The organism is Streptomyces blattellae, from assembly GCF_009709555.1.
In the GTDB taxonomy this organism is placed as follows: Bacteria; Actinomycetota; Actinomycetes; order Streptomycetales; family Streptomycetaceae; genus Streptomyces; species Streptomyces blattellae.
This window is the reverse complement of sequence record NZ_WJBG01000253.1, coordinates 1-56,165: the sequence shown is the minus strand read 5'-3', so window position 1 is coordinate 56,165 and position 56,165 is coordinate 1. Positions and strand designations below refer to the sequence as shown.

Sequence of the window (56,165 nt, the reverse complement as noted above, 5' to 3'; positions counted from 1 at the left end):
ACCCGGCGGTCGTGAACGGCAAGATCCAGTGGATCGTCGACGCGTACACGACGACGAACGGCTACCCGTACTCGTCCCGTACGACCCTCGGTTCCTCGACAGCCGACTCGCTGACCGCCACCAACAACCAGCGTGCGGTGGTGGCCCAGCAGAACCAGGTCAACTACATCCGCAACTCGGTGAAGGCGACCGTCGACGCGTACACCGGTGAGGTCAAGCTCTACCAGTGGGACACCCAGGACCCGGTCCTGAAGACCTGGATGAAGGCCTTCCCGGACACGGTGGAGCCCAGGAGCGCGATCTCCAAGGAGCTGATGGCCCATCTCCGGTACCCGCAGGACCTGTTCAAGGTCCAGCGCGAGCTGCTGACCCGCTACCACGTGGAGGACGCGGACACGTTCCTCAGCGGCAGCGAGGTGTGGCAGGTGCCGGACGACCCGACCAACAACTCGGGCGACGCGGTGCCGCCGTACTACCAGAGCCTGAAGATGCCCGACCAGGAGGCGCAGGCGTTCTCGCTGACGACGACGCTGACGCCCAACGGGCGGGACAACCTCAGCGCGTTCATGGCGGTCGACGCCGAAGCGGGCACCAGCGACTACGGCAAGATCAGAATCCTGAAACTGCCGACGAGCACGACTGTCGACGGACCCAAACAGGTGCAGAGCCAGTTCAACTCCGAACAGGACATCGCCGAGTCCATCAGGCTGCTCAGAGGCGGCGACTCCGAAGTCGAGTACGGCAATCTGCTGACCGTGCCACTGGACGGGGGGCTGTTGTACGTCGAACCTGTCTACGTCCGTGGTGGCGGACTCAAATACCCACTGCTGCGCAAGGTGTTGGTGACCTACAACGGCAATACCGCCTTCGAGGACACTCTCGACGAGGCCCTCGACAAGGTCTTCGGAGCAGAGGCCGCGACGACCGAGCCACCACCGGACGACGCCGATACGCCACCGCCGCCGTCGTCGTCCACCAACCCGACGGTCCAAGAGGCGTTGAACGACGCCCAGGAGGCCTTCGACGCCGGCCAGGAAGCCCTGACGAAGGGTGACTGGGAGGCGTACGGACGGGCGCAGGACGACCTCCAAGAGGCGCTCCGGCGGGCCGAGGAGGCGCAGGCGCAGGCCGACAGCAACAGCGGCGGGAACAGCGGGGCCAGTCCCAGCCCCAGCGGCAGCCCGAGCGGCAGTCCCAGTCCGAGCGGGAGCCCGGACAGCAGTTGATCGAGACCGCCCCGCGCCGTGGTACGGTTGCCGAACAACGGCGCGGGGTGGAGCAGCTCGGTAGCTCGCTGGGCTCATAACCCAGAGGTCGCAGGTTCAAATCCTGTCCCCGCTACTGATGGCGAAGGCCCGGATCCTGAAAGGGATCCGGGCCTTCGGTGTGTGCGAACGCATGTGCCGACCTGTGGGACGGTCCTGCCGCTGTGGGGAGTTGAGGGAGCTGTGTTTGACTTGTCGTTCTGTGGGTATGTCGACAAAACGCTGAAGTGACCTCACTGGCTGCGGTATACCAGGTGTACCCAGGTTGCAGGTGGTGCGACGATGGACGTTATGGGGGACAAGGCAACTCTGTTGGAGACAGAGCGGTTTGGGGAGCCTGCCGGCATTTCGGAGTCTGCGGGCGATATGTCCGCGCCTGAAATCCCGTCGCCTGCAGCCTCTCCTGTGACCGATCTTGAGCGTCGTGTGAAGGATTTCGGCCAGTCCGCGGACCGGGACGAAACCGGTGAGGCCGCCGAGGAGGCCCGGCAGCGGCTCGCCGCCGAAGCCGGTGACGCCGAGGCGATGAGTGTCCTCGGGGCCATGCTGCTGCGCCGCGGCGACCTCGACGGAGCCGAACCCCGGCTGCGCGCCGCCACCGCGGCTGGTGACCGGGCCGCCGCCAACAACCTGGGTGTCCTTCTGCACCAGCGCGGGTACGCCGACGAGGCCGCCGGCTGGTGGCGTATCGCCGCCGTCGCCGGGTCCGCGGCTGCCGCGCACGCGCTGGGCCGTCACCACCGTGAGCGCGGCGACGAGCCGGCCGCCGAGTACTGGCTGCGCCAGTCCGCCGAGCAGGGCCATGCCCTCGGCGCCTACGCGCTCGCCGATCTGCTGGAGCACCGGGGCGACGACGGGGCCGGCGCATGGATGCGGGCCGCGGCGGAGCGGGGGCACCGGGAGGCGGCCTACCGGCTTGCGCGGGCGATCGACCGCGCGGCTGCGCAGGAGGCCGAGACCGGGGCCGACGACGGTGACGGGGCGTCGCTCGTGGGCGAGGCCGAGCAGTGGTACCGGCAGGCCGCCGCGCGCGGGCACCGGCGGGCCGCGCTGCACCTCGGGGCGATCCTGGAGAAGCGCGGGGAGCTGAAGGAGGCCGGGCGCTGGTATCTGACGTCCGCCAAGGACGGCGAGGCGCGCGCCGCCTGCGCGCTCGGGTTCCTGCTGCGGGACGCGGGCGACTCCGAGAGTGCCGCCGTGTGGTGGCTGCGGGCAGCCCAGGACGGCGACGGCAACGCGGCGAACGCGCTGGGCGCGCTGCATGCCGAGCGCGGCGAGACCCAGACCGCCGAGCGGTGGTACCGGGCCGCGATGGACGCCGGCGACGTCAACGGCGCGTACAACCTCGGGCTGCTCTGCGCCGAGCAGGGGCGGACCGCGCAGGCCGAGCAGTGGTACCGGCGTGCGGCGTACGCCGGGCACCGCGAGGCGGCGAACGCGCTGGCGATCCTGCTGCTCCAGGGCGGTGACACGGCCGGTGCCGAGCCGTGGTTCTCCAAGGCTGCGGAGGCCGGGAGCGTGGACGCCGCGTTCAACCTCGGGATCCTGTACGCCGGGCGGAGCGAGGACGAGGTCGCGCTGCGGTGCTACGAGCGTGCCGCGGCCGCCGGGCATACGGAGGCGGCGCTTCAGGTCGGGATCGCGCGGCTGCGGGAAGGGGACGAGCGGACGGCCGAGCGGCATCTGCGGTGTGCGGCGGGGGGCGGGAGCGCGGAGGCCGCGTATCGGCTGGCGACCGTGCTGGATGCGCGGCGGCCGCCGCAGCCCGCGCATGAGCTCGGGGAGCCGGTGCGGGAGCGTAGCGAGTGCGAGGAGTGGTACGAGCGGGCGGCGTCGCAAGGGCATCGGCGGGCGCAGGTGCGGGTCGGGATGCTGGCCGCCGCGCGGGGCGATGTGGTGGAGGCGGCTCGGTGGTATCGGGAGGCCGCGGAAGCCGGGTCCCGCAACGGGGCGTTCAATCTCGGGCTGCTGCTGGCCCGGGAGGGGAGTGAGCCCGAGGCGGCGGTGTGGTGGACGCGGGCTGCTGACGCGGGGCACGGGCGGGCGGCGTTGCGGCTCGCCCTGGTCTACGCCCGTCGTGGGGAGTTGGCCGAGGGGCAGCGGTGGGCCGACCGTGCGGTGACGCTGGGGCCGGTGGAGGTCGCGGAGCGGGCGGGGCGGTTGCGGGACGCGCTGCGGGAGGAACTGTCGGCGTGACGGGGCGCCTGTGCTGGAGCCGGTTCGCGGGTTGACCGGCGTTTGGCTGGGGCGGGTGGGTCGCGAGCCGGGCGCTGCCGGGGTGCCTCCCCCCACCCTCGACTTCGCTCAAGCGGGGGGACCCCCATCGCCCACCCGTGCCGCCCCAGGCGGCACGCATGCCCGCAGCTGTGCGCCGCTCGGGGGCTCGGTGAAGCGATTTGCCTCTGCCTGCGTCGCTGACGTAATGTTGCGTTCACCGACGCGGGGTGGAGCAGCTCGGTAGCTCGCTGGGCTCATAACCCAGAGGTCGCAGGTTCAAATCCTGTCCCCGCTACTGAAGACTTAGGGCCCGGATCCTGACAGGGATCCGGGCCCTGAGTGTGTCAGGGGCGGTGGCCCACCGCCTCCTCGTAGAGGGCTCGGTTGACTGTCTGTGACTCCGGTAGAAGATCGCCTTCGGCCACGCCCTGGGCGGCGTACGCCGACTGGAGGCGGTCTGTCGTGCCCGCGCGGATTTCCCAGTCCATGCGGAGGGGCGGGGTCGACTTGAGGGTCGACTCGTCTGCCTTGAGGAGGTTCGCCAAATATGTGACGAAGCTCGCATCCTTCTTGTAGTCGGACGCGAAGTACGAGTTCACCGTGCGGATGTACGCCCGGATCAGCGCCACGCCCGCGTCCATGTCGTCGTTCAGCAGGCTCGGGCCGTACAGCAGGCCGCCCAGGGGCTCGCCGGGGGGCTGGCCGCCCAGGAAGGCGTATCCGGGTGTGCCGTCGACCGTGCGCCAGACCGGGTCGAGGAGCCAGGCGGAGTCGACGCCGCCGTTCTGGAGGGCGGTGAGGACGTCGGCGGAGCCGAGCTGCTGGTACTGGATCTTGTCCAGACCGCCGCCGTGCCGCTCCAGGGCCTGTTCCATCGGGTACGCGATCACGGAGCCCTTGCCGATCATCGTGCCCAGCGTGCGGCCGGCCATGGTCACCCGGTCCGCGCTCTCGCCGTCCTTCAGGCGGACCCACAGGCCGCTCTTCGACGCGGGGTCGGGGGAGAAGTTCCCGGCGACCCACTTGATGTCGAAGCCGCCCCGCAGCCCGTTCATCACCGCCGCCTCCGGCGCCGCCCAGAGCGCGTCGATCTCGCCCCTGGCCAGCAACGGCAGGGCGTCCGGCGTGGGCAGCACCCTCAGGGTGACGTCCAGGCCCTCCCGCTCGAACTCGCCCTTGTCGATGGCGACTTGCAGCGGTGCCACATACTCCGCGCTCAGCGTCCCCGTCGCGATCGTCAGTTTCCGTGTCTCGGGCAGTCGGCGCGGCGCGGGGGCGCCCGGCTCACAGCGCGCCGGCTGTCGCTTCGGGGACATGTCGGCGGGGTCCGTCCACGACGCTTCACCGCAGCCCCGCACCGGGCGGACCGTGCGTGAAGCCGCGTCCGCCTGAGGTTCCGAGCGGGACGACGGCGACGCCGAGCAGCCCGCCGACGCCAGCAGCGCGGCGACGACGACTGCGACACCGTACGAACGAAACAAACCGATCCTCATGAAACGAAACAAACCGATCCTCATGACTGGCCCCGTCCCCTGTCCCGTGGCGCCCACGGTGTGAGCAACCGGCCCGCGACCCGTACCAGTTCGGAGAAGAGCACGCCCAGGACGGCCACGCAGACGATGCCGACGAACATGACGTCGTTCTGGAAGAGCGCCCGGGAGTCGAAGATGAGATGGCCGAGGCCGTTCGTCGCGGCGATCTGTTCCGACGCGACGATGACGAGGACCGCCACGCCCGCCGCGATCCGTGCGCCGACCAGGACCGACGGGAGGGAGGCGGGCAGCAGGACGTGCCGGAACATCTGCCAGGGCGAGGCACCGAAGACCTGGCCCGCGTCACGGTGGCCGGAGGGGATCGACATCACCGCGGACATCGTCGAGATCCAGACGAAGAAGAAGACCGTCGTCGCCACCAGGGCCACCTGCGGGCCCTCGCCCAGGCCGAACATGTTCAGGAAGACGGGCAGCAGGGCCAGTTTCGGCACGACGTACAGGGCGTCCAGGAGCGGCTCCAGCGCCGCCCGTACGAGCGACAGGGAGCCCATCAGCAGGCCCAGGGCGTAGCCGGCCCCGGTGCCGATGGCGTAGCCCGCCAGGACGCGTTTCAGGGTCGCCCACACGTCCGGCCAGAGGTCGCCGGCCGCGGCGCGGTCCCAGCCGTCGGCGAGGATCGTGGACGGGGCCGGGTAGACGCGGTCGTCGATCCACGCCTGGGCGGCGGCCAGTTGCCAGAGCAGGATCAGCGCGAGGGGGACGGCGACCGCCAGGGACAGTTCCAGGGCGCGTCGGCGGCGGTGGGTGCGTACGGGATGGAGTTCGTGCGGGCCCGGCGCGCGGACCAGGACCGATTCACGGTCGGGAGCGATCGTCGTCATGCCGGCACCGCCTCCTTCCGCAGCAGGTCCCACAGTTCGCCCTTCAGCGCGGTGAATTCGGGGGCGGAGCGGATGTCGCCGGTGCGCGGGCGCGGGAACGGCGGCAGGCGCTCGGCGATGAGCCGGCCCGGGCGGGCCGACATCACCAGGACGCGGTCTCCGAGGACGATCGCCTCCTCCAGACTGTGGGTGATGAAGAGGGTCGTCGTCCTCAGCGACTGGGTGATGCCCAGGAGTTCGTCCTGGAGGATCATGCGGAGCTGGGCGTCGAGTGCGGCGAACGGCTCGTCCATGAGGAGGAGTTCGGGTTCCACCGCGAGTGCCCGGGCGATCGCCACGCGCTGGCGCATGCCTCCCGACAGCGTGGCCGGGTAGGCGTCGGCGAAGTCGGCCAGGCCCATGCGGGTCAGCCAGGCGTCGGCGCGCGCGTTCGCCTCGCGGCGCGGGACGCGCTGGATGTCCAGGCCGAAGCGGACGTTGGCGCGGACGGTCTTCCAGTCGTAGATGCCGTAGTCCTGGAAGATCATGGCGGCCGGGCGCGGGCTGGAGGTACGGATCTCCAGGCGGCCCGTGCTCGGGCGGAGCAGGCCCGCGGCGATGCGCAGCAGCGTGGACTTGCCACAGCCCGAGGGGCCGACGAGGCAGACGAACTCGCCTGGGGCGACGGCCAGATCGAGGGGGCCGAGGGCATGGACGGCCCCGGGGCCCCGGCCGAAGGTTCGGGTCAGATCACTGGCGCTGAGTTTCGGATACGGCTCTCCCACGGTGTCTCCTCGCGGAGTGCGGAACGGACTGGTGGGTGCCGCAGACGATATGACGGACCGTCAGATACTGGAAGGGGCGTACGCAGCACAAAACCCCGGCACTGGATCAGTGCCGGGGCTCGCAGTCCTGCGTGGTGCCTATGCCGATGCGCAGTTCGGGCACACGCCGCGGTAGGTCACCTCGACGTCGGAGACCGTGAAGCCGAAGCGCTCCGTGTCGGGGAGGTCGGCCAGCGGGTTGCCGGTGGGGTGGACGTCCCGGATGGCGCCGCACTGGGCGCAGACCAGGTGGTGGTGCGGCCGGTGGGCGTTCGGGTCGTACCGCTTGGCGCGCTTGTCGGTGGCGACCTCAAGCACCTCGCCGAGGGAGACCAGCTCGCCCAGGGTGTTGTAGACGGTCGCCCGGGAGATCTCGGGCAGCTTGGTCACGGCCTGCGCGTGGACCTCGTCGGCCGTCAGGTGGACGTGTTCGCCGTCGAGGACCTCGGCCACGACGCGCCGCTGCGCGGTCATCCGCCATCCGCGTCCGCGCAGTCGCTCCAGAAGGTCGCTCATGCGGACCACTTTAACAGCAAGCGGACCAGGTCCTGAATGGGTGTGGCTTTAGAGCTTTGATTGATTTGGATTAAATCCAATGCAGGATCGAGGCTGGGTTTGGCTGGGGTGACGAGGGCCGGATCTCCTTCAGGCAGGGGATCCGGCCCGTGCGCGTGCGCTCAGGCCGGCACCCGCTGCCGCAGTGGAGCCCAGCAGCGGATGATGTCGCGGACCGAGACGATGCCGACGGGCTCGTCGTGGTCGAGCACGATCAGGTGCCGGAAACCGCCGTGCGCCATGGCGTGCGCGGCCTCCTCCAGGGTCCAGGACGGGGCCGCGAACACGACCTCGGTGGTGGTGTGCGCGTGCGCGCACTCCGTGTCCGGGTCCTGGCCCAGGCCGACGGAGATCAGGATGTCGCGTTCGGTGAGGATGCCGATGCCGCCGGCGTCCGGGTCGAGGACGACGGCTGCGCCCACCCGGCGGGTGGACATCAGCGCGGCGGCCTGGCGAAGGGTGTGGGTCGGGCCGATGGTGAGGACCACCGTGCTCATGGCGTCGCGGACGAGCATGGATGCAGCCACCTCCTGTGGTGTCCCCGCCGTTTGTTCATCGTTTCACAAATTCACAAGGTGCGGGACTCTCAGGGTGGCAGGCAAAGGCGCGGTCAACAAGAGGGCGCGTGTCGGTCAGCGGCGCTGGTTGAGGTACCCCAGCAGCTCGTCGTGCAGCAGACCGTTCGACGCGGCGGCGTTTCCGCTGTGCGGGCCCGGGCGGCCGTCGAGGCCGGTGAAGGCGCCGCCCGCCTCCGTCACGACGATCGCGTTCGCGGCCATGTCCCACAAGGACAGCTCGGGCTCGGCGCAGATGTCGACGGCGCCCTCGGCGACCAGCATGTACGGCCAGAAGTCGCCGTACGCGCGCGTGCGCCACACCTCGCGGGTGAGGTCCAGGAAGCCGTTCAGCCGCCCCTGCTCCTCCCAGCCGCTGAGTGAGGAGTACGCGAACGAGGCGTCGGACAGTTTCGAGACGCGGGAGACATGCAGCCGGGAGGCCGAGGAGAGGCTGCGGCCGGTGAACGCCCCGTGCCCCTTCGCGGCCCACCAGCGGCGGCCCAGCGCGGGAGCGGAGACGACGCCGACGACGGGCTGGTAGCCCCCGTCGCCCGCCTCCATCAGGGAGATCAGCGTCGCCCAGACGGGGACGCCGCGTACGTAGTTCTTGGTGCCGTCGATCGGGTCGACGACCCAGCGCCGGGGGCCGGTGCCCTCGATGCCGTACTCCTCGCCGAGGACCGCGTCCCGGGGGCGGGCGCGTTGCAGTTGGCCGCGGATGAGTTCCTCGGTGGCCTTGTCCGCTTCGCTCACCGGAGTCATGTCCGGCTTCGTCTCCACCTTCAGGTCGAGAGCCTTGAAGCGGGCCATTGTCGTCGCGTCGGCGGCGTCCGCGAGGACGTGGGCGAAGCGGAGGTCGTCGAGGTAGTCGGCCATGCGTGAACCGTATCTTTCGTGGTCGCGGGCGGGCTACAGCGAGATGTGGGGGAACCGTGTGCACGGGGCTCGCTCCCCCCAGCGGCCTCCGGCGGGACGTCGCGCGCCCCCTTGTGCCCTCGCGAACCCTTGACAGTGCCGCCGGGCGCGTCAAACCTGGGCGCAGAGTCGGTCGGGCTCGGGAGGCGATGATGCCTGCAGCGCGGGAATCCCTGCTGGACGCCGCTTACACGGCGCTGTCGCGGCGGCCGTGGGCCGCCGTGCGGATGGTGGATGTGGCCGCGGCGGCCGGGGTGTCCCGGCAGACGCTGTACAACGAGTTCGGGAGCAAGGAGGGGCTCGCCAGGGCCCTCGTACGCAGAGAGGCCGACGCCTATCTCGCAGGCGTCGAGCGGGCCCTCGCCGCCGACCACGACGCCCGCGAGCGGCTCACCGCCACCGCCGAGTGGACCGCGTCGGCGGCCCGGGAGAACGCGCTCGTACGGGCCATGCTCACCGGCTGCTGGAACGAGTGGCTGCCCTCGCCGACGCTCTCGGCCGTGCCGTCCTCCTCGGCGGTGCCGGCGCAGCGGCGGGCGGACGGGCCGCTGCCCTCCCCCGGCGACTTGGTGGCCCTAGTCCGTGACCGTGCGGTGGCGGTGCTGTCCGGACCCGGCACCCGCAAGTCGGACGCCGCCGACCTGGCCCGCTCCTGCGAGCTGGTCGTCCGGCTGGCGCTGTCCTGCGTGGCGGCCCCGCCGGGCGAGGGAGGCGTCGCGGATCTCGTACGGGGCGCGCTGCACCGGCAGTTGGCCTGAACCGGCGTCAGCGCGTTGCACAAACCCGCACCCGGGCCCGAGGGGCCTGATCCGGACGGGGGTCTGTACACACGCGCTCAGCGCGCCGAGCCCGACAGCTGGAGCCCGATGACGCCCACGATCACCAGGCTGATCGAGACGAGTTTCAGCGTCGACACGACGTCGCCGAGGAAGATCATGCCGTAGACGGCGGTGCCCGCCGCGCCGATGCCCGTCCACACCGCGTAGGCCGGGCCCACGTCGAGCTTCCTCAGGGACAGGGTCAGGAGGCCGAAGCTGCCCAGTGCGAAGATGCAGAACGCGATGGTCGGCCACAGCCTGGTGAAGCCGTGCGACAGCTTCAGGCAGACGGCGAAGCCGGTTTCGAGCAACCCGGCGACGATGACCAGCAGCCACGCCATGTGCTGTCCTCCCGTAAGTCCGCGTTCCGTGACCGCTTCGTCATGCTTGTTCATGCTTCGTCATGCTTGGTCAGTCTTGGATCCGGCTCGGTGCGATTATGCACTTACCGGGCGTGTGCGCAGACAAACAACGCGGAGGTCACAGGCGAACAACGCCGAAGAACACGGCGTCAGTCGCCCTCCTTGCGTTCCCGCGTCGCCAGTAGCCGGCGCAGGGAATACAGCCGTGTCTGATCAGCATGTCCCTGAGCCACCCAGTCGTCCAGCGCACAGTCCGGCTCGTCGTGGCTGCACGCGCGCGGGCAGCCCTCCGTGCCGGGTTCGAGGTCGGGGAACGCGTGGATCACACGGGACGGATCGATGTGGGCCAGGCCGAAGGACCGTACGCCCGGGGTGTCGATGACCCAGCCGCCGTCGAGCAACGGCAGCGCGAGTGCCGAGGTCGTGGTGTGCCGGCCGCGCCCGGTCACCGCGTTCACATGTCCGGTGCTGCGCCTGCGGTCCTCCGGCACCAGCGCGTTGACCAGCGTGGTCTTGCCGACGCCGGAGTGGCCCACGAACGCCGTGATCTTGCCGTCGAGTTGCTCGTGCACCCGGTCCGCCGCGTCGCCGCTCTCCAGTTCCTCGCGGCTGGTGACGACATACGGGATGTCCAGGGCGCCGTACAGTTCCAGGAGCTTGTCGGACGGGGCGAGGTCCGACTTGGTGAGCACCAGCAGCGGTTCCAGGCCGCCGTCGAACGCCGCCACCAGACAGCGGTCGATCAGGCGGGGACGCGGTTCGGGGTCGGCGAGCGCGGTGACGATGGCGAGTTGGTCGGCGTTGGCGACGACCACGCGCTCGTACGGGTCGTCGTCGTCCGCGGTGCGGCGCAGCACCGAGGTGCGGTCGGAGATACGGACGATGCGGGCGAGGGTGTCCTTCTTGCCGGAGAGGTCGCCGACGAGGTGCACCAGGTCGCCGACCACCGCCGCCTTGCGGCCCAGTTCGCGGGCCTTCATCGCCAGGACGACCCGGTCGTCGACGAGGCACGTCAGACGGCCGCGGTCGACGGTGAGGACCATTCCCTCGGCCGCGTCCTCGTGCTTGGGGCGGATGTTCGTCCGCGGCCGGTTGCCCTTGCGGTTCGGGCGCGTGCGGATGTCGTCCTCGTCGGTGTGCTTGCCGTAGCGGCGCATGGCGTGAGTCCCCTACGCCCCGCCGCTCCCGAGCATCCCGGTCCACAGGTCGGGGAAGTCCGGCAGCGTCTTCGCCGTCGTCGCCACGTTCTCGATCTGCACGCCCTGCACCGCGAGGCCGATGACCGCGCCGGCGGTGGCCATGCGGTGGTCCTCGTACGTGTGGAAGATCCCGCCGTGCAGCGCGCGCGGGCGGATGTGCAGCCCGTCGGCGGTCTCCGTCACATCACCGCCCAGTTCGTTGATCTCCTTGGTCAGCGCGGCCAGCCGGTCCGTCTCGTGCAGCCGCAGATGCGCCACACCGCGCAGCGTGGAGGGGGAGTCGGCGAGGGCGGCCACGGCCGCGATGCCGGGGGTGAGTTCGCCTACGTCGCCCAGGTCGACATCGATGCCGTGGATTCCGCCCGATCCGGTGAACTCCAGTCCGTACTCCGTCAGTTGGCAGGAGCCGCCCATCTCGGTGAAGATCTCCCGCAGCCGGTCACCGGGTTGGGTGGTCCGGGCCGGCCAGTCCGGGACGAGCACCTTGCCGCCGGTCACCAGCGCCGCCGCCAGGAACGGCTGGGCGTTGGACAGATCCGGCTCCACCGTCAGGTCCCGGCCGAGCAGCGCACCCGGCGTGACCCGCCAGACGTTCGGCTCGCCGCCCGACTCCGGGGTGTCCACCTGGGCGCCGACACGGCGCAGCATGCCGACGGTCATCCGGATGTGGGGCAGTGACGGCAGTGTCGCGCCGATGTGGCGGACCTCCACGCCCTGGTTGAAGCGCGGGCCGGAGAGCAGCAGCGCGCTCACGAACTGGGACGACGTGGACGCGTCGATCTCCACCGGGCCGCCGTCCAGCGCCCCGCCGCCGTGCACGGTCAGCGGCAGCGCGCCGCGGCCGTCGTCGTCGATCCGCGCGCCGAGGACGCGCAGGGCGTCGATCACACCGCTGAGGGGACGCTCGTACGACCTGGGGTCGCCGTCGAAGCGGACGGGGCCGTCGGCGAGGGCGGCGACCGGCGGCAGGAAGCGCATCACCGTGCCGGCGTTGCCGACGTCCACCGTGGCGGGGCCGCGGAGCCCCGCGGGCAGGACGCGCCAGGTCTCGCCTGTGCCGTTGGGGCCCACGCCCTCCTCGATGCCGACGCCCATCGCCCGTAGCGCGTCGGCCATCAGCAGGGTGTCGCGGGAGCGCAGCGGGCGGCGCAGCCAGCCGGGCTCGGAGGCGAGGGCGGCGAGTACGAGGGCGCGGTTGGTGACCGACTTCGACCCGGGCACATGGACCGTCGCGTCGACGGCTCCGCTCGCGTGGGGGGCGGGCCAGAGGGCGGTGTCTGCGGGGTTACCGGTCATGCCGCCCACTTTAGTGGTCGGTCGTCTTTCGGGTGCGGCGCCGTTGTGGCCGGTCCCGCCCACCCGGCGGAGCCGCACACCGACACAGCCCCGCGCAACCGGGTCGGCCGGTCACACAGCCAGTAGCCAGCGGCCGCCACCTATCAAGGAGCACAGCGACACCGCGTGGAACAGGAACAGCCACAGCCCCGCCGGTACCTGCGTCAGCCGCGACAGCTGGTCCGCGTCCGAGTCTCCCGCCCCGCCCCGGCTCCTCTTCGCCTGCAGCTCGAACGCCGGGCGTACGCCGCCGAGCAGCAGGAACCAGACGACGGCGTAGGCGAAGGCCGCCTGGACCTGCGGGCCGGCCAGCCAGGAGACGGCCACGAAGGTGCTGCCGGTGAGGACGACCGTCAGGGCGCCGTAGGCGTTGCGGATCATCACCAGCATCGCCAGCAGCAGGGCCGTGGCCAGCCACAGCAGCAGAGTGATGCGGCCGGCGCCGAGCAGGGCGGCGCCGCCGAGGCCGAGGAGCGGGGGAGCGGTGTAGCCGGAGGCCGCGGTGAGGATCATGCCGAGGCCGTACGGCTTGCCCCGGCTGACCGTGAGGCCGCTGGTGTCCGAGTGCAGGCGTATGCCGGTGAGCTGCCGGCCGGTGAGCAGCGCGACCAGGCCGTGGCCGCCTTCGTGGGCGATGGTGATGGCGTTGCGGGCGATGCGCCACAGGCCCTGCGGGACGACCACCGCGACCGCGGCGACGAGGGTCGCGGTCACCACCCACATGTCCGGATCGGTCTGGGTGCCGACGAGCTCGTCCCACAGAGACGTCGCTGTGCTGCTGTCCATGTGTCCGGGGTGCTCCCTCTGTTCCAACGGAGTCTGGCAGTGTGGCACGTATGTGCGGACGGTATGCATCGAGTCGTAGGCCCGAGGATCTCGCAGGAATCTTTGAAATCGAGAAGTGGGAGGCCGAGGAGACCCTGGAGCCCGACTACAACGTGGCCCCGACCAAAGAGGTCTACGCGGTCCTGGACCGTCCTCTGAAAGACGCCGACGACAAGCGACCGGTTCGGCAGCTGCGCAAGCTCAAGTGGGGGCTCGTCCCGTCCTGGTCGAAGACTCCCGAGGGCGGCGCCCGGATGATCAACGCGCGCGCGGAGACGGTGCACGAGAAGCCGTCGTACCGCCGTGCCTTCGCCGCCCGGCGGTGCATCCTGCCCGCCGACGGCTACTACGAGTGGGTCACCGGCAAGCAGGAGCGGGACCTGGAGCAGGAGGGGAAGAAGAAGCGGCCGCGCAAGCAGCCCTACTTCGTGCTCCCCGCCGACGGGTCCGTCTTCGCCATGGCCGGGCTGTACGAGTTCTGGCGGGACAGGACGCTGCCCGACGAGCATCCGCAGGCCTGGTGGGTGACCTGCTCGGTGATCACGACGGAGGCGGAGTCGACCCCGCTGGCCGTGGCCCCCGCCGACGGGCCGTACGCGCTGGCCGACATCCACCCCCGGATGCCGCTGATGCTGACGCCCGACCGCTGGGACACCTGGCTCGACCCGGACCGCACGGACCCCGACGACCTGCGCGAACTGCTCACCCCACCGCCCGCCGGACTGATGCGCGCCTATCCCGTCACCACCGCGGTCAGCAACGTCCGCAACAACGGGCCGGAGCTGCTGAAGGAGCTGGAAGGACCCGAAGAGGGCACACTCTTCTAGCGTGACGACCTCTTCTAGCGTGACGACCTCTTCTAACGTGACGACCTCTTCTGGCGTGACGACTTCTGGCGTGACGACCGAGATCATCAGCACCGGCGCCGGGGACGCCCGCATCACCTGGCACCGGGCGGAGAAGGCACGGCTTGTGCTGGCGGTGAGCCATGGCGCGGGCGGCGGTATCGAGGCGCGGGACCTGCGGGCGATCGCCGCCGAGCTGCCGGGGCACGGTGTGACCGTCGCCCTCGTGGAGCAGCCCTGGCGGGTGGCCGGGAAGAAGCTGGCGCCCGCGCCGAAGACGCTGGACGTGGGGTGGCGGGGCATCTGGCCCGCGGTCGCCGGGGCCGGGCTGCCCGTGATCGCGGGCGGGCGCAGCGCCGGGGCCCGCGTCGCCTGCCGTACGGCCGTGGAGCTGGGAGCCGCCGCCGTCCTCGCCCTCAGCTTCCCGCTGCACCCGCCCGGCAAGCCCGAGAAGTCCCGCGCCGGCGAACTGCTCGGCGCCGGGGTGCCCACGCTCGTCGTGCAGGGCGGTAACGACCCGTTCGGCAAGCCCCGGGAATTCCCGAAGGGCACCTATGAACTGGTCGAGGTGCCATACGGCGATCATGGCTTCGCCGTGCCGAAGGGAGCGGAGATCGGGCCGGAGGAAGTCGTGGCGATCATCACCGGTGCGGTCGTGAAGTGGACCGGATCACTGGAGTAAAGACCGGATCACTGGAGTAAAGACTCGGGAATGTTGAGCCACGGACCACTGTTGAGCGGGACAGAAGTGCTGAGACACCAGCAACGACGTCGCAGGAGAGGAAGTCCGCCGCATGGGTTCGACGGTATGCCCCAGCCGCAGCAGCCGCAACGACCTGGACTGGACGGTGCTGCGTGCGGCGAAGACCACCCCTGTTCGAGGGGCGGCGGGGACGGGTCGTCGTCTATCCTCCGAGTCTGGTGACACCGGTATCGGTGCTGCCCGGAATCTTGAGGAGGTGGGTCCGGTCACTGGGATCGACGCAGGGACCGACGACGGCCAGGCGGAGCAGCCCGAGGGCCAGGGCATGGGCGCGGAGTCCACCGCGGAGCGCAGCGCGCGCTTCGAGCGGGACGCGCTCGAATTCCTCGACCAGATGTATTCGGCCGCGCTGCGCATGACGCGCAACCCTGCCGACGCCGAGGATCTGGTGCAGGAGACGTATGCCAAGGCGTACGCGTCCTTCCACCAGTTCCGTGAGGGCACCAACCTCAAGGCGTGGCTCTACCGGATCCTGACCAACACGTTCATCAACTCGTACCGCAAGAAGCAGCGCGAACCCCAGCGCTCCGCGGCCGAGGAGATCGAGGACTGGCAGCTCGCCCGCGCCGAGTCGCACATGTCGACGGGTCTGCGCTCCGCGGAGTCGCAGGCGCTCGACCACCTGCCCGACTCGGACGTGAAGGAAGCGTTGCAGGCGATCCCCGAGGAGTTCCGTATCGCCGTCTATCTGGCGGACGTAGAGGGCTTTGCGTACAAAGAGATCGCGGACATCATGGGGACACCCATCGGTACGGTGATGTCCCGGCTGCACCGTGGCCGCCGTCAACTGCGCGGCATGCTTGAGGACTACGCCCGTGAGCGCGGGCTGGTCCCGGCCGGCGCCGGAGAGTCGAACGAAGCGAAAGGCTCGGGCTCATGAGCTGCGGAGACCCGCACGAGACGGACTGCCGTGAAGTCCTCGACCATCTCTACGAGTTCCTCGACAGTGAGATGCCGGACGTCGACCGCGCCAAGTTCAAGCAGCACTTCCAGGAGTGCTCGCCGTGCCTGGAGAAGTACGGGCTCGAAGAAGCGGTGAAGAAGCTCGTCAAGCGGTGCTGCGGTCACGACGACGTACCCACCGACCTGCGCGCCAAGGTCCTCGGGCGGATCGACCTGATCCGCTCCGGGCAGGCCGTCCCGGACCATGACGTGACGGCGACCCCCCAGGAATCCTGACAGGAACCCTGAAGCGGGCTGCCATCACTCGAACGTGCTAACCGCGGGTCATCGACCCGCGGCCGTCCCACCCGCCGCCCTAGGCTCCTGAGCCGGTACGGGCACGGTCGGGGAGGGACATCATGGAGGCGATACCAGCGCGGGCACGCGCGTACGTCGCCTGCGTCGCCCTCGGCGCGCTGCTCTGCCTCCTCCCGCTGCCTTCCGTGCACACGCCCTGGTGGGCGGTGGCGCCGCTCGCCGCGCTCTACGCCGGATGCCAGCAGATCAGCCGGTGGCGGCCCCTCGGCACCTTCTATCCGGTCCTGCTCGCCGGGGCCTTCCTGCTGCCGCCGCCCGCCGCCGCGCTGGTCGCCCTGCCCGGAGCGCTGCTGTCTCCCGTCGCCGGGCGGTCCCGGGCGACGCGGCGGATCTGGCGGGCGGCCGAACTCGTCGTCGCCGTATGGGCGGCGGCCCGCGTCCACTGGGCGCTGGGCGGCCGGGACGCGGTCGTGACCCCTGACTTCCCGTACGCCCTGCTGCCCGCCCTGGCCGCGGTGCTCGCGTTCTGCCTGGTGCTCAGCGTGCTGGACGGCGGGATTCTGGCCCTCGCCGAGACAGTTCCGGTACGGCGGGCCTGGCGGGGTCTGTTCCTACGGTCCCTTGCGCCGATCGGCGTCCACGGGCTCGCCGGGCTGATGATGGCCGTCCTGTGGCGCAGCCCGTACGGGCCGTTCGCCGCGCTGCTGGTGCTGCTGCCGATGTGCGTGTCGGCCTGGGTGTTCGCGCAGTACCACCGGGAGCGGGCGGCGCACCAGGCGACCATCCGGGCGCTGGTGCAGGCCGTCGACATCAAGGACGGATACACGCGCGGGCACAGCGAGCGGGTCGGGCAGGCGTCCACGATGATCGCGCGCGAGCTGGGCATGGACGACGAACGCGTCGAAGTCCTGCGGTTCGCCGGAATCCTGCACGACGTGGGGAAGCTGGGCGTACCGACGCGGCTGCTGCGCAAGGACGGGCCGCTGACCCCCGAGGAGCGACGGGTCATCGAGCTGCATCCGGAGTACGGGCACGAGATGGTGCGCGGGATCGCCTTCCTGGGCGAGGCGCGCGCGGCGGTACTGCACCACCACGAGCGGCTGGACGGGAGCGGGTATCCGTACGGGCTGGTGGGCACCCAGATCCCGGAGTGCGCGCGGGTGGTGGCCGTCGCCGACGCCTTCGACGCGATGACGTCCACGCGCTCCTACCGGCGGGCCAGGCCGGTCGCGGTCGCGCTGGAGGAGCTGCGGCGGTGTGCCGGAGCGCAGTTCGATCCCCGGATGGTCGCGGCGCTGGTCCAGGCACTCGGCAGACACGGCTGGCACCCGGCCGTCACCGCGGGCGAGGAACCGCGTGCCACCCCACCCGCCGACACCCGCCTGGGAGCCCAGCCATGACGTTCGTACGCCGTCGGCCGCTGGTGATCCTCATTCACGCCTGCGCGGTCTGTCTCGCCGCCGCGTCCCTCGCCCACACCCTCTGGACCGGCCTCGACGACCGTTGCGTGGCCCTCGCCTTCGCCGTCCTCGTCGCCCTCGGTGAACTCGCCCGGTGGAACGGGGCCGAGGTCAGGGAGTCCGCGCCGCTCGGGGCGGCGGGGGCGCTCGCGTACGCGCTGCTCGGGGAGGACGCGGGGCGGGCCACGGGGCACGGCGTCCCGCAGGTCGTCACCGTCGTGCTCGCCGCCTCGCTCGTCGGGAGCGTGCCGCACATCGCGCGGGGGCAGGGGCCGACGGCCGATCATCTGGCCCGGCGCGTGCTGACCGTCGCGTTCGCCGCCTTCTGCTTCCAACCCCTCTACAGCCAGGGCCCGTTCGGCAAGGGCGCCGGTCCCGCGTACGCCCTGCTGCTCGTCGCGCTGCTCGCGCTCACCGCGCTGTGCGACGCCGTGCTCGCCGCGGCCCTCTCGCACTCCCGCACCGGGTGGCCCTTCGGACCGCTGCTGCGCGACGAGCTGCGGGGCATGCTCGGGATCGGGTCCGCGGTCGGCGCGACCGGGGCGGTGATGGCGCTCGCGGTGGCCGTCGTGGGGCTGTGGGCGCTGCCCGTGTTCTCGCTGCCGCTGCTGCTCACCCAGCTGTCCTTCCGGCGGTACGCCGCTGTCCGTACCACCTACCGGCAGACCATCGCCTCCCTCGCCCGCGCCACCGAGATCGCCGGGTACACCCCCGCGGGGCACGCCCGCCGGGTGGCCGCGCTCAGTGAGGCGGTCGGGCGCGACATGGGTCTGTCCGGGCCCGACCTCACCGTCCTGGAGTACGCGGCACTCATGCACGACATCGGTCAGCTCAGCCTCGTCGACCCCGTCCCGGCGGGAGCCACCGCCGCGCTCCCGGCCGCAGAGCAGCGGCGGATCGCGCTGCTCGGCGGGGCCGTCGTACGGCAGACCGGGGTGAGCCCCCAGGTCGCGACGGTCGTGGAACGGCAGGCCGACCCCTGCGGGGAGCAGCCCGTGGCCGCGCGGATCGTACGGGCGGTGAACGCGTACGAGGAGAAGGCGCGGGACGCCGGTCCCGGCGGGCCGCTGCGGGCCCTGGAGGAGCTGCGGCTCGCGACCGCCGGGGAGTACGCGTCCGAGGTGGTCGAGTCGCTGGCCCGCGTGCTGTGGAACCAGGGCGGCGGCGCGATGGGGGTCCGGCTCCCGGGTAGCCGTCGGCAGGGTGGTGGCGGGCGACGGGCGGGGCTGTCTGACCCTGCGCGGGGCTGGGTAACCCATGGGTAATGAGCGCCCCTCCAGCCGTACGTGGTTTGATGCGCAGGAGAGGATGTCCGGGGGCGCGAAAGGCACAGCCAGCCCACTCCACGGAACTGGCAGGCGGGAATCGTGAGGATCTTCGGCAAGGGACGGCACCGGCCCTCCGCCTCTTGGCGGCAGGCCACCGACCGCGCGTTCACGCTGATCGGGGACGGTCGGTACGAGGACGCGGGCGCGCTGCTGACACGGGCCGCCGATCTGGAGCCGTGGCTCTCCGAGTCCTGGTTCAACCTCGCCCTGCTGCACAAGTTCCGGCACGACTGGGAGCAGGCGCGGGCGGCGGGCCTCAGGGCCGTCGCGCTGCTCGACCGGGAGACCGGCGCACCTGACTGGTGGAACGTCGGCATCGCCGCCACCGCGTTGCAGGACTGGCCCCTGGCCCGACGTGCCTGGCAGGCCTACGGGCTGCGGGTGCCCGGCGGTCCCGGCGCCGCCGGGGAGCCCGTCGGGATGGACCTGGGCAGCGCGGCCGTACGGCTGTCGCCGGAGGGCGAGGCCGAGGTCGTGTGGGGGCGGCGGCTCGATCCCGCGCGTATCGAGGTGCTGTCCATTCCGCTGCCGTCGTCGGGGCGGCGCTGGGGCGAGGTCGTGCTGCACGACGGGGTCCCGCACGGAGAGCGGACCACCGTCGCGGGGCACGCCTATCCCGTCTTCGACGAGATCGAGCTGTGGGCGCCGTCGCCGGTGCCGACGTGGGTGGTGCTGCTGGAGGCGGCCGGCGAGGCCGACCGGGACGCGCTGGAGCAGCTGGCCGCGGACGCCGGGTTCGCGGCGGAGGACTGGTCCTCTTCGGTGCGGTTGCTGTGCCGGATGTGCTCGGAGTCCCGGATGCCGTCGGACGAAGGTGACGGGGAGCATCTCGATCCGCACGATCACAGTGAGCCGGGGCATCCCGGGCCGCTCGGTCATCGCACCGACGGGCAGCTGTGGGTGCCGGAGCGGGAGTGCGGGGTGGCCGCGCCGGCTTCGCTGGTTCGGGGGTTGCTGGACGGGTGGGTCGCGGACAGCCCGGATTCCCGGGACTGGCGAGACCTGGAAGAAGTCTGCTGAGCCACCCCCGCCGGAGACACCCTTAGGCTGTACTGGCAGATTTCTCAAGGTTGCAGGAAAGGCATACGTCGGTCATGGCGCAGCAGGACACCGATCAGCAGCACGTGGGCGTGCTCCCAGTGGACGACGAGGGTTTCGTCATCGACAGCGAGGACGCGGAGGAGCGGGAGACGGCGTGGCGCGAGCGTGGCACCTCGCGGCCGATCACGGTGGTCGGGAATCCGGTGCTGCACAAGGAGTGCAAGGACGTCACCGAGTTCGGCGAGGAGCTCCGGCAGCTGGCCGCGGACATGTTCGCCTCGCAGCGCACCGCCGAGGGCGTGGGCCTGGCCGCCAACCAGATCGGCGTCGATCTGAAGGTCTTCGTCTACGACTGCCAGGACGACAAGGGCGTGCGGCACGTGGGCGTGGTCTGCAACCCGAAGCTGGTCGACCTGCCCGCCGAGCAGCGCCGGCTGGACGACGGCAGTGAGGGCTGCCTCTCGGTGCCGACGGCCTACGCACCGCTCGCCCGGCCCGACTACGCCGAGGTGACCGGTCAGGACGAGCGGGGCAACCCGGTCAAGGTGCGCGGTACGGGCTACTTCGCCCGCTGTCTGCAGCACGAGACGGACCATCTGTACGGCTACCTCTACATCGACCGGCTCTCCAAGCGCGAACGCAAGGAGGCGCTGCGGCAGATGGCCGAGAACGAGCCCCGCTACCCCGTGGTCGCGAACGACTGAGGTCGGCCGGGGCAACTGAGGGCTCACCACTCCCTTCCGCACGGCGCCTGGTCAGGAACCCCTTCCTGACCAGGCGCCGTTCGCATGTGCGTCGCACGTCCGATCGTTTACGTGCACCCGAGGATTCATATTCAGTCACACAAGGGGACGTTCTCGGCACCATGGGGTAGTGAATGGAGCAAATGCGTTCCCAGACCGGTCAGTTGTGGTGCTGAATAGAAGTGCGGGGATACGCAACGGCGCACGCCCGGCACGGCGGGAGGGGCGTGTGTCAACTGGCGGCTGAGAGGGGTTTGTTCGTGCATGCTTTCTCGCACAGCACCACATCGACACCGGCGGCGATCGCGGTCCCACCCTCGCTCTCTCTACCGGTGATCGAGGCGGCGTTTCCCAGGCAACTCCATCCGTATTGGCCCCGGCTCCAGGAGAAGACCCGCATCTGGCTGCAGGAAAAACGGCTCATGCCTGCGGACAAGGTGGCGGAATATGCCGACGGCTTGTGCTACACGGACCTCATGGCGGGCTACTACATTGGTGCGCCCGACGACGTCCTCCAGGCGATTGGGGACTACAGCGCGTGGTTCTTCGTCTGGGACGACCGGCACGACCGCGACATCGTGCACGGCCGGCCCGCCGCCTGGCGGCGGCTGAGGTTCCGGTTGCATAGGGCCCTCGACTCCCCCACGAACCATCTGCACCACGAGGATCCCCTGGTCGCGGGGTTCGCGGACAGCATGGTGCGGCTGTACTCGTTCCTGCCCGAGACCTGGAACGCGCGGTTCGCCCGGCACTTCCACGCCGTGATCGAGGCGTACGACCGGGAGTTCCGCAACCGTACCGAGGGAGTCGTCCCGACGATCGAGGAATATCTCGCGCTACGCCGCCTCACGTTCGCGCACTGGATCTGGACGGACCTGCTGGAACCGAGCGCGGGACGGGAACTCCCGGACGCCGTACGGAAACACCCGGTATACCGCCGGGCGGCCCTGCTGAGCCAGGAATTCGCCGCCTGGTACAACGACCTCTGTTCGCTGCCCAAGGAAATCGCGGGCGATGAGGTGCACAATCTCGGAATCAGTCTCATCAAGCATGAGGGAATGACGCTGGAAGCGGCGATCAGGGAGATTCGGCGGCGCGTCGAGGGATGCATCACGGAATTCCTGGTCATCGAAAAGAAGGCCCTGCGCCTCGCCGACGGGCTCGACGACGGCACGGTGCGGGGAAAGGAATTGAGCGCTGCCGCGCGGGCCTGTGTCGGCAATATGCGGAACTGGTTCAGCACGGTCTATTGGTTCCACCACGAGTCCGGCCGGTACATGGTCGACTCCTGGGACGACCGGTCCACGCCCCCGTACGTCAACAACGAAGCGGCAGGTGAGAAATGACCGTCGAGTCCGTGAAACCCGAAGCCCCGGGACACGAGGCAGCACAGCTGTGTGAACCGCCCCTCGCGGGCGGTGGGGTCCCCGGCCTCGGCCATGGCCTCAAGCTGGTCCGCGACCCGCTGGCCTTCATGGCCCGGCTGCGCGAGCACGGCGACATCGTCCGGCTGAAGCTCGGACCGAAGACGGTGTACGCCGTCACCACCCCGGACCTCACCGGGGCGCTGGCACTGAGCACCGACTTCAAGATCGGCGGCCCGCTGTGGGAGTCGCTCGAAGGCCTGCTCGGCAAGGAGGGCGTGGCCACCGCGAACGGCCCGCGCCACCGGCGTCAGCGGCGCACCATCCAGCCCGCCTTCCGGCTCGACGCCACCCCGGGGTACGGGCCGGTCATGGAGGAGGAGGCGCATGCGCTGACCGAGCGCTGGCAGCCCGGCGAGACCATCGACTGCACCTCCGAGTCCTTCCGGGTCGCGGTGCGGATCGCCGCCCGCTGTCTGCTGCGCGGCGACTACATGGACGAGCGGGCGGAGCGGCTGTGCGCCGCGCTCGCCACCGTCTTCCGGGGTATGTACCGGAGGATGGTCGTTCCGCTCGGACCGCTCTACCGGCTGCCTCTCCCGCCGAACCGCAAATTCAACCGGGCGCTGGCCGATCTGCATCTCGTGGTCGACGAGATCGTCGCCGAACGCCGGGCATCCGGTCAAAAGCCGGACGATTTGCTGACGGCCTTGCTGGAAGCGAAGGACGACAATGGCGACCCCATCGGGGAACAGGAGATCCACGACCAGGTCGTCGCGATACTCACCCCCGGCAGCGAAACGGTGGCCTCCACGGTCATGTCTCTGCTGCACATGCTCGCGGAACACCCCGAACACGCGGACAAGGTGAAGGCTGAGGTCGAATCCGTGACCGGCGGCCGGCCCGTCGCATTCGACGACGTCCGTAAGCTCAGGCACACCCACAATGTCGTCGTCGAAACCATGCGCTTGCACCCCGCCGTATGGATATTGACGCGACGGGCGGTGACCGACACGGAACTCGGTGGCTACCGCATTCCGGCCGGGGCCGACATCGTGTACAGCCCGTACGCGATCCAGCGCGATCCGCTGTCCTACGGACACAGCCTGGAGTTCGACCCGGACCGCTGGCTGCCCGAGCGGGCCGAGGAGGTGCCGAAATACGCGATGAGGCCCTTCAGCGTGGGCAACCGCAAGTGCCCCAGCGACCACTTCTCGATGGCCCAGCTGACGCTGATCACGGCGGCACTGGCCACCAAGTACCGCTTCGAGCAGGTGCCCGGCTCCAATGACGGCACCCGGGTGGGTGTCACGCTGCACCCGTACCGACTGCTGCTGAGGCCCGTACCGAGGTGACGCGTCAGGCCGCTTCGGGGCCCCGGAAGGTGCGCCGGTAGGCCTGCGGGGTCGTCCCGATCGACCGTACGAACTGATGGCGCAGCGCGGCCGCGGTACCGAACCCGGTTCGGGCCGCGATCGCGTCCACCGTCTCGTCCGTCGCCTCCAGCAGCCGCTGGGCCAGCAGCACGCGTTGCCGCAGGATCCAGCGGTAGGGAGTCGTACCGGTCTCCTGCTGGAAGCGGCGGGCGAAGGTGCGCGGCGACATGTGCGCCCGCGCGGCCAGCTGCTCCACGGTGACCTCCTCGTCGAGGTGCTCCTCCATCCAGACCAGCACCCCACCGACGGTGTCGCACTGCGACCGGGGCAGCGGCCGCTCGATGAACTGGGCCTGTCCGCCGTCCCGGTGCGGCGGTACGACCATGCGCCGGGCGATGGCGTTGGCGACCTGCGGCCCCTGGTCCTTGCGCACGATGTGCAGACAGGCGTCGATGCCGGCGGCCGTGCCCGCCGAGGTGATCACCGGGTCCTCGTCCACGTACAGCACATCGGGCTCGATGATCGCGCGCGGGAAGCGCCGGGCCAGTTGGTCCGCCTGCCGCCAGTGCACCGCGCACCGCCGCCCGTCGAGCAGGCCGGCCGCACCGAGGACGAAGACGCCGGAGCAGACGCTGAGCACCCGGGCCCCCCGGTCCGTGGCCCTGGCCAGGGCGTCCAGCAGCGCGTCCGGATAGTCCCGGCCGATGTAGTCGCTGCCCGCCGGTACGGCGATCAGGTCGGCCTCATCGAGCCGTTCGAGGCCGTAGGGCGTGGAGACCGTGAACCCGGGGACATGGGTACGCAGCGCGGGGCCCTCCGCCGAGACGACCGCGAAGTCGTACACCGGCAGCCCCTCGTCGCTGCGGTCGAGGCCGAAGACCTCACAGACCACACCGAGTTCGAAGGGATGAACGCCGTCGAGCATCGCGACGGCCACGTTCTTCAGCATGCGGCCAGTGTGCCACTGCCGCTGGCAGTAATTCGAGGATGTGCGGCAGTCCTGCCACTGTCATGAGTGTTGTGCCGGTACGAGACTTACCGCATGAACGCATTCCTCGAATACATGGCCGTCGTGATCCTCTTCTCCCTTCTCGGGGGTCCGGCGCTCGTGGGGGCCATCCACGAGCGCCGGATCGACCGACAGCTGAGGGAGGCGGAACGTAAGACTCAGAAGTCCTCGTCCAGGTCGACGGAGCCCTCCACCGCGACCTGGTACGCCGAAGGGCGCCGCTCGAAGAAGTTGGTGAGTTCCTGAACCCCCTGCAACTCCATGAAGGAGAAGGGGTTCTCGGAGCCGTACACCGGAGCGAAACCGAGCCGCGTCAGCCGCTGGTCGGCGACGCACTCCAGGTACTGCCGCATCGAGTCGGTGTTCATCCCTGGGAGGCCGTCACCGCACAGGTCGCGCGCGAACTGCAGCTCGGCCTCGACGGCCTCCCTCAGCATGTCGGTGACCTGCTGCTGAAGCTGGTCGTCGAACAGCTCCGGCTCCTCCTTACGGACGGTGTCGACCACGTCGAACGCGAAGCTCATGTGCATCGTTTCGTCCCGGAAAACCCAGTTCGTTCCCGTCGCCAGGCCGTGCAGCAGACCCCGGCTGCGGAACCAGTAGACGTACGCGAAGGCACCGTAGAAGAACAGGCCCTCGATGCACGCGGCGAAGCAGATGAGGTTGAGGAGGAAGCGACGGCGGTCGGCCTTGGACTCCAGGCGGTCCAGCTTCTCGACCTCGTTGATCCACTTGAAGCAGAACTCGGCCTTCTCGCGGATGGACGGGATGTTCTCCACGGCGTCGAAGGCGGCGGCCCTGTCCTCCGGGTCGGGCAGGTAGGTGTCCAGCAGCGTCAGGTAGAACTGGACGTGGACGGCCTCCTCGAAGAGCTGGCGGGAGAGATACAGCCGCGCCTCGGGGGAGTTGATGTGCTTGTACAGCGTCAGCACGAGGTTGTTCGCCACGATCGAGTCGCCCGTCGCGAAGAAGGCGACCAGGCGGCCGATCAGGTGCTGCTCGGCGGGGCTGAGCCTGGCGAGGTCGGCGACGTCCGAGTGGAGGTCGACCTCCTCCACGGTCCAGGTGTTCTTGATGGCGTCCCGGTAGCGCTCGTAGAAGTCGGGGTAGCGCATGGGGCGGAGCGTCAGTTCGAAGCCCGGGTCGAGCAGGTTCTTGTTCTCGCTGGTCATCACTGGCAGGCCTCGCAGGACTCGGGGTTCTCAAGGGAGCAGGCGACGGCGTCTTCCACGGCCGTCTGAACGGGGACAGCGGCCTGCGCGGCGCGGGCGATGCGGGTCGCCGGGCGGGAGCGCAGGTAGTACGTCGTCTTCAGGCCCGACTTCCAGGCGTACGCGTACATCGAGGAGAGCTTGCCGATGGTGGGCGTCTCCAGGAAGAGGTTCAGGGACTGGGACTGGTCCAGGAAGGGGGTCCTGGCGGCGGCCATGTCGATCAGGCCGCGCTGCGGGATCTCCCACGCCGTGCGGTACAGCGCCCGTACGTCCGCCGGGATCCAGGCGAAGTCCTGCACCGAGCCGCCCGACTCACGCAGTGCCTCACGCGTGCGGGCGTCCCAGACGCCGAGCGACTTGAGCTCGTTCACCAGGTACGAGTTGACCTGGAGGAACTCGCCGGACAGGGTCTCGCGCTTGAAGAGGTTGGACACCTGCGGCTCGATGCACTCGTACACGCCGGCGATGGACGCGATGGTCGCGGTGGGTGCGATGGCCAGGAGCAGCGAGTTGCGCAGGCCGACTTCGGCGACGCGCGCCCGCAGGGCCGCCCAGCGTTCCGGCCAGGACAGCTCGACGTCGTAGTGGTCGGGGTGCAGCACGCCCTGGGCGGTACGGGTCTTCTGCCACGCCGGGAGCGACCCGTTGCGCTCGGCGAGGTCGGCGGAGGACTCGTACGCGGCGAGCATGATGCGCTCGGCGATGCGGGTGGAGAGGGCCTTGGCCTCGGGCGAGTCGAAGGGCAGGCGTAGCTTGAAGAAGACGTCCTGGAGGCCCATCGCGCCCAGGCCCACGGGACGCCACTTCGCGTTGGACCGGCCCGCCTGCTCGGTCGGGTAGAAGTTGATGTCGACGACGCGGTCCAGGAAGGTGACGGCGGTGCGGACCGCCTCGTCCAGCCGCTCCCAGTCCAGGTCGCCGTCGTCCACGAACGCGCCGAGGTTGACCGACCCCAGGTTGCACACCGCCGTCTCGCCGTCGTCCGTGACCTCCAGGATCTCCGTGCAGAGGTTGGAGGAGTGGACGACATGGCCGGGCTCGGCGGTCTGGTTGGCGGTGCGGTTGGCGGCGTCCTTGAAGGTCATCCAGCCGTTGCCGGTCTGCGCCAGGGTGCGCATCATGCGGCCGTACAGGTCACGGGCCGGGATGGTCTTGCGCGCCAGGCCCTGCGCCTCCGCCCCGCGGTACGCCGCGTCGAACTCCTCGCCCCACAGGTCCACCAGTTCGGGTACGTCGGCGGGGGAGAGGAGGGACCACTCGGCGTCCGTGTTCACCCGGCGCATGAACTCGTCCGGTACCCAGTGCGCGAGGTTCAGGTTGTGCGTACGGCGGGCGTCCTCACCGGTGTTGTCGCGCAGCTCCAGGAACTCCTCGATGTCGGAGTGCCAGGTCTCCAGGTACACCGCCGCCGCACCCTTGCGCCGGCCGCCCTGGTTCACCGCGGCGACCGAGGCGTCGAGGGTCTTCAGGAACGGGACGATGCCGTTGGAGTGCCCGTTCGTGCCGCGGATCAGTGAACCGCGGGCGCGGATGCGGGAGTAGGCGATGCCGATGCCGCCCGCGTGCTTGGAGAGGCGGGCCACCTGGTGGTAGCGGTCGTAGATGGAGTCCAGCTCGTCCTTGGGGGAGTCGAGGAGGTAGCAGGACGACATCTGGGGGTGCCGGGTACCGGAGTTGAAGAGGGTGGGGGAGGAGGGGAGGTAGTCGAGGCGGCTCATGAGCCCGTAGAGCGCGGCGACTTCGTCGACGGACCGTGCCGTGTCGTCCTCCGCCAGTCCCGCGGCGACGCGCAGCATGAAGTGCTGGGGCGTCTCGATCACCTTGCGGGTGAGGGGGTGCCGGAGGAGGTAGCGGCTGTGCAGGGTGCGCAGGCCGAAGTAGCCGAAGCGGTCGTCGGCCGCACGGTCGATCAGGTGGTCCAGCCGGGCCGTGTGCCGCCGTACGAACTCGGCCGTCCGGTCGGCGATGAGACCTTCGCGGTGGCCGACGGCGACCGACTCGGAGAACGACGTGACGCCCTGCGAGGCGGCCTCGGCGGCGATGCTGATCGTCAGGAGACGAGCGGCCAGCCGGGAGTACGCGGGGTCCTCCGAGATGAGGCCGGCCGCGGCCTCGGTGGCCAGTTCGCGCAACTCCGGCTCGTCCGCCAGGGCCGACCGTCCGCGCAGCGCGGCGGCGGCGACCCGGCCGGGGTCGGTGTCGGGGAGGTCGGCGGTCAGCTCGGTCAGGGTCCGCAGCAACGCGCTACCGGGACCGTCGGTCTCGTCGGTCTCGTCGGTCGCTGAGGCCGGTTCGGCTGGCGCGATGGTCACGTGGGGCTCTCCCTCGCTCGGCACGGGGCCTTGCGGAGGGCAGGGGGCAGCTCACGAGCGCACACGGCGTCGCGTCCACCGGCCCATTCCACGAGGCCCGGACGTCAGGCGCACCGGCCGGATGGCCGGGCGCGCTGTCGGCAGGTCCTCGGACTGACTCCCATACGCGCATGGACACGGATGAGTACACCGTTGCGGGACAGTTCCGGATTCGCACCGGATTCCCCTGCGGCGACAGCGAGCATGAGCATACATCTTGTGCCGGGTTTCGGTGACACCCCTAGATGTTGTGTCGCGGCGGTTTCAGAGCGTCAGCTCATAGGTGAGGAGGGTGACGTCGATGCCCGGGATGGGGTTCCAGTCGCGGATGGGGGTGCGGATGAAGCCGAGGTGTTCGTAGAGCCGGTGGGCCGCGTGCATCGACCGCTGGGTGGACAGGACGACCCGCTCGCAGCCCTCGACGTGCCGCGCGCGATGGATGCAGGCCCGTACGAGAATCCCGCCCGCGCCACGACCCCGGTGCTCCTTGGCGACCGCGAGCATGCGGATCTCCGCTTCGCCGTCCTGTGCGATGTCCGCCATCGGGCCCCCGGCGGGGACGAAGGTCACGCCGCCCAGCACTTGGCCGTCACCCGCCAAGGCGACCAGTACGTCAGCTTGCGCAGCCCGGTGTGCCACGTCCCGCAGCTCCTGCAGATACGCATCGCTCTCCCCGAAGTCGAGCAGCCCGTCGCCGAGGTACGCCTGTGCGGTGATCTCGCCCAAGGTCGCGTACTGCGCGGGCTCCGCCCGCTCGATCAAGATGGCCATGGTTCGCAGTGTGCCGCAGGGGTACGACAACGGGCCGCCGGTTTTTCTCCGGCGGCCCGTGTGCTGACGTACGTACGGCTCAGTGAGCCGCGCCCGCAGTCGCCGGCGGCAGTTCCGTCTTGACTCCCGGGTCTCCCGCCTCGCCCGTGTAGTCCTCCGGGCTTGTCTCGTCGATGCCCTCGGGGGCCTTCATCGCCTTCAGTACGAAGGTCAGGGCCACCGTCACCGCCAGGTTCAGCACGAACGCAGTCAGGCCGATGTAGCCGATCTCGCCGATGCCGGGGATCTCCCTGGAGGAGCCGCCGAAGTGGTTCTGGGTCGGGGAGGCGACGCCGTACGCGGCGACCGTGCCGTAGATCATGCCGACCGCCCACCCGGTGAGCAGGGCCCAGCGGTGGAACCAGCGGGTGAAGAGGCCGCCGACGAGGGCCGGGAAGGTCTGCAGGATCCAGAGGCCGCCAAGGAGCTGGAAGTTGATCGCGGCCGTGTTGTCCATGGTCAGGACGAAGACCAGCGCGCCCACCTTCACCAGCAGGGACACCAGCTTGGAGACCTTGGTCTCCTGTGCCGGCGTGGCGTCCGGCTTGATGAAGTCCTTGTAGATGTTGCGGGTGAAGAGGTTGGCCGCCGCGATGGACATGATGGCCGCCGGCACCAGCGCGCCGATGCCGATCGCCGCGAAGGCCACGCCGGCGAACCAGTCGGGGAACATGTTCTCGAACAGCTGCGGGATCGCCAGCTGGCCGTTGTCCACCCTGATTCCGGCCGCGATCGCCATGAAGCCGAGCAGACCGAGCAGGCCCAGCATCAGCGAGTACAGCGGCAGGATCGTGGAGTTGCGGCGGATCACGTCACGGCTGCGGCTGGAGAGCACGGCCGTCACCGAGTGCGGGTACATGAACAGCGCGAGGGCCGAGCCGAGGGCCAGGGTCGCGTAGGTCCACTGGCTCGCTTCGCCCGGGACGACCGCGCCGCGTGGTGCGCCCGTCGCCGGGTTGGTCTGGCTGAGCGCGGCGCTCGCCTCGGCGAAGATGTCGTCGAACCCGCCCAGCTTGATCGGGATGTAGATGATCGCCACCGCGATGACGATGTAGATCAGCGTGTCCTTCACGAACGCGATCAGGGCCGGCGCCCGCAGCCCCGAGGAGTAGGTGTACGCGGCCAGCACGCCGAAGGCGATCAGCAGCGGCAGGTCCTTGACGAACCAGTTGGTGTTCTCGCCGCCGCCGACGCCCATCACGTCCAGCACGGCCTGGATGCCGACCAGTTGGAGCGCGATGTACGGCATGGTGGCGAGGATGCCGGTCACGGCCACCGCCAGCGACAGCCCCTTGGAGCCGAAGCGGCCCCGGACGAAGTCCGAGGTGGTGACGTACCCGTGCTTGTGCGAGACCGACCACAGCCGCGGCAGGAAGACGAACATCATCGGGTAGATGAGGATCGTGTAGGGCACGGCGTAGAAGCCGGACGCGCCCGCCGCGTAGATCGCCGCGGGTACGGCGACGAAGGTGTACGCGGTGTACAGGTCGCCGCCGATCAGGAACCAGGTGATCCAGGTGCCGAACGAGCGCCCGCCCAGGCCCCATTCGTCCAGGGTCTGCTCGTTCTCGGCCCTGCGCCAGCGCGAGGCCAGGAAGCCCATGACCGTGACGACCACGAAGAAGAGGATGAAGACGGCGAGTGCGACGCCGTTCACGCCGTCCTTCACTTTCCGGCACCCCCCTTGCGTGCCCGCTGGTCACGCTGCCACAGCTTGTACGCGACCATCGTCAGCACGGTGGAGATGACCACCCAGGCCATCTGGTACCAGTAGAAGAACGGGATGCCGATGAAGGCCGGGTCCTCCTTCGTGTAAGAACCCACCCACAACATCGCCACGAAGGGCGCGAACAGGCAGAGCGCGATGACGACCCTGGTGGGTGTCACCGTCCCTCTGCTCACTTCCGGGGCTTGTGACATCTGGCGGTTCCGTCCCCTCACCGATCACCTGTGTAACGCGCAGGCAATCTAGGTCACGGTGTCCAGGAAGCGGAAGTCCTCATCCACATGACCGCCGCAATCCTCACCAGACGTCCCCACCAGCCGTTTTCAGCAGCCATCGTCAGCAGCCACTGTCAGCAGCAGCGGAACCCCTGTCGCGGATCCTCCTCCTGCCGGTCCGTGCGCATCCGCTCGAAGTCACGCCGGGACGGCACCTCGGCCTGGGGATGGTCCTTCCGTACGTGCGCGACATAGCGGTCGTAGGCCGACTCGTCGGTCAGCTCCCGCACGTACCAGCGCACGCCCCTAAGAGCTCGTGCCACTGCCGACCGCATGGCGGGCCTCCTCCTCCTTCTCCTCCCTGGTCGGGATCAGCCCGGCCGGGGCGACGATCTTCGACTCGACGTGCGGCGTCTCGCTCAGCGCGGACAGCGCAGGGCGGCGGACATGCCGGACGCAGACACGGGTCGCGTCGACGATCACGACGACGATCAGGACCGCCAGGACCGCGGTGAGGACGCCGTCCACCGTGGAGTTGGTGACCACGGTGTGCATGTCGTCCATGGACTTGGCGGGCGCCAGGACCTCGCCGCGGTCGATGGCGTCCTGGAACACCTGGCGCTGCTTGAAGAAGCCGACCGCCGGGTCGGAGGAGAACACCTTCTGCCAGCTGGCGGTCAGCGTGACCGTCGCGTCCCAGGCCAGCGGAATCCCGGTGATCCAGGCCCACTTGAGGCGTCCGGACTTCACCAGCAGGGTCGTGCAGACGGCCAGGGCGACGGCGGCCAGCAGCTGGTTGGAGATGCCGAAGATCGGGAAGAGCTGGTTGATTCCGCCGAGCGGCTCATGGACGCCGACCCACAGGAAGTAGCCCCACAGCCCGCACACGATGCCGCTGGTGATGACCAGTCCGGGCTTCCAGCTGACGTTCTTGAAGGGCCGGTAGACGTTGCCGAGCATGTCCTGGAGCATGAAGCGGCCCACGCGCGTGCCGGCGTCCAGCGCGGTCAGGATGAACAGCGCCTCGAACATGATCGCGAAGTGGTACCAGAAGGCCCTGAGGCTGCCGCCGGTCACTTCGGAGAAGATCTGCGAGACCCCGACGGCGAGCGTGGGTGCGCCGCCGGTGCGGGAGAGCAGGGTCGACTCCTCCACCTCCTGGGCCGCCCTGGCGAGTTCGGCCGGGGTGATCTGGTAGCCCCAACTGCCCACCACCTGCGAGGCGTTCTCCACCGTCGTGCCGATCACACCGGACGGCGCGTTCATCGCGAAGTACAGGCCCGGGTCGATGATGCTCGCCGCCACCAGCGCCATGACCGCGACCGACGACTCCATCAGCATGGAGCCGTAGCCGATCATCCGGATCTGCGTCTCCTTCTGGATCATCTTCGGCGTCGTACCGCTCGAAATGAGCGCGTGGAACCCGGACAGGGCGCCGCAGGCGATGGTGATGAAGACGAACGGGAAGAGCGAGCCCGCGAACACCGGCCCGTCGCCGCGTGAGGCGAAGTCCGTCACCGCGTCCATCCGCAGCGCCGGCAGCGTGATCACGACGCCGAGCGCGAGCAGCAGGATCGTGCCGATCTTCATGAAGGTGGACAGGTAGTCGCGCGGCGCGAGCAGCATCCACACCGGCAGGATCGAGGCGATGAAGCCGTACGCCACCAGCCAGATGACCAGCGTGGAGGGTGCGAGGGTGAAGGTGTCGGCCCAGGACGACTCGGCGACCCAGCGGCCCGCGACCAGCGCGAGCAGCAGCAGGGCGACGCCGATCAGCGAGACCTCGGCGACCCGGCCGGGGCGCAGCACTCGCAGATAGAAGCCCATCACCAGGGCGATCGGGATCGTCATCGCGATGGAGAAGGTGCCCCAGGGGGACTGCGCGAGGGCGTTCACGATGACCAGCGCCAGCACGCCGAGCAGGATGATCATGATGGCGAAGGCGGCCAGCAGCGCCGCCGCACCGCCGAACGGGCCGATCTCCTCCCGCGCCATCTGACCCAGCGACCTGCCGTCCCGCCGGGTGGAGAAGAACAGCACCACCATGTCCTGGACCGCACCCGCGAAGATGACGCCCGCGATGATCCAGACCGTGCCCGGCAGATAGCCCATCTGCGCCGCCAGCACCGGCCCGACCAGCGGCCCGGCGCCCGCGATCGCGGCGAAGTGGTGGCCCAGCAGGACCCGGCGGTCGGTGGGGTGGAAGTCGATGCCGTTGTCCAGCCGCTCCGCCGGAGTGGCCCGGGTCTTGTCGACCTTGAGGACCTTGTACGCGATGAACTTGGCGTAGAAGCGGTAGCCGATCGCGTACGAGCCGAGGGCCGCCGCGACCATCCAGGCGGCGGACACGTTCTCGCCCCTGGCCAGCGCGAGCACCGACCAGCCGACGGCCCCGACCAGCGCGACAAGACTCCAGATGACGATCGTTCGAACGTTCGCGGTGCGCACCGGGTCGCCCTCCCGTCCATACGATGACGGGCCGACCGTAGAACAGGAATGTGAGCCGCGCTACACCGCGTGCGGGTGTTCGCGCTACGAACGGGCCCATTCCTGCGGCCGCTTGAGCCTTCTGCCCGGTGTTCTGCCCCTGCCCGGCGTCTACTCCCTTCCCTGCCCGGCGTTCTACTCCGCGGGCCGCTTCAGCCGGGCCACGAACTTGTACCGGTCCCCCCGGTACACCGACCGCACCCACTCCACCGGCTGTTCCTCCCGGTCCAGCGAGTGCCGGGACAGCATCAGCATCGGCAGGCCGACGTCGGTGCCGAGCAGGCCGGCCTCGCGCGGGGTGGCCAGCGAGGTCTCGATGGTCTCCTCGGCCTCGGCGAGATGGACGTCGTAGACCTCGGCGAGGGCGGTGTAGAGGGACGTGTACTTGACGAGCGACCTGCGCAGGGCGGGGAAGCGCTTGGCGCTCAGGTGGGTCGTCTCGATCGCCATCGGCTCGCCGTTGGCCATGCGCAGCCGCTCGATGCGGAGCACCCGGCCGCCGGCCGTGATGTCGAGCAGCTCGGCGAGGCGGTCGTCGGCGGTGATGTAGCCGATGTCGAGGAGCTGGGAGGTGGGTTCGAGGCCCTGGGCGCGCATGTCCTCGGTGTACGAGGTGAGTTGCAGCGCCTGCGAGACCTTGGGCTTGGCGACGAAGGTGCCCTTGCCCTGGATCCGCTCCAGCCGCCCCTCGACCACCAGCTCCTGCAGTGCCTGGCGCACGGTGGTGCGCGAGGTGTCGAACTCCGCGGCGAGGGTGCGCTCGGGCGGGACCGGGGTGCCGGGCGGCAACGTCTCCGTCATGTCGAGCAGATGCTTCTTCAGGCGGTAGTACTTGGGCACGCGCGCGGTACGGACGGTGGCGCCACCCTCGTTCTCCGCACTGCTGACGTCGGTGCTCATGGTCTGCCTTCCCGGCTCCGGATGCGGGTCACATCGTGATCCCCTCTGTATACCGTCGCCGTCTCTTTTGGTCTAGTCCACAGTGGGCACATGGTCCAGGCGAGTGGTCTAGCGGATGACAGTACTCCGCGCGGGCTGATTTCGCTGTCTTCTTACTTAAAGGTTCCTGCATATGTAGGTCGCATAACGGCTGGTCGGAGCCTTTCGAGCACTCTTGACAGGCGTGCTGGTCTGGTCCAAGCTCCCGCTACTGGTCTACACCATTGGTCCAGTCCCGGCCCCGATGGCGGTACCGGGGGGGAATCCCTGAGGAGGGTGGCGTGAAGCGCAAGCTGACAGCCGCGATCGGTATCGCGGGCATGATGGTGTCCCTCGCGGCGTGCGGGGACAGTGACGGCGGGGGGTCGGACAACACCGGCGCGGACGCCAAGGAGCTGACGGTCTGGCTCACCGTCGACGCGCAGAACAACTGGCCCGAGCTGGTGAAGGCCGCCGACGACGCGATCAAGAAGCAGCACCCCGGCATCAGGATCAACCACGAGTACTACGGCTGGCCCGACAAGAACGCCAAGCTCGACGCCGTTCTCGCCACCGACAAGGCCCCCGACGTGGTCGAGATGGGCAACACCGAGATGCTCGGCTACATGGTCAAGGGCGCCTTCGCCCCCGTGGACCCGGCCAGGTTCGAGAACTCGGACGCCTGGCTGGACGGCCTCAAGGCCTCGGTGACGTACGAGGGCAAGACGTACGGCGTGCCGTACTACGCCGGCGGCCGGGTCGCCAACTGGCGCAAGGACGTGGCGGCTTCGGTGGGCGTGAAGTCCCCGCCGAAGACGTACGAGGAGCTGACCTCCGCCCTGGACAAGATCCAGGAGGAGGAGGGCGACAAGTTCAGCGCCTGGTACCAGCCCACCCGCGACTGGTACGCGGCCATGTCCTTCGTCTACGACGCCGGCGGCTCCATCGCCGAGGAGTCCGGCGGCCAGTGGAAGGCCAACCTCTCCTCGCCCGAGTCGATCAAGGGCCTGGAGGAGTTCAAGAACGTCATCGACACGTACATGCACGCTGACAAGACCAAGGACGAGTCCGACCGTTACCTCGTCTACGGCCAGGGCAAGTCCGCCATGATCTTCGGCGCGGCCTGGGAGGGCGCGACCGCCGAGGACCCGAAGAACGACAAGACCGGCGAGCTCAAGGGCAACCTTGAGAACTTCGTGATGCCCGGCCCGTCCGGCGAGAACCTCCCGGTCTTCCTGGGCGGCTCGGACCTCGCCGTCCCCGTGCGGTCGGACGCGCAGGCGGTCGCCGCCGAGTGGATCAACGCCTACACGGGCGCCTCCGGCCAGCAGGGTCTGATGGCCAAGGGCAACCTGCCCAACAACAAGACCGACCTCGCCACCCTCAAGGACGACCCGGCGACGGCGGTCCCGGCCACCGCGGCCGAGTCCAACTGGTTCGTCCCGATGGCGCCGGGCTGGGGCCAGGTCGAGAAGAGCCAGATCCTGCAGACCATGCTGCAGGACATCGGCACCGGCAAGAAGCCGGTCGAGGCCGCCGCGAAGGAAGCGGACGCCGCGATCGACGAGGTCATCAACACCAAGTGACCTGGGACAGGGCCCCGTTGCGGGCGAGGCCCTGTCTTCCGTACGACGTTTTCCGTACGACGTTTCCCGTACGACCTGAGGGACCGCTGAGGAGCGCGCGGATGAGTGCCGCAGACACGACCACCCCTGCCAAGGTGCCGCCCCGGCGCCAGTCACCGCCACCACCGGCCGTTGCGAAGAAGCAGAAGAAGCCGAAGAAGACACCGAGAGACCGGACGGCCTCGGGCGCACGTGGCCTGCCCTGGCTGCTGCTCGCCCCCTGCCTTCTGATCCTCGCCCTGGTCCTCGGCTACCCGATGGTCCGTCTGGTCATCCTCTCCTTCCGGGAGTTCGGCCAGTCCCAGCTGTGGGGCTTCCAGCCGGCGGAGTGGGTCGGGCTCGACAACTTCACCAAGGTGCTGGGGGACGGGGAGTTCTGGCGGGTCGTCGTACGGACGATCGTCTTCGCGGCCGGGTGCGTGATCTTCACGATGGTCATCGGCATGCTGATCGCGCTGCTCCTCCAGCGGGTCTCCGGCTGGGTGAAGACGCTGGTCAACATCGCCTTGGTGGCGAGCTGGGGCATGCCGATCATCGTGGCGACCACGGTGTTCAAGTGGCTGTTCGACGCGGACTACGGCATCCTCAACGCGCTGCTCAGCAGGCTGCCCGGCGTGGAGATGACCGGCCACAACTGGTTCGCGAGCGGAAGGGAAGGCCTCGCGGTCATCATGCTGCTGGTGGTCTGGGGGGCCGTGCCCTTCGTGGTCATCACGCTGAGCGCCGGCCTGACCCAGGTCCCGAAGGAGCTGGAGGAGGCGGCCCGGCTGGACGGCGCCGGCGCCTGGGGCGTCTTCCGTTACGTCACGCTCCCCATCCTCAAGCCGATCATCGTGATGCTGACGACCCTGTCGGTCATCTGGGACATGGGCGTCTTCCCCCAGGTCTTCGTGATGCGGGGCGGCCATCCCGAAGCCGAGTTCCAGCTGCTCACCACGTACTCCTACGACCGTGCCTTCGTGGTCAACGACTACGCGCAGGGCTCGGCGATCGCCCTGCTCACCGTGGCGCTGCTGCTCGGTGTGGTCGCCGTCTACATGCGCCAGATGCTGAAGATCGGAGAGGTCGAATGAGCACGCTGGTCCCTCAGCCGCCCCGGAAGTCCAAGGCCGGCTGGAACCTCCTGGGCCTCCTGGTCTTCCTCACCGCGGGCTTCCCCGTCTACTGGATGCTGAACACGGCGTTCAAGCCGGAGAAGGACGCCATCGACCCGGATCCCAGCCTGCTGCCGACCTCGCTGACCTTCTCCAACTTCGGCCGGGCGCTGGACATCGCGGACTTCTGGGGCCCGGTCGGCCGCAGCCTGATCGTGTCGCTGGCGGTGGTCGTGATCGGCATGGTGGTCGGCCTGCTGGCGGCGCTCGCCATCTCCCGATTCGCCTTCCGCGGCCGCAAGATCGTGATCGTGGGCATCCTCGCGGTCCAGATGGTTCCGCTGGTCGCCATGATCATCCCGGTCTTCCTGCTGCTCAACGACCTCGGCCAGTACGACAGGCTGAGCGGCCTGATCATCACGTACCTGACCTTCGTCCTGCCCTTCACGGTGTGGACCCTGCGCGGCTTCATCGTCAACATCCCGAAGGAGCTGGAGGAGGCGGCGATGGTCGACGGCTGCACCCGCGCCGGCGCCTTCGTCAGGGTCGTCTTCCCGCTGCTCGCCCCGGGCATGGTCGCCACCTCGGTCTACGCCTTCATCCAGGCCTGGAACGAGTACCTCTACGCCCTGATGCTGCTCAGCCAGAACAACCAGACCGCGACCGTGTGGCTCAGCAACTTCAGCACCAAGCACGGCACCGAGTACGCCCCGATGATGGCCGGCGCCACGATGATGGCCGTGCCGATCGTCGTTCTGTTCCTCCTCGTCCAGCGCAAGATGGCCGCGGGTCTGACCGCGGGCGCCGTGAAGGGATAACGCCACCCGATGACGACATTCGCCAGCGGCACGACTGCGTTCGATCCGGAAAAAGACGGCCTCACCCGTGATGCGCTGACCGTCCTCCAGCCCGGCTTCCCGGGCACCACCGCCCCCGACTGGCTCCTGCGCCGCATCGGTGAAGGCCTGGCCTCCGTCGGCCTGTTCGGCCGCAACATCGCCACGTCCGACCAACTGGCGGCGCTGACCGCACAGTTGCGTGCGGAACGCGAGGACGTGCTGGTCGCGATCGACGAGGAGGGCGGCGACGTCACCCGCCTGGAGGTGAGGACCGGTTCGTCGTTCCCCGGCAACCATGCGCTGGGCGCGGTGGACGACGTCTCGCTCACCGAGGAGGTGGCCCGCGAACTCGGCCGCCGCCTCGCCGAATGCGGGGTGAACCTCAACTGGGCCCCGTCCGCGGACGTGAACTCCAACCCCGCCAACCCGGTCATCGGCGTCCGCTCCTTCGGGGCCGACACGGACTTGGTGGCCCGCCACACCGCCGCCTACGTCACCGGCCTCCAGTCGTCCGGGGTGGCCGCCTGCGCCAAGCACTTCCCGGGCCACGGCGACACCGAGGTCGACTCCCACCTCGCGGTCCCGCGCATCGACGCCGACGCCTCGGTGCTCTCCTCCCGCGAACTCTCCCCGTTCCGCGCCGCCATCGCCGCCGGCACCCGCGCGGTGATGAGCGCCCACATCCTGGTCCCGGCCCTGGACCCGGACCGCCCGGCGACCCTGTCGCGCAGGGTGCTGACGGAGTTGCTGCGCGGCCGGCTCGGCTACGACGGCCTGATCGTCACCGACGGCATCGAGATGCAGGCCATCGCCGCCACCTACGGCATCGAACGCGGCAGCGTCCTCGCCATCGCCGCCGGCGCCGACGCGATCTGCGTGGGCGGCGGCCTCGCGGACGACGAGACGGTATGCCGCCTGCGCGACGCCCTCGTCTCAGCGGTCCGCTCGGGCGAACTCCCCGAGGAACGCCTGGCGGACGCCGCGGAGCGCGTACGCGCGCTGGCCCACTGGACGTCCCAGGCTCCGGCGAGCACGGGCGAGCCAAGGACGGACGTGGGCCTGATCGCGGCCCGCCGCGCCGTGACCGTGACGTCCGCGAAGGCCTGCGACCCCCTGACCGAGGCCCCCTACGTCGCCGCCCTCACCCCGGTGGCGAACACAGCCGTCGGCGACGAAACCCCCTGGGGCGTCGCCGCCGAACTCGCCCGGCTCCTCCCCGGCACGCAGACGGGCAGTTTCACGGGGGACGAGGCAGGCTCCGAGGCCCTCGCCGCGGCCAACGGCCGCCGCATCGTCGCCGTCGTCCGCGACGAACACCGGCACGCCTGGATGGCGGCGGCCCTCGACACGGTGCTACGGGAACGCCCCGACACGATCGTGGTCGAGATGGGCGTACCCCAGGCGGTCCCGCGGGGCGCGCTGCACATCGCGACCCATGGTGCGGCCCGGGTATGCGGAAGGGCGGCGGCGGAGGTCATAGCGGGCCAGTGACCCGTACGACATGACGAAGGCGCCGCCCCGTTACCAGGGGCGGCGCCTTTTCCGCGCCCACAGGGGCGCGGGGCTGCGTCCGTGCGCGGCTCCGCCGCGTGGGCGCGACAAACCTAGATCCCCTGCCACTCCGGCTTGCCGGCAAACGTATGCCGGAAGTAGTCCGCCAGCTTCAACTTGGAGGCGGCCCCTTCGTCGATCACAACCGTCGCGTGCGGATGCAACTGCAACGCCGAGGCCGGACACACCGCCGCGACCGGCCCTTCGACGGTCGCCGCCACCGCGTCCGCCTTCCCCTCGCCCGTGGCGAGCAGCACCAGATGCCGGGCCTCAAGGATCGTCCCGATCCCCTGGGTGATGACGTGATGCGGCACCTGACCGATGTCCCCGTCGAAGAACCGCGCGTTGTCCACCCGCGTCTGCTCGGTCAACGTCTTGATCCGGGTCCGCGAGGCCAGCGACGAACACGGCTCGTTGAACCCGATGTGCCCGTCCGTCCCGATCCCGAGCAACTGCAGATCCACCCCTCCGGCGGCGCCCAACGCGGCGTCATACGCCTCGCACGCCCCCTGCACGTCCCCGGCCGTACCGTCCGGCCCCATGAAGGCGTCCATCCCGAGCCCCAGCGGCTGAAGCACCTCACGCCGCAGGACCGAACGGTACGACTCCGGATGCTCGGCCGGCAGCCCGACGTACTCGTCGAGCTGGGCGATCCGTGCCCGAGAGGCGTCCACGGCACCGGACTTCACCTTGGCGGCCAGCGCCTCGTAGATGGGCAGCGGCGTCGACCCGGTGGCCACGCCGAGGAGCGCGTCGGGCTTGCGCCGCAGGAGCTGCGCCATGGCCTCGGCGATCAGCTCGCCGCCCGACTTGGCGTCCGGAACGATGACAACTTCCACGCTGGGGCCTGCCGATCTGAGGAGAGGGGCTCTTGGGGCCCGTAGAGGCTATGTGGTGGGACTACGTGGCCGGTCTATGTGGCCGGTCTATGTGGCTGATCTATGTGGTTTAGACCAATCTAGCAGAGACGGGGTCGCGCGAAAATGAACCCATGGTGAGGACCGAGGAGACCGGTGACCAGCCGACGGTGAAGGGCAGGCCGCGTGGCCGCCCCCGTTCCTTCGACCGGGAGACCGCGCTGGAGAAGGCGATCATGGCCTTCTGGGAACACGGCTACGAGGCGACGTCCGTCTCCGACCTGACCCGCGCGATGGGCATCGGCACCCCGAGCCTGTACGCGGCGTTCGGCGACAAGCAGGCGCTGTTCGCGGAGGTCGTCAGCGCGTACGGCACGCGGTACGGCTCCTTCAGTGACCGCGCCCTCGCCGAGGAACCCACCGCTCGGGCCGCCGTCGCGCGCGTGCTGCGGGAAGCCGCCGCCGAGTACACAGCCGTCGGCCGGCCGCACGGCTGCCTCGTCGTCCACGCGGCCATCAACTGCTCCAGCCCCGCGGTGGAGGCGTCCCTGCGCGAGCGCCGCAATGCCGGCATCGCCGCCTTCGAGCGCCGTATCAGAGCGGGCGTCGCCGCAGGCGAACTGCCGGCCGACACCGACGCCGCGTCGCTCGCCCGGCACACCGGGGCGATGCTCCAGGGCATGTCCCAGCAGGCGCGCGACGGCGCGAGCCGGGAGGAACTGGAGTCGCTCGCGGAAATTGCCATGACCATCTGGCCCCGCGCGTAGCCCGGGCGGGTTAGGCTGCGAAGCGCCAACAACGCACAGGGTCCAACAACAAACAGCTCTCGATGCATGGACACCTCGTAGTGGTCTAGTCCACAATGGGGGTAGGGAAACCCGCGTGCGTATCAAGCACAGCGCGCTTCAACAGAGCCTCCGTCTTCCCCGCACAGGAAGGCGGACCGAGGAACCGGAGCTCTCTGCCCTGACTGCCCCGGCTCCTCATCCTTCGGCCGACCGGGACCGCACACCCCGCGGCCGATGTTGCTCCGGGCTGCGGTGCCGGGAGGGCTGAGGGTCCCTCTCAGGCGCCGCGGCCCGCGGGTGTCTTCGAGGCCCTTGAAAGAAGGCAGCGATGACGGCTCGCGCATTTCAGAGCCGTACAAACCGCCAGGTACGCTCGCACACGTGCCCTCCATGAACGAACTGGTCCGCCAGCACACCGCCCTCGGCGACTCCGACCTTGAGTGGCTGCATCTGCTGGTCTCGGAGTGGCAGCTGCTCTCCGACCTCTCCTTCGCCGACCTCGTCCTGTGGGTCCCCACCCGCGACGGCACCCGCTATGTCTCCGTCGCCCAGATGCGCCCCAACACCGGCCCCACCTCCTACCAGGACGACATGGTCGGCCACCTCGTCCCGCGCGGCCGTCGCCCCATGCTGGACGCCGCCCACGACGAGGCCCGTATCGTGCGCGAGGGCGACCCCGAGTGGCGGGAGGAGGTGCCGGTCCGGGTCGAGTCCATTCCGGTACGACGGGAAGGGCGCGTCCTCGGTGTCATCGCGCGCAACACCAACCTCCTGACCGTCCGCACCCCGAGCCGCCTGGAACTGACGTATCTGCAGAGCGCGTCGGACCTGGCGCAGATGATCGCGGCGGGCTCGTTCCCGTTCCCGAACCAGCAGATGGACATGGACGCCGCCCCGCGCGTCGGCGACGGCCTGATCCGGCTCGACGCGGACGGCATCGTCCAGTACGCCTCCCCGAACGCGCTCTCCGCCTACCACCGCATGGGCCTCGCCGCCGACCTCGTCGGCTGCCACCTCGGCAAGATCACCGCCGAACTCGCCCCGTCCCGCGGGCCGGTGGACGAGGCGCTCGCCAAGGTGGCCAGCGGATGGGCGCCGCGCGAGTTCGAGATCGAGGCCCACGACGGGGTGATCCAGTTCCGCACGATCCCGCTCAAACCCAAGGGCACCCGCATCGGTTCGCTGGTCCTGCTCCGCGATGTCACCGAACTGCGCCGTCGCGAACGCGAATTGATCACCAAGGACGCCACCATCCGGGAGATCCACCACCGGGTGAAGAACAACCTCCAGACCGTGGCGGCCCTGCTCCGCCTCCAGGCCCGCCGGATCGAGTCCGACCGCGGGCGCGAGGCCCTCGAAGAGGCGGTACGGCGGGTCGGGTCGATCGCGATCGTGCACGAGACGCTCTCCCAGAACCTGGACGAGCGCGTCGAGTTCGACGAGATCGCGGACCGGGTCCTGGCGATGGTCGCCGAGATCTCGCCGGGCAAGGTCAACGGCCGGCGCACCGGACGCTTCGGCATCCTGGACGCCGAGGTCGCCACGCCGCTGTCGATGGTCCTGACCGAGATCCTCCAGAACGCCCTCGAACACGGCTTCCGCGAAGGAGACACGGGCACGGTCGAGGTCTCGGCCGTCCGCGGCGGTACGACGAAGGAGGCCCGCCTGCTGGTCACGGTCCAGGACGACGGGGTCGGCCTGCCCGAGGGCTTCGACCCGCAGACCGCGGGGAACCTCGGCCTGCAGATCGTACGGACGCTGGTGGAGGGCGAGTTGGGCGGTACGTTCGACATGGTGCCGGCGCCGGAGCGGGGCACTCAGGTGATCCTTGACATCCCGGTGCGGTCGAACAAGTAACGGATGCCCATAGCGGATGCCCTTAGCGGGTGCGCACAGCAAAGAGCCCCGGACCTCAAGTGGTCCGGGGCCAGTGCTCGTTGCGATGGGGTACCCCGTGCCCTGGAGGCGGTGGGGAGCATCGGGGGTACTGCGCGCTGCGGCTCGGGGGCGGGAGATGCGTACTCGCTGTACGCGCCGCCAAGCTCAGGCTGTTAGCGGGGCGGGTGTGTCAGGCGGAGGCCTGACGGGCCCGGTTGCGGGCGGCGCGGCGCTTCATGGCGCGGCGCTCGTCCTCGCTGAGACCACCCCAGACGCCGGAGTCCTGACCGGACTCAAGCGCCCACTGCAGGCACTGCTCCATGACGGGGCAGCGGCGGCAGACGGCCTTGGCTTCCTCGATCTGCAGCAGCGCAGGACCGGTGTTGCCGATGGGGAAGAACAGCTCGGGGTCTTCCTCGCGGCAAACGGCGTTGTGACGCCAGTCCATGGCTGCTACCTCTCCTTGGTATTACGTGCTGATTGCTTGTGAATGTGAACGCTTTCACGAATCCCTCAACAAGTGAAGGGCCGACCGTCAGGTTTCCCTGGCGTGGGTCCTGTGGATTGAAGAGGGGTTCCGGTGATCTGTGGAGGCCGGTTCTGCGGGCCGTCCCGATCGCCACGTAGAGACTCGCAAACCTCAGCGGCGGATACAACCCCTTCCGGAAAGTTTTTTTTGATTCCTCGGTGTCGACTAGGTCACAGCCGTACTTCCATGGGGTGGACCCTGGCCTAAACGTTCGAGTGAAAGGACTTTAGCCCCTTCTGCTCACACAATCACACGCAGTGCACGGCGTACGCCTGTGAACGTCACGCTGGTACGCAGTCCGAGGTGGTCGCCGTCCATCTGGAGGGGGAGCGGCGCCTTCGATTGCAAGGTGAAGTGGTCTAGGTCGTGCAGGCCCACCGCATGCTTGCCATGGGGTCCGCGCTCGGGGGACGAATTAAGCAACTGCGTGCCATACCGGGCGACCGCGGGCATGGACAGCCGGCTCAGACCGAATACGTCGAGCCCTGTATCGAACGATGCCTTAGGCGACGCATACATCGGGCGATTGCCCAGAAACGTCCACGGAGCGGTGTTCGAGACTATGGACACCACCAGATCGGTCACCGGCTCCTCGCCGGCCCGCTCCAGCGTGATCGAACCATGTCTCCGGCTGGGCTCACCCAGCAGCTGACGGACGACCTGGCGGACGTAGAGAGCGTGTGTGGATTTCTTGCCCATTTCCCGTTGCTGCTCGACCCGGCCGACGACACCGCCGTCGAAGCCGAGCCCCGCGTTGAAGGTGAACCAGCGGGCCGGGACGGCCTCGTCCTCGGTGCCCGGTGTGCCTGAGGCGAGTCCGAGTCCGACCACGCGTTCGCTCGTGTCGCGCAGTGCGTCCAGTACGGCGCCGGTGGCCTCCACGGCGTCGTTCGGCAGACCCAGGGCGCGGGCGAAGACATTGGTCGAGCCGCCGGGGACGACGGCGAGGCGGGGGAGGTGGTCCGGGTCGGGGCCGGCGTGCAGCAGGCCGTTGACGACCTCGTTGACCGTGCCGTCGCCGCCGAGGGCCACGACGAGATCGATGTCGTCGCTCTGCGCGGCCTGCCGGCCCAGGTCGCGTCCGTGCCCGCGGTACTCGGTGGTGACCGCCTCCAGCTTCATCTCGCTGGCGAGCGCATGGATCAGGACATCGCGCGTACGTGCGCTTGTGGTGGTTGCCGCCGGATTGACCACGAGAAGTGCACGCATGCGTTGCAGCGTACCTACTGGGTGGTACCGGGCCCAGCCCAGGTCGGGATCTGGTGAGAGATCCTGGCCACGGGGGCGGACAAGGCGAGGGCTACTCTTCAGGGGTGAGCAGTAAGCCGACCTCCCCTTCGAACCCTTCGAACCCTTCGGGAACCGCCCCGGAAGCCGCAGAACCCCGCCCCCGGCGCCTGACCTGTGCGGCAGCCCTGGCCGGTCTGGAGGGGCTCGCCCTGTTCGTCGGCGGTGTCTGGATCCTCGTCCTCGGGATCACTGGGGACCCGGACGACCGGCAGCAGGCCGTCACCGGCGGCGTCACCGTGATCGTGCTCGCGCTGCTGCCGCTGCTGGCCGCCCGCGGACTGCTCGCCCGGCGCAGCTGGAGCCGCGGACCCGCCGTCATCACGCAGCTGTTGGCGCTGCCGGTGGCCTACAACCTGCTCCAGGCCGACAGCGCGGCCATTCCCGGCGGTATCGCCCTCGCCGTGGTGGCGGTGGCGGCGCTGGTGCTTTTGGTGAACGCCGAGACGACCCGGGCCCTCGGGATCCAGGGGCCCGGGAACGCGTCCCAGTAGTAGGCGTTCTCGCAACAGGCGTTCTCGCAGTAGGCCCTACTCCTCCACGAGGAGCTTCTCCCGCAGCTGTGCCAGCGTCCGCGCCAGCAGCCGCGACACGTGCATCTGTGAGATGCCGACCTCCTGCGCGATCTGCGACTGGGTCATGTTGCCGAAGAAGCGCAGCAGGAGGATGCGCTTCTCGCGCGGCGGGAGGTCCTCCAGGAGCGGCTTGAGCGACTCGCGGTACTCGACACCCTCCAGCGCCTCGTCCTCGGCGCCCAGTGTGTCCGCCACCGCCGGCGACTCGTCGTCCGTGTCCGGGACATCCAGGGAGAGCGTGGAGTACGCGTTGGCCGACTCCAGGCCTTCCAGGACCTCCTCCTCCGAGATGGCCAGCTTCTCGGCCAGCTCATGAACCGTGGGGGAGCGGCCGTGCTGCTGCGAGAGCTCCGCCGTGGCCGTGGTCAGCGCGAGACGCAGCTCCTGCAGCCGGCGCGGGACGCGCACCGCCCAGCCCTTGTCGCGGAAGTGCCGCTTGATCTCGCCGACGACCGTCGGGGTCGCGTACGTCGAGAACTCGACGCCGCGGTCCGGGTCGAAGCGGTCGACCGACTTGATCAGGCCGATGGTGGCGACCTGCGTCAGGTCGTCCAGCGGCTCGCCGCGGTTGCGGAAGCGGCGCGCGAGGTGCTCGACGAGCGGCAGGTGCATGCGGACCAGCTGGTTGCGCAGCTCGGCGTACTCCGCGCTGCCGTCCTCCAGCTTGCGCAGCTCGACGAACATGGCGCGCGCCCCGCTGCGGTCCTGAGGGTCGTGCTGTGTGGCCTGCACGCTTGCCACGCTCAGCTGATCGTCTCGCTCGTGCTCGCTCATCGTCCCGCCCGTCGCCCTTCCCCGAGCAGCCGCCCCTTCCCGGACCGGGGAGACCCCGATCCGAGATTCCAGGGGCGCGCTCTGCACGGCACCTTCCCGATCCCGCTGCCCGTCGTCCAGGAAGCCGGCCGCCACCAAGTCGTCGGCGTCGTCCTCCGGATGTGGCCGGGCCTGATCGGGGATGCCGTCGATGCCGTCAGCCATGCGTCGTGCACCGGTCGGACCGCTTGTGCCCTCGGCCGGCAGCTCCCGTGTGCCGCGCTCTTCGTCCCGCACCGGCCCGTCCCCGTCCTTCACGCCGGCCCGGGTCCCGCGCCGCGCTGTTTGTAGAGGCTGATCGAAACGGTCTTGTCGTCGTCCACCGCGGAGGAGACCTTGCCCGCCAGGGCGGACAGGACGGTCCAGGCGAAGGTGTCGCGCGCGGGGGCGTGACCGTCCGTGGTCGGAGCCGAGACGGTGACTTCGAGCGAGTCGTCGACAAGGCGGAAGACACAGCTGAGCACCGAGCCGGGCACGGCCTGCTGGAGCAGGATCGCGCAGGCCTCGTCCACCGCGATGCGCAGGTCCTCGATCTCGTCGAGGGTGAAGTCCAAACGGGCCGCGAGGCCGGCCGTGGCCGTACGCAGCACCGACAGGTAGGCACCCGCGGCCGGCAGCCGGACTTCCACGAAGTCCTGGGTCGCGGGCTCGCCTGCGATCTGGGACACCCTCACCTCCAAGGTGGTACAAGCTTTTCGGGGCCGAGGGTCGCCCCCCGGGTTACGCGATGTGTGGTTCAGCGGTGACGCTACCGCGCTCTCACGTTTCCTGTCCCCGGGACCCCAACCCCTTGCTGTCACTCATAGTAAACATACGGATACGCTCCGTGGCTAGGGGGTCTGCGGGCCCAATTGGGAAGAGCGGGCGCCGGGTTGACGTACCCACACGTCACTCGGTCGAACCGTCCGAGTCAGCGGGCGGATACGTCGCATACAGCCTCACACAAGTACATGGTCGACGAAGCACCAGCGCCAGTGTTCACCGGGCTCGTGGGTCCGCATGATGGGATGCCCCGAGTCCTTGTGGTGCTCCGCCGCGTGCCTCCCGGGCGAGGAGTCGCAACAGCCGACATGACCGCAGGTCAGGCACAGCCGCAGCTGCACGGGGTGCTGGCCGTCCGCCAGGCACTCCGGACAGGTGTCGCTCAGGGGTTTGGGTTCCGGGTGCGGCAGCGCGTCGGCGTGCGTGCACTGTTTCATGATTGCCAGATTACGACGGGCGCGCGGGTGATCGCGCGGAATGGCGAGGGCGGGAACGATGGATGTGATGCCACTGCTGCTGCTCGTGGCGGGGAGCGCCACCGTCGCCGCGGCAGCCCGGCGTACCCCGGTGCCGGCTCCGCTGTTGCTGGTCGCAACCGGTCTGGCGGTCTCGTACGTCCCGGGAGTGCCCGACTACACGCTCGACCCCGACATCGTCCTGCCGCTCGTCCTGCCCCCGCTGCTGCACTCGGCGGCCACCGAGAGCTCGTACCTCGATCTGCGTGCGCAAATGCGGCCCGTGGCGCTGCTGTCGGTCGGGTACGTGCTCTTCGCGACCTTCGTCGTCGGCTGGGCGGCCTATGTGATCGTCCCGGATCTGCCGCTGACCGCGGCGCTGGTGCTCGGCGCGGTGGTGGCGCCGCCGGACGCGGTGGCGGCGACGGCGATCGCGCGCCGGGTGGGGCTGCCGTCCCGGATCACCACGATTCTCCAGGGCGAGTCCCTGGTGAACGACGCCACCGCGATCACCGCCTACCGGGTGGCCCTCGCCGCCGCGGTCGGGGAGGGCGCCACCTGGGCGGGCGGGATCGCCGAGTTCGTGGTCGCGGCGGTCGGCGGCGTCGGCATCGGGCTGGTGCTGATGGTGCCGATCCACTGGCTGCGCACCCACGTCAAGGAGGCGCTGCTGCAGAACACGCTCTCCCTGATGATCCCCTTCGTCGCCTATGCGGCCGCCGAGCAGGTGCACGCCTCCGGAGTCCTCGCTGTCGTGGTCGTCGCCCTCTACCTCGGGCATCGTGCCTGGGAGGTCGACTTCGCGACCCGCCTCCAGGAGGACGCGGTCTGGAAGATGGTGGCCTTCGTCCTGGAGTCGTCGGTGTTCGCGCTGATCGGGCTGCAGCTGCCGGTCGTTCTTGAGGGGCTCGGGGAGTACGAGGGTGCGGAGGCCGTCTGGTACGCGGTGGCTGTCTTCCTGGTCGTCGTCGCAGCCCGGTTCGTGTGGGTGTACCCGCTGAGCTTCCTGATGCGCATGGTGCTGGCGCGCACGAGTGTGCATCACGACTACCCCGCGTGGAAGGGGTCGTTCATCATCTCCTGGGCCGGAATGCGAGGCGTGGTCTCGCTGGCGATCGCTTTCTCGATCCCGATGACGGTGGACGACGGCGGACCCTTCCCCGAGCGCAACCTCATCCTCTTCCTGACCTTCACGACGGTCATCGGGACGCTGGTCCTGCAGGGCGTCACGCTGCCCCCGCTGATCCGTATGCTCAAGCTGCCCGGCAGGGACGCACAGGCCGAGACGCTGGCCGAGGCGAACGCCCAGGCGCAGGCCTCCCGAGCGGCCGAGCGCCGCCTGGACGAACTCCTCTCCGACGAACGCAACGCGCTGCCCGGGCCCCTCGCCGACCGCCTCCGCACCGTTCTGGAGCGCCGCCGCAACGCCGTCTGGGAACGCCTCGGCTCGGTCAACCCCGTCACCGGGGAAACGGCCGACGACACCTACCGCCGGCTGTCCCGCGAGATGATCGGCGCGGAACGCGCGATGTTCGTCAGGCTGCGCGACGGCCGCTACATCGACGACGAGATGCTGCGGACGCTGCTGCGCAGGCTGGACCTGGAGGAGGCGGCGGCCTTCCGGGAGACGACGTAGAGACGGCACGGCGTGGACACCGCACGCCTCGGGCACGCGCGCGTGGTCAGCCGAAGGGCCGTCCCGTGACGACCGCCGCCACCGTCGCCCCGCGCGGGAAGGCGCCCTCTTCTGCGAGGGCGACGAGGGCGTACAGCAACTTCGCGACGTAGAGACGCTCGACGGGCAGGCCGTGGCGGTCCTCGAAGTCGTCGGCGAAGGCGTCCAGGGCGGGGGCGGTACGGGCGTATCCGCCGAAGTGGAAGCGTTCGTCCAGGGTCCAGGTGCCGCGGGGGCCACCGAAGGCCCGGGCCTGGAGAGCCTGGACGTCGGCGGTCAGGAAACCCCCTTTGAGCACCGGAACGCCGAGAGCGCGCTGGCCGGGAGCGAGCCCGGCGGCCACTCCGGCGAGCGTGCCGCCGGTGCCGCAGGCGACCGCGACGACGTCGGCGCGACCGCGCAGCTCCTCGCCGAGCGCCTGACAGCCTCGTACGGCAAGACGGTTGCTGCCGCCCTCCGGGACGACGTACGCGTCCTCGGCGCCCGACGCGCGCAGGACGGCCGCCAGGGTGTCGGGTTCGGTTTTGCGGCGGTACGTCGATCTGTCGACGAAGTGCAGGCGCATGCCGTCAGCCGCGCACCGGGCGAGGGAGGGGTTGAGCGGGCGGCCGGCGAGTTCCTGGCCGCGGACCACGCCGACCGTGGACAGGCCGAGCAGGCGGCCCGCGGCGGCCGTGGCGCGCAGGTGGTTGGAGTAGGCGCCGCCGAAGGTGGCGACGGTGCGTCCGGCCGCCGCGGTGAGGTTCGGCGCGAGCTTGCGCCACTTGTTGCCGGTCAACTCGGGGTGGATCAGGTCGTCGCGCTTGAGGAGCAGGCGGATGCCGTTGCGGGTGAAGCGGGCGTCCGTGACCTCCTGCACGGGTGAGGGGAGGCGGGGGTGCAGGTCGGTGAGAGGTGAGGTGTCGGGGCCGGGCACCTCGTCATTGTCGCCGCCAGGGCCTGTCCGGCGGACCAGGCCGGCTGCGGCGAACGGTGCCCGTCAGCGCGTGCCAGAGCCCGCGACGCCGGCATGATCCGCGGGACAGGACTACTTCAGCCGGTCCCGGATGCGCCGTCGCATCGACGCCATGGTGAACCCCCGTGGGTCCACCTTGCCCGGCTGCCATTCCAGGTGGCCGATGACCGAGCGCTCCGTCCAGCCGTGGTGGCGGCAGACCGCGGCGGCGGCGCGCTCGATCGCCTCCAGCTGGGCCGCGGGCCAGGGGTCCTCGCCGTCGCCGAGGTTCTCGCACTCGAAGCCGTAGAAGTGGCGGTTGCCGTCGGTGTCGGCCTCGTTGTCCGGCGGGAGCGCCTTCTCGGCGATCACCGCGCGCAGTACGTCGTCGTCGCCGAGGCCCGCGTGGTTGGCGCGGCCGTAGCCGACGAGGTGGACGGTGCCGTCCTTGGTGATCACGCCGTGGCACAGGGGCCCCGGCAGACCCTCGTAGCCGTCCCGGCACAGACCGACCGTGAACGCGCTGCCCCTGGTCACCGTGTGGTGGATCATCACGCCGTGGACCGGTCCCCACGGGCCTTTGCGGTTGCGGTTGTGATGCCGCCAGTCGCCGACCTCGACGACCTTCAAGCCTTCCGCACGCAATCTCTTCAGGAAGTTGTCCGCGGACATGGGTGGGGCCATGGCCGTCTCCTTCGCGCTGCGCGACGGCCGCAGGACGCGGTCGTCTGGTGATGGCGGTGGACAGGGCCCCATGAATGCCCAAGCGAACGGTGATCCATTCCCGCTCTTTCGTGTAATAGCACCGACACGTTCCGTGATGGAAGGCTGTGCCGTGCAGATCGATGCCCGGCGCAGATCGGCGCCGTTGCAGACCGGGAGGGCAATTCCACTATGTCGGTAGGCGAAGAGGTCCGCACCGAGCAGGACAGGCCGCAGCAGAGTCTCGGCACGGCGGCTGCGCGGAACCTGGCCACCACGACCAAGTCCGTACCCCAGATGCAGGAGATCAGCTCCCGCTGGCTGCTGCGCATGCTGCCCTGGGTGAATGTAGAAGGCGGCACATACCGAGTGAACCGCCGCCTCACGTACGCCGTGGGCGACGCCCGCGTGACGTTCGTGAAGACCGGCGACCGGGTCGAGGTCATCCCCGCGGAGCTGCGCGAACTGCCTGCCCTGCGGTCGTACGAGGACGAGGAGGTGCTCTCCGAGCTGGCCCAGCGATGCCGGCAGCAGGAGTTCGCCCCCGGCCAGGTGATCGCCGAGTTCGGCAGTCAGACCGGAGAGGTGTATCTGCTCGCGCACGGCAAGGTGGAGAAGGTCGGCACCGGGCCGTACGGCGACGACGCGGGCCTCGGAGTCCTCGCCGACGGCGCCTACTTCGGCGAACAGGCGCTGCTGGACCCGGACGCCATCTGGGAGTACACCGCCCGCGCGCTCACCGCCTGCACGGTGCTCGTCCTGTCCCGCCAGGACGTCGAGCAGGTCGCGGAGCGCGCTGACTCCCTCAGCGCGCACTTCGAGCAACTGCGCGCGATCCCCGAGCAGCGGACCAACAAGTACGGCGAGAAGGAGATCGACCTCTCGGCCGGCCACTCCGGTGAACCGGACATCCCGCACACCTTCGTCGACTACGAGGCCAGGCCCCGTGAGTACGAACTGAGCGTCGCTCAGACCGTCCTGCGCATCCACTCACGCGTGGCCGACCTCTACAACAAACCGATGAACCAGACCGAGCAGCAGCTGAGGCTGACGGTCGAGGCGCTGAAGGAGCGCCAGGAGCACGAGCTCATCAACAACCGCGAGTTCGGACTGCTCAACAACTGCGAGTACGAGCAGCGCATCCAGCCGCACGACGGCGTGCCCGGCCCGGACGACATGGACGAGCTGCTGTGCAGGCGCCGCGGCACCAAGCTGTTCCTCGCCCACCCGCGCGCGATCGCCGCGTTCGGCCGCGAGCTGAACAAGCGCGGGCTGGTGCCCGAGACCATCGACATCGGCGGCAACCGCATCCCCACCTGGCGCGGTGTCCCGGTCTTCCCGTGCAACAAGATCCCGGTCACCGACGCCCGTACGACCTCGATCATCGCGATGCGTACCGGCGAGTCCGACCAGGGCGTCGTCGGTCTGCACGCGACCGGGATCCCGGACGAGATCGAGCCGAGCCTGTCCGTGCGCTTCATGGGCATCAACGAACAGGCGGTCATCAACTACCTGGTGACGGCCTACTACTCGGCCGCGGTCCTCGTGCCGGACGCGCTCGGCGTCCTGGAGAACGTCGAGATCGGCCGCTGGTGACCCTCCCTGTCCGGACGCGGTGTCCCCGCCCGCCAGGGCGGGTACACCCTCGGGGTACGCGCACAGCCGCAGCCCAGGCGCCACCGTCCACGGCCTCTCCGAGGCGATGCCGTGGGTGAGTTCATGACGGAGACGAAGCAACGCCTCGCTGGACCAAGGCGGTTCACCGAGACACCGGAAAGGCAAGGGCCCATCGCGAAGCGGACGGACGCCGGGCCGGACCGGCTCGACGAGTACGAGGCGCCGGCGATCCTGGAGCGGGCCCGGACGTCGGTCGACCCCGAACTGCGCGCCGCCGTCGGGTCGCTGCCCGGCTCCATGCGCCGTGTCGCGCTCTACCACTTCGGGTGGGAGCACGCGGACGGCACACCGGCGGCGGGCAACGGAGGCAAGGCGATCCGTCCCGCGCTCGTCCTCACCGCAGCCGCCGCCGTAGGCGGACCGGCGGCACGAGCGGCGGCCGTGCGGGCGGCCGCGGCGGTGGAGCTGGTCCACAACTTCACCTTGCTGCACGACGATGTGATGGACCGGGACACCACCCGACGGCACCGGCCCACCGCCTGGACCGTGTTCGGCGAAGCCGACGCGATCCTCGCCGGGGACGCCCTGCAGGCGCTCGCGCTGCGGCTGCTCGCCGAGGATCCGCATCCGGCGTCCGCGGCGGCCGGGGCCCGGCTCGCGGACTGCGTCGTCGAACTGTGCGCCGGCCAGCAGGCGGACGTGGCCATGGAGCGGCGCGGCCCCGACGAGGTCGGCCTGGACGAGGTGCTCGCCATGGCCGAGGCGAAGACGGGCGCGCTGCTCGGGTGCGCCTGCGCGCTGGGCGCGCTGTATGCGGGGGCGGCGGAGGACGACGTCGAGGCACTCGACGCGTTCGGCAGGGAGGCCGGGCTCGCCTTCCAGCTCATCGACGACGTGATCGGCATATGGGGCGACCCGTGCCGCACCGGCAAGCCGGCCGGGGCGGATCTGGCCGCCCGCAAGAAGTCGCTGCCGGTGGTAGCCGCGCTGGTCTCCGGCAGCCCGGCCGCCGCCGAACTCGCCGAGCTCTACCGAGGGCCGTATCGGGAGGCCGACCTGGAGCGCACCGCACTGGCCGTGGAGCAGGCGGGCGGCCGTGACTGGGCGCAGGCCCAGGCGGCCGACCGCATGGCCCACGCCATGCGGCAGCTCTCCCGGGCGGTCCCGGACCCGGAGGCGGCGGGCGGCCTGCTCGCCCTCGCGGAGTTCGTGACGCGGCGCAGCAGTTGAGGGCGGCGCACCGCGCCGTGACACGGCGCTGAGGCTGACGCCACAGCGGCCGTCGCCCGGAAAGACCCCGGAGCCTCCGGGCCCGTGCGGCTCCTGACCCCGCACGGTCACCGGCGGCTCCGGCACGGCGGGTCCCGCGCATCCCCACGGTGCGCGGGGCCCGCCCCTTGCCGCCCAGGGACCGGCACAGCAGCGGGACAGGCTTCTGCGGCCGCACGATCAAGGCCGGTTGAGGCGAAGGGTGACACATGGGCGTGGCGATCCGGACGGCGCGCGAGGACGACCGTGACCTGGTGGTTCGGCGCCCGCGCGGCGAAGCCGCACATCGACACGCGCCCGGTGCGGTGGTTGGCGGCAGTGCCCACCGGCACCCCGGCCTCGACGTCCACCGCGCGAAACGTCAGCCCGCGCTCCCCTCCCGCGCGAGCACCTCGCCCCGGCGTGACGAGCGCGGCGTCGACGAGCGCGGCGTCGACGAGCGCGGCGTCGAAACGAGTGCGGCCCGGCGCTCCGGATTCCCGACCAACGCGGAATCCCCTCTCCCAAGAACGGCGCGGTCGTGCGGACGTACAGCAGGAAGCGCTGGAGTCCGCACCGCTCTACGCTTAAGGACATGGACAGCGAAAAACACGTCTGTCCCGTCTGCGGACAGCCCGTCGAGACGGTCGTCAAGCGCCACAAGACACTCGGCGCATGGGTTCCGGTGTGGGTGCCGGGACCGTGCCACAACCCCAAGTGCGAGGCCTACGCCGAACAGGGTCCCGGGCCCTCCGAGGAGCCCGCGAAGCGCACACCGAAGAAAACGGCCAAATAGACCTGAGGCCCATGTCGAGAAACCCCGGCCGGCTCCGACGTCCCCTGTGAGAGCCGCCCACCGGAGGGCGGCCCCGACCGAAGGAGCGGACTGATGAAGTACCTGGTGATGGTGCAGGGCTCGCAGGCGGACTACGAGGCGCTGAAGGGCCAGGGCTCCGCCCAGTCCCCGGCCTGGACCGAGCAGGACGTCCAGGCGATGTACGCCTTCATGACAGCGATCAACGACGACCTCGCCGAGACCGGCGAATTCGTCGACGGCCAGGGCCTGGCCGAGCCCGCGAAGACCCGGCACGTCAGCCTGGACGCGGACGGCAAGCCCGTGATCACCGACGGCCCCTACGGCGAGACCAAGGAGCTGCTGGCCGGCTACTGGGTCCTGGACTGCGCGAGCCTGGAGCGGGTCACGGAGATCGCCGCGAGGGTCGCACGCTGCCCCCAGCCCGCCGGGGCGCCCGAGTACCCGGTGGTGATCCGGCCCATCCAGGACGGCGCCGGAGACATCTGACCGTGAGCGAGAGCATCGAGGACCTGCTGCGCCGGTGTGCTCCGCAGGTCCTCGGCGCGCTGGTCAGACACCCCATGTCGTTTGGTGTCAAGCGGTATGGGGTTGTGCGTGGTGCGACCAGGCGGTTGCTTCGTCGTAGAGGGTGCGGGTCTTGAGGCATCCGTGGAGGATGCCGACGAGCCTGTTGCCGACCTGGCGGAGGGCAGAGTTGTAGCCGGCCTCGCGGGCTCGCTGCTTGTCGTAGTACCGGCGGGCGCCGGGTGAGGCCCGCAGGGCGGAGAACGCCTGGCGCTGAAGCGCGTCGGCGAGCCGGTTGTTGCGCACGTAGCGGGCCTGGACGGTGTGGCTCTTGCCGGAGGCCCGGGTAACGGGGCTGGTTCCGGCGTAGTTCTTGCGGGCCTTGGCGGAGCTGTAACGGGTGGGATCGTCCCCGAACTCGGCGAGCACCCGGGCGCCGGTGATCTCTCCGATGCCGGGCATGGAGAGGTAGATCTCAGCGTCCGGGTGCGCGAGAAAATGCGCCTTCACCTGCTCTTCCATCGCGGCTATCTGTTCGTTGAGGGCGATCAGGAGACGAGCATGGGCGGTCGTGGTGGCCCCGTAGGCGGCGGCCACCGGCTCGGGCAGTTCCAGGTGCTTCTCGCGCAAGGCGGCCTGGATGGCCCCGGCCTTCTGGTCCCGGTTGTGGCGTCGGGCGCGGGCCAAGATGGCGGTGATCTGGATGCGGGTGAGCCTGGCCGCCGCCTGGGGGGTGGGCGCCTTGATGAGCAGTTCCAGCGCGTCGGTGCTGGTCAGCTCCAGGCTCGCGTAGGCGTTCAGGGCTGCGGGGAAGTACTCGCGCAGCGTGTTGCGCAGTCGTTGGAAGGTGCGGGTGCGTTCCCAGATCAGGGTCTGGTGGGCGCGGGCGACGACCTTGACGGCCTGGGCCTGGTCGCTGTCGCCGGCGATGGGCCGCAGCTGGTCGCGGTCGATGCGGACCATGTCGGCCAGCGCGTGGGCGTCGCCTCTGTCGCTCTTGGCGCCGGAGGTGCTGTACCGCTCCTTGAACCGGGCGACCTGCCGAGGGTTGATCGCGTAGACCCGGTAGCCGGCCGCAAGCAGGGCCTGCACCCAGGTGCCGCGGTCCGTCTCGATCCCGACGATCACGTCGCAGGGGACGAGGTCCTCACCCGCATGCTTCGCCACAAGCTCGTGGAGCTTGGTGATACCGTCCGCGCCCTCGGGCAACCTTGCGGTCGCGAGGCGGCGGCCGGTGGTGTCCTGGACTTCGACATCGTGGTGGTCCTCGGCCCAGTCGTCGCCGATCAGCAGCAACTCATCCTCCAGGTCAGGTACTTCCCGGTCATGCAGCCCGCGGAAGACACGGCACGCGGCCTAATGGATCCAGTGCTCACGCTCAGCTCGGCGGGCACGCCACCCCATCAGCGGTCATGGCCTTCCGGCCAACCAGCAGGGGCACGGTCTGACCACAGAACTCACAGTGGTTCCGGCGACATAAGTGCTCACCTGCTGGCGGCTACGGCACCGAGTCTCTCCGACCCGGCAGCTCCCATTAGGC

General features: G+C 69.9%; 53 protein-coding genes, 2 tRNA genes and 1 riboswitch (1 of these 56 running past the window's edge). Of the genes, 27 read left to right on the top strand and 28 right to left on the bottom strand.

The window, feature by feature from the left end; all coding sequences use genetic code 11:
• The 4 genes from GFH49_RS38600 to GFH49_RS38585 all read left to right on the top strand — a co-directional run.
• On the top strand, positions 1-1,226 hold the 3' end of the coding sequence (locus tag GFH49_RS38600) for a UPF0182 family membrane protein (protein WP_155060822.1). Its footprint begins 1,729 nt before the window's first position; 1,226 of the gene's 2,955 nt are visible here — the last part of the coding sequence; its start codon lies beyond the left edge, outside the window; it ends in the stop codon at positions 1,224-1,226.
• A gap of 41 nt (positions 1,227-1,267) precedes the next feature.
• Positions 1,268-1,341: transfer RNA gene (locus tag GFH49_RS38595), tRNA-Met, on the top strand.
• A 206-nt stretch (positions 1,342-1,547) separates the two neighbouring features.
• Positions 1,548-3,461, top strand: a complete 1,914-nt coding sequence (locus GFH49_RS38590; RefSeq protein ID WP_155060715.1) for a tetratricopeptide repeat protein — start codon at positions 1,548-1,550, stop codon at positions 3,459-3,461.
• A gap of 242 nt (positions 3,462-3,703) precedes the next feature.
• Positions 3,704-3,777: transfer RNA gene (locus tag GFH49_RS38585), tRNA-Met, on the top strand.
• Positions 3,778-3,826: 49 nt separating this feature from the next.
• Here the strand turns inward: GFH49_RS38585 and GFH49_RS38580 are convergent.
• From GFH49_RS38580 to hisN, 6 genes are all read right to left on the bottom strand, one after another.
• A complete protein-coding gene (locus tag GFH49_RS38580; RefSeq protein ID WP_155060714.1) occupies positions 3,827-4,975 on the bottom strand; it encodes an ABC transporter substrate-binding protein in 1,149 nt (382 codons plus the stop codon).
• A gap of 20 nt (positions 4,976-4,995) precedes the next feature.
• Positions 4,996-5,856 carry an ABC transporter permease gene (locus tag GFH49_RS38575; RefSeq protein WP_155060713.1) on the bottom strand — a complete coding sequence of 287 codons (861 nt, stop codon included), beginning with the start codon at positions 5,854-5,856 and terminating at the stop codon, positions 4,996-4,998.
• Complete coding sequence (locus GFH49_RS38570; RefSeq protein ID WP_155060712.1) at positions 5,853-6,620, bottom strand: ABC transporter ATP-binding protein; 768 nt, start codon at positions 6,618-6,620, stop codon at positions 5,853-5,855. Before GFH49_RS38570 ends, GFH49_RS38575 begins: the two co-directional genes overlap by 4 nt.
• Positions 6,621-6,758: 138 nt before the next feature.
• Positions 6,759-7,175, bottom strand: a complete 417-nt coding sequence (locus GFH49_RS38565) for a Fur family transcriptional regulator (RefSeq protein WP_155060711.1) — start codon at positions 7,173-7,175, stop codon at positions 6,759-6,761.
• A 161-nt stretch (positions 7,176-7,336) separates the two neighbouring features.
• Positions 7,337-7,729, bottom strand: a complete 393-nt coding sequence (locus GFH49_RS38560) for a CBS domain-containing protein (protein WP_155060710.1) — start codon at positions 7,727-7,729, stop codon at positions 7,337-7,339.
• Between the two features lie 117 nt (positions 7,730-7,846).
• Positions 7,847-8,647: a histidinol-phosphatase gene (hisN, locus tag GFH49_RS38555; protein ID WP_155060709.1), complete on the bottom strand. Its 801-nt coding sequence runs from the start codon at positions 8,645-8,647 to the stop codon at positions 7,847-7,849.
• Positions 8,648-8,835: 188 nt separating this feature from the next.
• On the opposite strand from hisN, the gene GFH49_RS38550 reads away from it, so the two are divergent.
• Positions 8,836-9,444, top strand: coding sequence for a TetR/AcrR family transcriptional regulator (locus tag GFH49_RS38550; RefSeq protein ID WP_155060708.1), 609 nt, complete (start codon positions 8,836-8,838; stop codon positions 9,442-9,444).
• 77 nt (positions 9,445-9,521) lie between these two features.
• Here GFH49_RS38550 and GFH49_RS38545 read toward each other — a convergent pair whose 3' ends face one another.
• From GFH49_RS38545 to GFH49_RS38530, 4 genes are all read right to left on the bottom strand, one after another.
• On the bottom strand, positions 9,522-9,845 hold the full coding sequence (locus GFH49_RS38545; RefSeq protein ID WP_155060821.1) for a DMT family transporter: 324 nt from the start codon (positions 9,843-9,845) through the stop codon (positions 9,522-9,524).
• A 170-nt stretch (positions 9,846-10,015) separates the two neighbouring features.
• Positions 10,016-11,023: a ribosome small subunit-dependent GTPase A gene (gene rsgA / locus GFH49_RS38540; RefSeq protein ID WP_155060707.1), complete on the bottom strand. Its 1,008-nt coding sequence runs from the start codon at positions 11,021-11,023 to the stop codon at positions 10,016-10,018.
• A gap of 12 nt (positions 11,024-11,035) precedes the next feature.
• Positions 11,036-12,361 carry a 3-phosphoshikimate 1-carboxyvinyltransferase gene (aroA, locus tag GFH49_RS38535; protein ID WP_155060706.1) on the bottom strand — a complete coding sequence of 442 codons (1,326 nt, stop codon included), beginning with the start codon at positions 12,359-12,361 and terminating at the stop codon, positions 11,036-11,038.
• Positions 12,362-12,472: 111 nt separating this feature from the next.
• Complete coding sequence (locus GFH49_RS38530) at positions 12,473-13,186, bottom strand: M50 family metallopeptidase (RefSeq protein ID WP_155060705.1); 714 nt, start codon at positions 13,184-13,186, stop codon at positions 12,473-12,475.
• Between the two features lie 50 nt (positions 13,187-13,236).
• Between GFH49_RS38530 and GFH49_RS38525 the strand changes: the two genes are divergently transcribed.
• The 10 genes from GFH49_RS38525 (at position 13,237) to GFH49_RS38480 (ending at position 23,324) form a co-directional block, all read left to right on the top strand.
• Positions 13,237-14,052 carry an SOS response-associated peptidase gene (locus GFH49_RS38525; protein WP_155060704.1) on the top strand — a complete coding sequence of 272 codons (816 nt, stop codon included), beginning with the start codon at positions 13,237-13,239 and terminating at the stop codon, positions 14,050-14,052.
• 70 nt (positions 14,053-14,122) lie between these two features.
• Positions 14,123-14,752 (top strand): alpha/beta hydrolase family protein, encoded by a 630-nt coding sequence (locus tag GFH49_RS38520; RefSeq protein ID WP_196218286.1) that lies wholly within the window; start codon positions 14,123-14,125, stop codon positions 14,750-14,752.
• Between the two features lie 277 nt (positions 14,753-15,029).
• On the top strand, positions 15,030-15,713 hold the full coding sequence (gene sigR, locus GFH49_RS38515; protein WP_196218295.1) for an RNA polymerase sigma factor SigR: 684 nt from the start codon (positions 15,030-15,032) through the stop codon (positions 15,711-15,713).
• Complete coding sequence (rsrA, locus tag GFH49_RS38510) at positions 15,710-16,012, top strand: mycothiol system anti-sigma-R factor (protein WP_155060702.1); 303 nt, start codon at positions 15,710-15,712, stop codon at positions 16,010-16,012. Before sigR ends, rsrA begins: the two co-directional genes overlap by 4 nt.
• A 122-nt stretch (positions 16,013-16,134) precedes the next feature.
• Entirely contained in the window at positions 16,135-17,433 is a 1,299-nt protein-coding gene (locus GFH49_RS38505) for an HD-GYP domain-containing protein (RefSeq protein ID WP_155060701.1), read from the top strand.
• Positions 17,430-18,758 carry an HD-GYP domain-containing protein gene (locus GFH49_RS38500; RefSeq protein WP_155060700.1) on the top strand — a complete coding sequence of 443 codons (1,329 nt, stop codon included), beginning with the start codon at positions 17,430-17,432 and terminating at the stop codon, positions 18,756-18,758. Before GFH49_RS38505 ends, GFH49_RS38500 begins: the two co-directional genes overlap by 4 nt.
• Before the next feature lie 102 nt (positions 18,759-18,860).
• The gene (locus GFH49_RS38495; protein ID WP_155060699.1) at positions 18,861-19,841 is read left to right on the top strand and encodes a tetratricopeptide repeat protein; all 981 of its coding nucleotides are present in this window, start codon (positions 18,861-18,863) and stop codon (positions 19,839-19,841) included.
• 74 nt (positions 19,842-19,915) lie between these two features.
• Positions 19,916-20,566, top strand: coding sequence for a peptide deformylase (gene def / locus GFH49_RS38490; protein ID WP_155060698.1), 651 nt, complete (start codon positions 19,916-19,918; stop codon positions 20,564-20,566).
• A gap of 299 nt (positions 20,567-20,865) precedes the next feature.
• Positions 20,866-21,951, top strand: a complete 1,086-nt coding sequence (cyc1, locus tag GFH49_RS38485; protein WP_155060697.1) for an epi-isozizaene synthase — start codon at positions 20,866-20,868, stop codon at positions 21,949-21,951.
• Positions 21,948-23,324, top strand: a complete 1,377-nt coding sequence (locus tag GFH49_RS38480) for a bifunctional albaflavenone monooxygenase/terpene synthase (protein WP_155060696.1) — start codon at positions 21,948-21,950, stop codon at positions 23,322-23,324. The genes cyc1 and GFH49_RS38480 overlap by 4 nt, the downstream gene beginning before the upstream one ends.
• A gap of 4 nt (positions 23,325-23,328) precedes the next feature.
• Here the strand turns inward: GFH49_RS38480 and GFH49_RS38475 are convergent, their stop codons facing one another.
• From GFH49_RS38475 to GFH49_RS38435, 9 genes are all read right to left on the bottom strand, one after another.
• Positions 23,329-24,294: a GlxA family transcriptional regulator gene (locus GFH49_RS38475; protein WP_155060695.1), complete on the bottom strand. Its 966-nt coding sequence runs from the start codon at positions 24,292-24,294 to the stop codon at positions 23,329-23,331.
• 218 nt (positions 24,295-24,512) lie between these two features.
• On the bottom strand, positions 24,513-25,526 hold the full coding sequence (locus GFH49_RS38470; protein ID WP_155060694.1) for a ribonucleotide-diphosphate reductase subunit beta: 1,014 nt from the start codon (positions 25,524-25,526) through the stop codon (positions 24,513-24,515).
• Complete coding sequence (locus GFH49_RS38465) at positions 25,526-27,880, bottom strand: ribonucleoside-diphosphate reductase subunit alpha (protein WP_155060693.1); 2,355 nt, start codon at positions 27,878-27,880, stop codon at positions 25,526-25,528. The genes GFH49_RS38470 and GFH49_RS38465 overlap by 1 nt, the downstream gene beginning before the upstream one ends.
• 122 nt (positions 27,881-28,002) lie before the next feature.
• Positions 28,003-28,131, bottom strand: a riboswitch (cobalamin riboswitch).
• A gap of 52 nt (positions 28,132-28,183) precedes the next feature.
• Positions 28,184-28,690 carry a GNAT family N-acetyltransferase gene (locus GFH49_RS38460; RefSeq protein WP_155060692.1) on the bottom strand — a complete coding sequence of 169 codons (507 nt, stop codon included), beginning with the start codon at positions 28,688-28,690 and terminating at the stop codon, positions 28,184-28,186.
• Between the two features lie 79 nt (positions 28,691-28,769).
• Positions 28,770-30,398, bottom strand: a complete 1,629-nt coding sequence (gene mctP / locus GFH49_RS38455) for a monocarboxylate uptake permease MctP (RefSeq protein WP_155060691.1) — start codon at positions 30,396-30,398, stop codon at positions 28,770-28,772.
• On the bottom strand, positions 30,395-30,649 hold the full coding sequence (locus GFH49_RS38450) for a DUF3311 domain-containing protein (RefSeq protein WP_155060690.1): 255 nt from the start codon (positions 30,647-30,649) through the stop codon (positions 30,395-30,397). Before GFH49_RS38450 ends, mctP begins: the two co-directional genes overlap by 4 nt.
• 155 nt (positions 30,650-30,804) lie before the next feature.
• Positions 30,805-31,005 (bottom strand): YbdD/YjiX family protein, encoded by a 201-nt coding sequence (locus GFH49_RS38445; protein ID WP_155060689.1) that lies wholly within the window; start codon positions 31,003-31,005, stop codon positions 30,805-30,807.
• On the bottom strand, positions 30,977-33,118 hold the full coding sequence (locus GFH49_RS38440) for a carbon starvation CstA family protein (protein ID WP_155060688.1): 2,142 nt from the start codon (positions 33,116-33,118) through the stop codon (positions 30,977-30,979). Before GFH49_RS38440 ends, GFH49_RS38445 begins: the two co-directional genes overlap by 29 nt.
• Before the next feature lie 174 nt (positions 33,119-33,292).
• Positions 33,293-34,057, bottom strand: a complete 765-nt coding sequence (locus GFH49_RS38435) for a GntR family transcriptional regulator (protein WP_155060687.1) — start codon at positions 34,055-34,057, stop codon at positions 33,293-33,295.
• Between the two features lie 320 nt (positions 34,058-34,377).
• On the opposite strand from GFH49_RS38435, the gene GFH49_RS38430 reads away from it, so the two are divergent.
• The 4 genes from GFH49_RS38430 to GFH49_RS38415 all read left to right on the top strand — a co-directional run bounded on the left by GFH49_RS38430 (position 34,378) and on the right by GFH49_RS38415 (position 39,124).
• Complete coding sequence (locus GFH49_RS38430) at positions 34,378-35,661, top strand: extracellular solute-binding protein (protein WP_155060686.1); 1,284 nt, start codon at positions 34,378-34,380, stop codon at positions 35,659-35,661.
• A gap of 101 nt (positions 35,662-35,762) precedes the next feature.
• The gene (locus tag GFH49_RS38425) at positions 35,763-36,773 is read left to right on the top strand and encodes a carbohydrate ABC transporter permease (protein ID WP_155060685.1); all 1,011 of its coding nucleotides are present in this window, start codon (positions 35,763-35,765) and stop codon (positions 36,771-36,773) included.
• On the top strand, positions 36,770-37,612 hold the full coding sequence (locus GFH49_RS38420; protein WP_155060684.1) for a carbohydrate ABC transporter permease: 843 nt from the start codon (positions 36,770-36,772) through the stop codon (positions 37,610-37,612). Before GFH49_RS38425 ends, GFH49_RS38420 begins: the two co-directional genes overlap by 4 nt.
• 9 nt (positions 37,613-37,621) lie before the next feature.
• Positions 37,622-39,124 (top strand): glycoside hydrolase family 3 protein, encoded by a 1,503-nt coding sequence (locus GFH49_RS38415; RefSeq protein WP_155060683.1) that lies wholly within the window; start codon positions 37,622-37,624, stop codon positions 39,122-39,124.
• 113 nt (positions 39,125-39,237) lie between these two features.
• On the opposite strand, the gene nagB is transcribed toward GFH49_RS38415, so the two are convergent.
• A complete protein-coding gene (gene nagB / locus GFH49_RS38410) occupies positions 39,238-40,023 on the bottom strand; it encodes a glucosamine-6-phosphate deaminase (protein WP_155060682.1) in 786 nt (261 codons plus the stop codon).
• 152 nt (positions 40,024-40,175) lie between these two features.
• Between nagB and GFH49_RS38405 the strand changes: the two genes are divergently transcribed.
• Positions 40,176-40,808 carry a TetR/AcrR family transcriptional regulator gene (locus tag GFH49_RS38405; RefSeq protein WP_155060681.1) on the top strand — a complete coding sequence of 211 codons (633 nt, stop codon included), beginning with the start codon at positions 40,176-40,178 and terminating at the stop codon, positions 40,806-40,808.
• 402 nt (positions 40,809-41,210) lie between these two features.
• On the top strand, positions 41,211-42,686 hold the full coding sequence (locus tag GFH49_RS38400; RefSeq protein WP_196218285.1) for a sensor histidine kinase: 1,476 nt from the start codon (positions 41,211-41,213) through the stop codon (positions 42,684-42,686).
• A 211-nt stretch (positions 42,687-42,897) separates the two neighbouring features.
• On the opposite strand, the gene GFH49_RS38395 is transcribed toward GFH49_RS38400, so the two are convergent.
• Positions 42,898-43,155: a WhiB family transcriptional regulator gene (locus tag GFH49_RS38395; RefSeq protein ID WP_016639615.1), complete on the bottom strand. Its 258-nt coding sequence runs from the start codon at positions 43,153-43,155 to the stop codon at positions 42,898-42,900.
• A gap of 321 nt (positions 43,156-43,476) precedes the next feature.
• Positions 43,477-44,445 carry a diacylglycerol/lipid kinase family protein gene (locus GFH49_RS38390; protein WP_155060680.1) on the bottom strand — a complete coding sequence of 323 codons (969 nt, stop codon included), beginning with the start codon at positions 44,443-44,445 and terminating at the stop codon, positions 43,477-43,479.
• Between the two features lie 104 nt (positions 44,446-44,549).
• On the opposite strand from GFH49_RS38390, the gene GFH49_RS38385 reads away from it, so the two are divergent.
• Positions 44,550-45,017, top strand: coding sequence for a hypothetical protein (locus tag GFH49_RS38385; RefSeq protein ID WP_155060679.1), 468 nt, complete (start codon positions 44,550-44,552; stop codon positions 45,015-45,017).
• A gap of 36 nt (positions 45,018-45,053) precedes the next feature.
• Here GFH49_RS38385 and GFH49_RS38380 read toward each other — a convergent pair whose 3' ends face one another.
• The 3 genes from GFH49_RS38380 to GFH49_RS38370 form a co-directional block, all read right to left on the bottom strand.
• Entirely contained in the window at positions 45,054-46,169 is a 1,116-nt protein-coding gene (locus tag GFH49_RS38380; RefSeq protein ID WP_155060678.1) for a SigB/SigF/SigG family RNA polymerase sigma factor, read from the bottom strand.
• Complete coding sequence (locus GFH49_RS38375; protein ID WP_030784224.1) at positions 46,166-46,579, bottom strand: ATP-binding protein; 414 nt, start codon at positions 46,577-46,579, stop codon at positions 46,166-46,168. Before GFH49_RS38375 ends, GFH49_RS38380 begins: the two co-directional genes overlap by 4 nt.
• Positions 46,580-46,849: 270 nt before the next feature.
• Entirely contained in the window at positions 46,850-47,110 is a 261-nt protein-coding gene (locus tag GFH49_RS38370; RefSeq protein WP_155060677.1) for a UBP-type zinc finger domain-containing protein, read from the bottom strand.
• A 58-nt stretch (positions 47,111-47,168) separates the two neighbouring features.
• Here GFH49_RS38370 and GFH49_RS38365 point away from each other — a divergent pair, with 58 nt between their 5' ends.
• Positions 47,169-48,764, top strand: a complete 1,596-nt coding sequence (locus GFH49_RS38365; protein WP_155060676.1) for a Na+/H+ antiporter — start codon at positions 47,169-47,171, stop codon at positions 48,762-48,764.
• Positions 48,765-48,810: 46 nt separating this feature from the next.
• On the opposite strand, the gene GFH49_RS38360 is transcribed toward GFH49_RS38365, so the two are convergent.
• Complete coding sequence (locus tag GFH49_RS38360) at positions 48,811-49,719, bottom strand: 1-aminocyclopropane-1-carboxylate deaminase/D-cysteine desulfhydrase (protein ID WP_155060675.1); 909 nt, start codon at positions 49,717-49,719, stop codon at positions 48,811-48,813.
• 111 nt (positions 49,720-49,830) lie between these two features.
• Complete coding sequence (locus tag GFH49_RS38355) at positions 49,831-50,421, bottom strand: N-acetylmuramoyl-L-alanine amidase (protein WP_196218284.1); 591 nt, start codon at positions 50,419-50,421, stop codon at positions 49,831-49,833.
• 210 nt (positions 50,422-50,631) lie between these two features.
• Here GFH49_RS38355 and GFH49_RS38350 point away from each other — a divergent pair, with 210 nt between their 5' ends.
• From GFH49_RS38350 to GFH49_RS38335, 4 genes are all read left to right on the top strand, one after another.
• The gene (locus GFH49_RS38350) at positions 50,632-52,035 is read left to right on the top strand and encodes a family 2B encapsulin nanocompartment shell protein (protein ID WP_155060674.1); all 1,404 of its coding nucleotides are present in this window, start codon (positions 50,632-50,634) and stop codon (positions 52,033-52,035) included.
• Between the two features lie 111 nt (positions 52,036-52,146).
• On the top strand, positions 52,147-53,286 hold the full coding sequence (locus GFH49_RS38345; protein WP_408055991.1) for a family 2 encapsulin nanocompartment cargo protein polyprenyl transferase: 1,140 nt from the start codon (positions 52,147-52,149) through the stop codon (positions 53,284-53,286).
• A 613-nt stretch (positions 53,287-53,899) separates the two neighbouring features.
• Positions 53,900-54,100, top strand: a complete 201-nt coding sequence (locus GFH49_RS38340) for a hypothetical protein (protein WP_155060672.1) — start codon at positions 53,900-53,902, stop codon at positions 54,098-54,100.
• 93 nt (positions 54,101-54,193) lie between these two features.
• Positions 54,194-54,607 carry a YciI family protein gene (locus GFH49_RS38335; RefSeq protein ID WP_155060671.1) on the top strand — a complete coding sequence of 138 codons (414 nt, stop codon included), beginning with the start codon at positions 54,194-54,196 and terminating at the stop codon, positions 54,605-54,607.
• 87 nt (positions 54,608-54,694) lie between these two features.
• On the opposite strand, the gene GFH49_RS38330 is transcribed toward GFH49_RS38335, so the two are convergent.
• A complete protein-coding gene (locus GFH49_RS38330; protein WP_155053965.1) occupies positions 54,695-55,921 on the bottom strand; it encodes an IS110 family RNA-guided transposase in 1,227 nt (408 codons plus the stop codon).
• Between the last annotated feature and the right edge of the window lie 244 nt (positions 55,922-56,165).

What these genes read in the sequence shown, in the direction of transcription:
- GFH49_RS38425 (WP_155060685.1), top strand. Translation starts at nt 35,763, where the DNA reads ATGAGTGCCGCAGACACGACCACCCCTGCCAAGGTGCCGCCCCGGCGC.
- GFH49_RS38420 (WP_155060684.1), top strand. Translation starts at nt 36,770, where the DNA reads ATGAGCACGCTGGTCCCTCAGCCGCCCCGGAAGTCCAAGGCCGGCTGG.
- GFH49_RS38365 (WP_155060676.1), top strand. Translation starts at nt 47,169, where the DNA reads ATGGATGTGATGCCACTGCTGCTGCTCGTGGCGGGGAGCGCCACCGTC.
- GFH49_RS38500 (WP_155060700.1), top strand. Translation starts at nt 17,430, where the DNA reads ATGACGTTCGTACGCCGTCGGCCGCTGGTGATCCTCATTCACGCCTGC.
- GFH49_RS38550 (WP_155060708.1), top strand. Translation starts at nt 8,836, where the DNA reads ATGATGCCTGCAGCGCGGGAATCCCTGCTGGACGCCGCTTACACGGCG.
- GFH49_RS38460 (WP_155060692.1), bottom strand. Translation starts at nt 28,690, where the DNA reads ATGGCCATCTTGATCGAGCGGGCGGAGCCCGCGCAGTACGCGACCTTG.
- GFH49_RS38505 (WP_155060701.1), top strand. Translation starts at nt 16,135, where the DNA reads ATGGAGGCGATACCAGCGCGGGCACGCGCGTACGTCGCCTGCGTCGCC.
- GFH49_RS38435 (WP_155060687.1), bottom strand. Translation starts at nt 34,057, where the DNA reads ATGAGCACCGACGTCAGCAGTGCGGAGAACGAGGGTGGCGCCACCGTC.
- GFH49_RS38580 (WP_155060714.1), bottom strand. Translation starts at nt 4,975, where the DNA reads ATGAGGATCGGTTTGTTTCGTTCGTACGGTGTCGCAGTCGTCGTCGCC.
- GFH49_RS38530 (WP_155060705.1), bottom strand. Translation starts at nt 13,186, where the DNA reads ATGGACAGCAGCACAGCGACGTCTCTGTGGGACGAGCTCGTCGGCACC.
- def (WP_155060698.1), top strand. Translation starts at nt 19,916, where the DNA reads ATGGCGCAGCAGGACACCGATCAGCAGCACGTGGGCGTGCTCCCAGTG.
- GFH49_RS38395 (WP_016639615.1), bottom strand. Translation starts at nt 43,155, where the DNA reads ATGGACTGGCGTCACAACGCCGTTTGCCGCGAGGAAGACCCCGAGCTG.
- GFH49_RS38450 (WP_155060690.1), bottom strand. Translation starts at nt 30,649, where the DNA reads ATGTCACAAGCCCCGGAAGTGAGCAGAGGGACGGTGACACCCACCAGG.
- GFH49_RS38405 (WP_155060681.1), top strand. Translation starts at nt 40,176, where the DNA reads ATGGTGAGGACCGAGGAGACCGGTGACCAGCCGACGGTGAAGGGCAGG.
- aroA (WP_155060706.1), bottom strand. Translation starts at nt 12,361, where the DNA reads ATGACCGGTAACCCCGCAGACACCGCCCTCTGGCCCGCCCCCCACGCG.
- GFH49_RS38370 (WP_155060677.1), bottom strand. Translation starts at nt 47,110, where the DNA reads ATGAAACAGTGCACGCACGCCGACGCGCTGCCGCACCCGGAACCCAAA.
- GFH49_RS38445 (WP_155060689.1), bottom strand. Translation starts at nt 31,005, where the DNA reads ATGCGGTCGGCAGTGGCACGAGCTCTTAGGGGCGTGCGCTGGTACGTG.
- GFH49_RS38560 (WP_155060710.1), bottom strand. Translation starts at nt 7,729, where the DNA reads ATGCTCGTCCGCGACGCCATGAGCACGGTGGTCCTCACCATCGGCCCG.
- GFH49_RS38415 (WP_155060683.1), top strand. Translation starts at nt 37,622, where the DNA reads ATGACGACATTCGCCAGCGGCACGACTGCGTTCGATCCGGAAAAAGAC.
- GFH49_RS38470 (WP_155060694.1), bottom strand. Translation starts at nt 25,526, where the DNA reads ATGACCAGCGAGAACAAGAACCTGCTCGACCCGGGCTTCGAACTGACG.
- rsgA (WP_155060707.1), bottom strand. Translation starts at nt 11,023, where the DNA reads ATGCGCCGCTACGGCAAGCACACCGACGAGGACGACATCCGCACGCGC.
- GFH49_RS38390 (WP_155060680.1), bottom strand. Translation starts at nt 44,445, where the DNA reads ATGCGTGCACTTCTCGTGGTCAATCCGGCGGCAACCACCACAAGCGCA.
- GFH49_RS38335 (WP_155060671.1), top strand. Translation starts at nt 54,194, where the DNA reads ATGAAGTACCTGGTGATGGTGCAGGGCTCGCAGGCGGACTACGAGGCG.
- GFH49_RS38475 (WP_155060695.1), bottom strand. Translation starts at nt 24,294, where the DNA reads ATGCTGAAGAACGTGGCCGTCGCGATGCTCGACGGCGTTCATCCCTTC.
- hisN (WP_155060709.1), bottom strand. Translation starts at nt 8,647, where the DNA reads ATGGCCGACTACCTCGACGACCTCCGCTTCGCCCACGTCCTCGCGGAC.
- GFH49_RS38350 (WP_155060674.1), top strand. Translation starts at nt 50,632, where the DNA reads ATGTCGGTAGGCGAAGAGGTCCGCACCGAGCAGGACAGGCCGCAGCAG.
- GFH49_RS38340 (WP_155060672.1), top strand. Translation starts at nt 53,900, where the DNA reads ATGGACAGCGAAAAACACGTCTGTCCCGTCTGCGGACAGCCCGTCGAG.
- GFH49_RS38565 (WP_155060711.1), bottom strand. Translation starts at nt 7,175, where the DNA reads ATGAGCGACCTTCTGGAGCGACTGCGCGGACGCGGATGGCGGATGACC.
- GFH49_RS38480 (WP_155060696.1), top strand. Translation starts at nt 21,948, where the DNA reads ATGACCGTCGAGTCCGTGAAACCCGAAGCCCCGGGACACGAGGCAGCA.
- GFH49_RS38525 (WP_155060704.1), top strand. Translation starts at nt 13,237, where the DNA reads ATGTGCGGACGGTATGCATCGAGTCGTAGGCCCGAGGATCTCGCAGGA.
- GFH49_RS38355 (WP_196218284.1), bottom strand. Translation starts at nt 50,421, where the DNA reads ATGGCCCCACCCATGTCCGCGGACAACTTCCTGAAGAGATTGCGTGCG.
- GFH49_RS38545 (WP_155060821.1), bottom strand. Translation starts at nt 9,845, where the DNA reads ATGGCGTGGCTGCTGGTCATCGTCGCCGGGTTGCTCGAAACCGGCTTC.
- GFH49_RS38575 (WP_155060713.1), bottom strand. Translation starts at nt 5,856, where the DNA reads ATGACGACGATCGCTCCCGACCGTGAATCGGTCCTGGTCCGCGCGCCG.
- GFH49_RS38590 (WP_155060715.1), top strand. Translation starts at nt 1,548, where the DNA reads ATGGACGTTATGGGGGACAAGGCAACTCTGTTGGAGACAGAGCGGTTT.
- rsrA (WP_155060702.1), top strand. Translation starts at nt 15,710, where the DNA reads ATGAGCTGCGGAGACCCGCACGAGACGGACTGCCGTGAAGTCCTCGAC.